We start from the raw sequence: 57671 nt of genomic DNA, 5'->3' as shown, positions 1-57671 counted from the left end.
GTGAAATGATCAGTGTTGCGAATGAAATTGCTGAAGCGGGTTTTGATACACAAGGACGTAGTAGTGCTGAGTTACTCGATTTAGCTGAGACAAAAGTGTTTGCTATTGCTGAGCAAAGAGCCAATAAATCTGAAGGACCTGAAAACCTTAATTCTGTGCTTGAAAAAACGGTAGATCGCATAGAAAAACTTTGTGCGACTCCTTCAAGCGGTGTGACTGGCGTTTCGAGTGGTTTTGCTGATCTTGATAAAATGACAGCAGGGTTTCAAAAGTCTGATTTAATTATCGTTGCCGCTCGTCCTTCTATGGGTAAAACCACGTTTGCGATGAACTTAGCCGAATATGCAGCAATGACAGAAGAATATCCTGCGGTTATTTTTAGTTTGGAGATGCCGTCGGAGCAAATTATGATGAGAATGCTTGCCTCATTAGGACGGATAGATCAAACAAAAATTCGTACCGGCCAATTAGGTGATGAAGATTGGGCAAGGCTTTCATCAACAATGGGTCTTTTGATTGATAAAGGCAAAATGTATATTGATGATGCCGCGGGTTTAACTCCTACCGAAGTCCGTTCTCGATGCCGAAGAATTCATCGTGATCATGGTGGCATTAGTATGATCATGATCGATTATTTACAATTAATGAGAGCTCCCCAGTTTTCAGATAATCGAACTTTAGAGATTGCGGAAATTTCTCGTTCACTTAAAGCGCTTGCCAAAGAATTACAAGTACCTGTTATTGCACTTTCACAGCTAAACCGTGGTCTAGAGCAACGTTCTGACAAACGTCCAATTAACTCAGATTTACGTGAGTCAGGTTCAATAGAGCAAGATGCCGATTTAATCATGTTTATATATCGTGATGAGGTCTATCACGACGATTCTGAGTTTAAAGGTATGGCAGAAATCATCATAGGTAAACAACGTAATGGTCCAATAGGAAGAGTACCGTTGACATTCCAAGGCCAATTTTCTCGTTTTGATAATTATGCTGGAACCCACGTACTAGACGAAGATTAAACGCGAATGACACTACGAACGGCAACGGCAATTATTGATTTACCGGCATTAATCAGTAATTTTTGTTACATCAAAAAACAATCTCCACAAGGTAAAGTTTTAGCTGTTTTAAAAGCGAACGCCTATGGTCATGGTTTGGCTCGTATTGCCAATGCATTGTCAGAGTCAACTAATCAAGCCGACGCATTCGGTGTTGCTCGCTTAGATGAAGCGCTAGCATTAAGAGAAGCAGGCATCACAAAACCAATTGTATTACTTGAAGGTTTTTTTGTTCACAAGGATCTTGATGTTATTGCTGAATACGAACTGCAAACCATTATTCATAACCAAGAACAACTTTCATTATTATGCTCTGCAACGTTAGCGAAACCGATTAAAGTTTGGCTGAAAATAGATACTGGAATGCATCGTTTAGGTATCGCTCCTGAAGAGTTCAGAACTTTTTATGGGCAGTTAAATCAGAGTAAGAACGTGGATCCAGATATAATTTTGATGAGCCACCTTAGTTGTGCAGACAATGCTGAGAGTCAAGCAACACCCAATCAAATCGCCTTATTTAATCAAGTGACTGAGGGGTTGAATAAGAGTAAAAGTTTGGCTAATTCTGCTGGTATTTGTTTATGGCCAGAAAGTCATTTTCAATGGATCCGACCAGGATTAATGCTTTATGGTGTATCGCCGATTTCAGAACAATTATCAGCGAATCAACCTAATTTAAAACCGGTGATGACACTACAATCTAGTCTTATCGCGATAAGAAACATCGCGAAAGGAGAGGCGGTAGGTTATGGGGGAACCTGGCAAGCCCCCCGTGATACTACGATTGGCGTGATTGCTATTGGTTATGGCGATGGTTATCCGAGACATGCTCAAAATGGTACACCCGTTTTAGTTAATGACCGTATTGTCCCTTTAATTGGCCGAGTATCCATGGATATGATCACCGTGGATTTAGGTAAAAATTCGCAAGATTGTATCGGTGATATTGCAACACTGTGGGGTAAAGGCCTACCTGTAGAAAACGTTGCTAAGTGTGCAACGACCATTCCTTATGAATTGTTATGTAATATTAGTCGTCGTGTTCAAGTTACAGTGAAGTAATATTTTGATCACTCTCCATTGATGGTGGCTACTATGGTTCGCCTGCTTGGATGATTTCTATGCTCCCCTAAGTAAATACCTTGCCATATACCTAAATTTAATTTTCCTTGGCTGATAGGAATCGATAACTGGCAGCCTAAGGTACTTGATTTGATATGTGCAGGCATATCATCAGGTCCTTCATAGGTATGCTGGTAATACGATGCATTTTCAGGAACAAAGTGATTAAAATGAGTTTCCATATCACTACGTACGGTAGGGTCGGCATTTTCGTTAATGGTCAGTGATGCGGATGAATGTTTAATAAATAAGTGTAATAACCCAATATTTATAGTTTTTATTTCCGGTATATTAGAAGAAATTTTATCTGTAATTAAATGAAATCCTCGGCAGGGAGCTGTTAAGTTAATTTCTTTTTGTAACCACATTTTAAACCTTTTTCTATTTTATAACTGTATACATATAGACAATAAAAAAGCCTCACTAAGAGGCTTTTTTTGAATATCAGATACCGCTATTTATCAAAACTAAATTCAATATAAGCTTTTCCATGAGGAGAATTTAATGGAATGATTACGATAGGTCCATCAGCTTTATGCTTAATCGTGTGGTTTGATCCTGACACGACCATAGGAGTCGCCATATCAAATTCAATGCCTTTTTCACTCAGCATTCTTTTCGCGCCACCGGTAACCATATTGGTTATTTCGCCAACTAAATCAGTAATTTCATCGTTTACTTCATCAGGGCCTTCGCCGACCATTCCTTTCATGGTTGCAATTGCTAAAGGGCCATCGAAAGTAATGGATAACGAACCTTTCGTTTGTTCGCTAACCATGCCTATAAGGCCTGAAACATCGCCCATAGCCACTTCATCTTTCTTCAATTTGGGCTTTTCAGGTGTTAATTCCATTTGTGCCATAGTTGACATGACATTAAGCATTGAAGATAAAAACGGGTTAATAAACTCTACATTCATGAAGATTCTCAAAGCCTTTTCTTATACTAGTATCCTGATTTTGCACGCTAAATCACAAAATGTAAATCAATGAATACTAATTAATGTTTTTCGATAATAGCAACGTTATTCGATTCTGTAAAAGTGAAACTACCTTTTAATCCAGAGTCTTGATAATTCACAATATTTACTTGTTTGGTGTAAGTATCGACGAGTAAATCATTTTTTACCACTAATCCGGCCAATTTATTTTTAAACTGTGCTTCTTGGTAAATAATAACCTTACCTTTCATCAGTTCTAATCCTACCCAATTCAATTCAATTTTCTTTTGATGGAAATCAAGCTGAAAGTGATTATCGAAATACTCTTTAATGTATAAATCGTACTTTGGATGCTCAGGAGAAAAGTGCTCTTGTTTTTGTTCCGCAATCGCATTCTCAAGATCGTGAGCGGTAAATTGGTGAATAATTTCTATTGTTTGATTTTTTGGATTAACAGAAATTTCTGTTAATCCAAAAAAATATTTATGGGCAGAGGTCATCGCCCCATACCCAATCAGCAATAAAAAAAAGAATGTTTTTAATGTGTTAATGTACATTATTATTTATCTTCTTTTTTAACGTCATCTTCGTTTTCGTCAGCTTTTAACTCAACGTTAAAATCGCGCATCATATCTTTTTGTTTACGCTTGTAGAGTTCAAAACGAGACTTGATAGGACGAGCAGGCCAGTAATTGTTATTGACATTTACATCCGCTGTTTCCCAATTAGGATCAAGTGCTATTGAGGTAATTTCTTTATCGCGGATAAATAGTTTAGATACTTTATCCGTGTTTTTACGCCAAATTTCAGCAGGAATTCGGACATGTTCAACTTCACCATCATCATAAGTAATATCTAAAATAATCGGCATCACTAACCCACCTTTATTTTTGAAATCAACAATGTAGAAGTTACGTTCGTCAACTAGAAGCTCTTTTTCCCAATCCTTAAGTTTTCTCTGGCTACTATTGTAGCTGTTTCGCTTAGCATTAGTTGCAGTAAACTGGTCATGTTCGTTGTAAAAGTCTAACAACTCAGGTCTGTTTGTTACACGCAGTTTGTGACCTTTATTGCGTAAATCAGAAATAAAAGTTGGTTTTTCATTTTCTAAAGCACGTTCCCAAGCTTCTTCAACATCAGGGTTTTGACTGTTTGGACGATATAAGTGAATATCGCCAAGTGCTATATCAACATGATCCGTTGTGTAAAACCAACCTCGCCAGAACCAGTCTAGATCTATCGCTGATGCATCTTCCATTGTACGGAAGAAGTCTGCAGGAGTAGGGCGTTTAAATTTCCAACGCTGTGCATATTCTTTGAATGCAAAGTCGAAAAGTTCACGGCCCATAATAGTTTCACGTAAAATATTAAGTGCAGTTGCTGGCTTACCGTATGCATTATTACCAAACTGTAAAATTGACTCAGAGTTCGTCATGATCGGTACTTGGTTGTCACTTTTCATGTAGCTTGTAATATTTGCAGCATGACCGCGACGAGATGGATAGTTTTCTTCCCAAGCTTGTTCTGCCAAAAACTGTAGGAATGTATTTAGACCTTCATCCATCCATGTCCATTGGCGTTCATCTGAGTTAACGATCATAGGAAAATAGTTATGACCTACCTCATGAATGATAACGCCAATCAATCCGTATTTTGTACGTCGTGAATAGGTTTTTTCACCTGTTTTTTCATCTAATGTTGGACGATAGCCATTAAAGGTGATCATCGGGTATTCCATACCGCCAATTGGACCATGTACAGAAATTGATACTGGGTATGGATAATCAAAAGTGTATTTGCTGTATTGTTCCATCGTGTGAATAACTGATTCTGTAGAGTAACGTCCCCATAATGGGTTACCTTCATTCGGGTAAAAAGACATTGCCATAGTATCAGTGCCTCCGGCTTTATAACCTTGAGCATCCCAAATAAATTTTCGGCTTGAAGCAAAAGCAAAGTCACGCACATTTTTCGCTTTAAAATGCCATGTTTTAGTTTTATTCGAGCGAGATTTCTCGTTTTCCAACGCCTCGTCTGGAGTTACAACCAATACAGGCTTATTTGCTGTTTTAGCTTTCTTTAAACGGTTACGTTGTGTTTTGGTTAAGACCTTATTGGCATTTTGTAAAACACCTGTTGCAGCAACTATGTGATCGGCAGGAACCGTAATTTCCACATCGTAATCACCAAACTCAAGGGCAAATTCACCATTGCCTAAAAATTGTTTATTTTGCCAGCCCATTGCATCGTAATATGCTGCAGCACGAGGAAACCATTGAGCAACTTCATAAAGGTAGTTATCGTCTTTTTCAAAGTATTCATAACCTGAACGGCCACCCAGTACTTTTTGTTCGTGTAATTGATAATCCCAATTGATGTTAACTTCTACCGAATCTCCTTGTTTAAGAGGTTTTGATAAGTCGACACGCATCATTGTATTGTTGATTGTGTGCTTCATCGGCTTACCATTTGAAGCAGTCACTTGAGTAATATTATAGCCTCCGTCAAAAGCGTCTGACTTGACTACGTTTCGCATGCCTTTATAAGTAATTTTTTTATTAGGTGCTGTGCGTGATAAGTTGGTATTTGAGTTTCTTTTAAGACGATTTTGATCTAACTGTATCCAAATATATCGTAATGTATCAGGTGAGTTATTGGTGTACTCAATGCTTTCAGACCCTGTCAATCTTTGCGTTTTATCATCGATGGCAATATCAATTTTATAATTAACTTGCTGTTGCCAATATTGATGGCCAGGCGCACCAGAAGCGGTACGGTAAGTATTTGGTGTTGGTAAGTTTTCTTCTAATTGACGAAATTTATCATCGCTAATAGTGCTTTTAGCAAATACGTTACCGGCACAGGTAACAGCAAAGCATAATAAAGCTGATTTTATTGAGATTTTCATATCTTTCCAATTTTATGGCGGTTTATATTGTATAATATTTCTTTATACCACGATTACTTAATCGAGTTTAGAGCAAATGAATGATCACTGCGACGAGTGGTAGAATAAATAAGATTAATTGTTTTGAATTATTGACAGGACTGACAAGCACCGTGAGCTTCTATGATTTGATGGCTGATAGTAAACCCTTTTTTCGTCGCCATTTCTTTTAAAGCGTTATCAAAATCATTTGATTGAATTTCTTCAACATGACCACAGTCATCACAAATCAACAATTGTACAGGATGGTTACAATCACCAAAATGATGACACATAACAAAAGCATTAATTGATTCAATTTTATGGACAAAACCTTGCTGACTTAAAAAATCTAATGCTCTGTAAATGGTGGCAGGTTTAGCTGCAGGATCGGTAATTTTTAACTCATCGAGTAAATCGTATGCACCGATGGCATTGGTATGATTAGACAGTAATTTAAATACTTGTTCTCTCGTCGTGGTAAATCTCACGCCGCGTTTAAGACAGTAGTTTTTCGCTTTTTCTAGTAGGTTATCTGCGTTCATTTTACTAATTCTTATCGGTTTTCTGTAGTCTATCATAGTCAATATTATCAATATAGTTTCAAGCTACAAAAGCAAAAATCACTCTAAGACTATGGTTTTAGGTTTAAATACTTGGTGAAAATATCGCGTAAATTCCGTTTGTTTAACGTCACTTACTTCGTTTGTTAAAACATTATAGAGTGCGCCGCTGTTAACGAGTGTTTGAACATTTTGATTAAAGTGGTTAAGAAATGTCTGATTAGTGTCGGTTTTAGGGCACATCATATGGCCAACAGAATAAAGTCTTCCACCTTCAAGTGGATAAGAATACAATTTTGTCTGACTTATATTAGGCCAAAGTAAATCAATATATTGAGGATACTCTATTAAGTAGTCGAAACGATCATGGTTGAATATCGCAAGCGTTCTATTTAATTTTGTTGGAGTGCTTATAATTTGCTTTTCAGAAAGCTGGGATAACTGTTGATCGATTTTTTCACCTAAGCTTCTACCTGAAACAAGTCCAATTTTTTTATCTTGATGTGTGTTTAACAGCGCTAAAAGGTTAACTTGATTATATTCATTAGTAGGCAAAGGGGTTTTCGAATAAATCTGTAAACCTAAATATAATGCAAATGGTTGACTAAACAGATAATGTTTTGCCCGCTCTGAGGTTTTTAACATATCAGAATAGCAAAGGTTGTCTTGGCCAATATTTTCAGTAATGTCGGCATAATTGTCTACTAACTTAAATTCAAAGTCGTAACCGTCGAGTTGATCAAATAATAAATTGAGATTGTTCTTTAACGTTTGATTGACTGGGAGCACTTGTTGTTTATTCCCTCTGAGTAAACTGATCTCATCTGTTAAAATCACCATTTTTTCTTTATTTTCTTCAAAGGTATCAAGCTCAGATTTTTCGTATAACCCAGCATATAGTGTTTTTAATTTGCCCGATTTGCGTAACAAAGACATATTTTTGTCAAAAATATTTGCTAATTTTTGCCCGCGTTGGTTTTTTTGAAAAGCTATATATAAGCGTCTCGGGGGGAGTAATTCAAAATATTCAAATTTATCGGTGAGTGCTGTTGGTACATTATCAAGGTAGTCGATAAAAGTGTCTATCCGGTTATTTGCTAATAAAATAAACCCTTCATCAGCAGAATTAACTTTATATGTATCAGAACGATCGTTTATAAATCGCTCAAAATGATAGCCTCTCACCCATGAATTTGAAAAATCAGATAAATTATGAATGTTAGGTTTATTAGGGCTATCTTTGCGGTAAAAAACTAGAATAGGATCGTCAGTATTGATATACCAGTTAGGAATGATGGCATGTTTAACATCCTCTCTGAAAACGCCTAGTAATAAGTCGATTTTTTTATCCTCAAATGACTTTAAACTACGATGGAAGCTTTCAATGTTAACTTCAATATTTTCAGCGCCATAAATTTCGTTTAATAATTTAAAATATATACCGCTACCGTCAGTTTCAGTTACATCAGCCCATGCATCAGCGCCTACTTTAATGTTATCAGCGTAAGCAAAACAGCAAAATAAAGTGAAAAAAACGGCAATTAACTTCAAAATAGTCCTTGTCCTTTGAAAACTTCTTTAGTTAGTAAAATAGCTTAAAAAATATCCTTTTATCAATAATTATATGATTGAAGTTCGAATTATTGCGTTGTAAATAGTAAACGATAACAGCATTACTATTCTAAATTATTATTGTTATACACGTAGTTGTTAGACTTAATGGCTTAAGGCCGTTATTCTCATTGATACACCACTTGATATATTTATTCATATGAAACTTTTATGTTCTGTCATTCTACTGTTCTTTTTGTCTAGTTGTGGCAGCAGTACTTCCACCTCTGAAACCGAGTCAGAACAACCGGAAGCTGCTTATCCGCACGCTAGTTTTTATGTAAAGGTAGCACAGCCAGTGTCATTTTCAGATATTACCTCGCTTGCATATCAACCTTCGACAGAAACCTTATTCTATGGAGAGAAAGCACAACAATATGTTGAATATTGGCCCGCTGAAGCAAGTGACAAGGAAGAAGAGTTACCTGCCTTAATTTTCATTCACGGTGGCTGTTGGTCTAATGCGTATCGCATTGAACAAAGCTACCCTATTGCAACAGCAATGGCGTTAAATGGTTTTCATCTCTGGTCTGTTGAATACCGGGCAACAGGGGATCAGGGCGGCGGTTGGCCTGGCACGTATCAAGATATTGAGTTGGCTCTACATTTTATTTTTTCTACGAGTGAAAACTATCATAGCAACAGAAAATTTGTAGTACTTGGTCATTCAGCAGGCGGACACCTAGCACTACTGGCAAGCTCGAACCTTGAAAGTGAATTTAATACAGTTGGATTAGCCGCGATCACCGATTTGGTATCTTACGCTAATGAAGAGGGGAGCTGTAACTCTGCAGCCACTAGTTTTATGAATGGTTTGCCAGCGGATATTCCCCAACAATATGCACTAGCAAATCCACAATTGAGTCGATTAGCAGATGAAGTTTTTTTGTTTATCGGTGACACCGATCCCATCGTTGATACGACTCAAGCCGTTAATTCTGGTTTACCGTTTGAAATTTCAGCAGGCACAGGACATTTTGACTGGATTCATCCAGGCACGCAAAGCTTTGAAAGCTTATTACATTATTTACTTAATCCTTAAAAAGTTATGACGGGTCTTCAAACAAGGTTGTAGTATTTCATTTTTTAATGACATGCTCTAAAAATATTACGTTTTTATCAGAGCTTTCCAGCTTTGAACGACTAAATCCATTTTTCTTCATTACTTTAATTGACCCAATATTACTAAATTCAACACCTCCAATTAGCGAATGGATGTCCGTATCTGAATACGCCCATTTAACTAATCCGTTAATCAATTCACTTCCATATCCTTTAGTCCAAAATGGTTCACCTAATAGGTAGCCAATATGCAAGTCTACTTGCATTTGTTTTACTTCATCTTCATAAAGAAAAACAAAGCCGATAATCTCATTGTTTGATTTCAGTTTTATAGATAGAAAAGTGCTTTCTGCTAGACATTGTTGCCACCAATGACTTGCTTCTTCATAGTTTGTAATTTTCTGCCATTCACTGGGGAGAGATTTAGTCACCGAAGGTGTTAACAACGTTAATACTTTAAGTGTGAATAGTCGTTTACTGTCTTCATCAAATTTTTGGGATTTAACACTGTTAATTTGTAGTCGTTCAGTATTAAAAGTGCACCTTTGGTATAATGGTAGGTTATCATCCATTGTAAATCTCCTCTGTTAAGAATCTTCCAAATATTTTTTAGTTCAGGTGCACTTCCTACTTAAAGTGAATCGATTGAATCTTCTTTAAAAGATTGTTTAAACTCCATTGTCATTTGATATCCTTTAATTGCCGGTACTGCAATAGCATTTAAGCAAAGTTGGCCGAACATGATTAAAGTTGCTGTAACTAATGCATCTAATATCCACGCGATGGCCGTACCACCAATACCGATATAGCTAGGCATAGATTCTAATGCTGGTATTGTCTGTAATCCAGTTATCCCATGAAGGGCTAAAGCAATCCAAAAACCAAAGCAGTAGGGGCATTGCCATGCTTCGTATAAGTATGCTAGTGGTCTAGGTAATCTTTCAATAATCCAGTTAAACCAGTTTCCCCAATCAGGTAACTTTTCCCAGAACAAGATATATATTGAAAGTCCCATAAGCGCGAGTGTAATGTTCATATTAATCTCCTTCAGTTAGTATTTTGCTTTATATCCTGTGATTATTGATGCAGTGGCATCTGGCTCACGGTGCTCCTCGTTAGAAATATTTGAGAAACCTTTACTCTTAAGTAAATTCACAATGCCATCTCTTGTTTTTAGTTCATGATTGCAAGAAATATGTTCACTACTGCCAGCTTGATCTTGGTTAAATTCAATAGATTCTTCCCAAAGGTCATCAACAGAAACGAATCGACCCGCGGGCTTTAGTATTCTTAGTACTTCATCGAGACCATCGTTAACATTTATCCAATGATGCAGAGTATTTACCGCAAGCACTAAGTCACAGCTTTCACTTTCAACGGGGATTTTTTCGGCTCCAGCATGTAAAAATGTGACCTGTTTATTATGCTTGTCCTTTACCGTGAGATTAGAGGCGATCTCAAGCATTTTAGGAGTTGGATCGATCCCAATAACATGACCCGTTGTCAGATTACTGGCAATCGCTCTAACAGAAGCTCCGCTACCGCAGCCAATATCTAAAACAATTTCAGAAGGTAATAAATTACAGAATTCAGGAGTCTTTTGATGAAGTAAGAGTTCTCCCCATTGTTCAACATAATCTTCGGTAAGTTTGTCACACCATGCACAATCAAGAAGCTCATATTTATTATCACTCATATTTGTTATTACTCATTGTTAGGTTTCCTAACTATTATGAATAATATAGTTAGTTTGTCAAACTATATTTTTGTGTATGGCCTTATACACATGAATTTCATCTAATAATTAATAGATAGTACTTTTACATAAGAAATGTTATTTTGTTAGGTAAGCTAACTAAGTGGTATTTGTTTAACTATGGATTTGGAAAATTCACTCATAAAATTTCAACGATTAATCTCTAGAAGATGGGATGTTCAAGCGTTTGAGAATAAAGAAAGTAGTTTAAGTTACAGTGAGTTTGAATACTTGTTATGTGTTCATATTGCTGAGAATGCAGAAATTGATCCCACAAGTGATAAACATGATGATAGTACACATTTATCAGCACTAGCTGCTGAAATGCAGGTACAAAAATCATCTGCAAGTTTAATGGTCAATAAACTCGAAAAGCGAAAGTTGATATATCGTGCAACATGTCAATATGATGCAAGAGCACAGCATATATTGTTAACTGAAAAAGGTCGAAAGTTGTTTTTGAGCATTCAAAGTTCTGTTTATAAGAGTTTAGAAAAATCTTTTAAAAGTCTACTGGAAGATGAAGAATATGATAATTTTGCTAAATCATTAGCTAAAATCTGTGCGACATATTCTAACGAAAATGATTAGAAATCAAACCTATCTCTAAGAGTAATTAATTTTGTTTTACCTCTTATAATTCCGTATAGTTAGCACAAAATTTCAGTTGTGCTAACTAACGTCTGAACCAGTTTTAAATATATTTATTTTAATTATATGATTTCACATAAACTCTCTGTTGCCCCGATGCTTGATTGGACTGACCGTCATTGTCGCTATTTTTATCGCGTTATGTCTAAACGTACGGTGTTATATACCGAAATGGTTACTACCGGAGCAATACTTTTTGGTAAGTGGGACTATTTAGCGTTTAATGAGCCTGAGCATCCCGTTGTATTACAGCTTGGTGGCAGTGATGTAAATGCGATGACGGAGTGCGCTAAACTCGCCGAGCAGAAAGGGTATGATGAAATTAACATTAATGTTGGTTGCCCGTCTGATCGTGTACAAAATGGGATGTTTGGCGCATGTTTAATGGCTGATCCCAGTTTAGTCGCTGACTGTGTGAGTAGTATGAAAAATGCAGTTAATATTCCTATTACCGTTAAATCTCGTATTGGAGTTGACGATCAAGATAGTTACGAATTTTTACATCAATTTATTGATACCGTAAAACCCGCCGGTTGTGAGCACTTTATCATTCATGCGCGTAAAGCATGGTTAAGTGGTTTAAGTCCAAAACAAAATAGAGAAGTACCTCCTTTAGATTACGGACGTGTTTATCAAATTAAACAGGATTTTCCTGAATTAGAAATTTCAATTAATGGCGGCATAAAAACGTATGAAGAAAGTCGTGAACATTTACAACACATTGATGGTGTCATGATAGGTCGCGAAATTTATCAAAACCCATATATGTTAACCGAAGCTGATCAGCAAATATGGGGAGATAATACCGCCATTAAAACTCGCCAAGAAATTATCGATGAAATGTGTGAATACATTGATGAATATGTTGCCACAGGTGGTCGTTCTTGGCATGTGGTTCGTCATATGTTGGGGATGTGTAATGGTTTACCCGGCGCGAAACAATTTCGTCGTTTTTTAAGTGAAAACTCAGGAAGAGAAGGCGCAAATAGCCAAATATTAAAAGAGGCTTTTGCAAAAGTAGGTGGTGGATCTTTTTAATTATTTTTCATCAATTGTCTTGATTTCGGGATATTCTTTCCCGATTTCGGGAATGTTGTCAGTCCCTTATTTAGCAATATCATAAAAATTTCACTACATAATGGTGTAATACACCAATTTACGCATTAGCATGTGGAAATATTTTAAACGTTTTTATTTTGTAAAAATTAAATTCATATACTTTTCAGGTAGTTACTATTTTTTTTATTCCTTGGCACAACCTTTGTACTACTTAGTGCGTCTTTATTATTAACTATGAAAGGGAAGTGCTAATGATTAACTTAATAACTGTATCTACTTTAATGATGTTACCGGCTATCACAATATTAGCTTGTTCTATGCTTGTCAGCATGTTTGAAGGAAGCTCGTTTAAAAAATAACACGGGTTTCTTTATCAACGTAACGCTTTTAAACCATCCACTAAAGTATTAAAGCTAAATAATCATCTACCTATTTGATGAATACTGTTACGGTTACTTCTTTTATTAGCACTTCTGCTCGAAAGTTTAACTTCTTACCGTTCCATTCCTATTTAATAAATCATCAAGCTTTCAATGTTTCTTTTTGTAATCCTATCGAGATATTGGCTATTTCAAAATGAATTTTTTAGCTTTGATAATCAATTTATCAGTCAACTTATCAGTTAATTTTATCAAGTGGTTAATTTAACCAATCAATAGGTTTATTAAACTAAATATTAGCGTGACATATTATGTCTTACGTTGCTCAGATTGTTAGTTTTTAATATAAGTCACTGTAATTTAAGTGATTGTATCTATTGGCACAAAGGTTGATATAGACATTGTAGTCGTAAAATTTAAATTGTTTTCAACTGAACTGAGCATAAAAGGAGAATTTGATGAAAACCATTAACCGCGTATTTGTCATTGTAACAATCGTTCTAGGAATAGGAACAACTGCCAGTGCATCTGCAAATAATAGCCGTATTGAAGATTCATTAAAGCATGTCATTGTTAAACAAAGTCAGCAAGTAAGTGAGCGTTTAACTGAGCAGTTACAACACACCATTAACGTTGAATTAAATAATATAGTTTTAAACGCTTTACCAATCATTAATCGTGATATTTCAACAGGACAAATTACGAATAAACAATTAGTAAGCAAAAATCAGTTAACTAATACATCAAGTATCGTTAACACCACAACAGAAGAAGAGTAGGGGTTTTATTATGGGTATGTTTTCACGTTTTACAGATATCATAAATGCTAATTTAAATAGTATGTTAGATAAGGCAGAAGATCCTGAAAAAATGATCAAATTGATCATTCAGGAAATGGAAGAAACACTAGTAGAAGTTCGATCTACTGCAGCAAAACATATTGCTGAAAAGAAAACGTTATCACGTCAAATCAAAAGTATTGAAAAAAATATTGCGAATTGGCAAGACAAGGCCCAAACAGCGCTTGCTAAAGAACGTGAAGATCTTGCTAAATCAGCTTTAGTTGAGAAACATAAATGTCAAACGCAGTTAGATGCATTAATGTCAGAGTTGACCGAGTTAGAAGAATTTTTAGCATCAGTACAAAACGATGGCCAAAATTTACAAAATAAACTCGCTGAAGCGAAACGTCGTCAAGACGCTTATCTACTACGTCAACAATCGGCACAAGTTCGCTTAAAAGTAAGAGAAAAAGCCGCGGTTTATAACATAGAAGATGCGATCAATAAGTTTGAACGTTATCAACAAAAAATTGATGAAGTTGAAGCGCAAGTTGAAGCATATGACATGACAAGTAATCAAGATTTAACTAGCCAAATTAATGCACTAGAAGCTGATGAAGCCATTGATAAAGAACTTGCTGAAATGAAGAAACAAGTTGTAAATGGCTAATAACCATGGAGGTTTAACATGGCAACCTTTACTTGGTTTGTTGTTATCGCCATGTGTATAGCTCCAGCAATTATTATGTTTATCACTGCTGGAGTTATCTCAATTTATAAGCATGCAACGGCATGGTTTACCACAAAAGATGAGGAAGTTGATCATGAGTTATGAACGTCATTATTCAGTACATAAAACGTTAACAAAAGATGTAATCCATAAAAAAGTATCAGGTGTGTGTGGTGGTATAGCTAAGCATTATGAATTACCGCGATTAGGAGTAAGAATTGCAGCCATTGTCGCGTTATTTTCGTTTCCGGTTGTGACTGGTGTTGCCTATATCGTTGCAGCTATGCTGTTGCCAACACGTAAGTAACATTAAATAAATTTATCATTACTTTACTATGTTCATTAAGGAGCGAGTATGTCATTTTTTAAATCGTTAATTTTAGCAATATTCGCGACCCTATTTTTAACCTATGTTTTAGGTACTAGTTTTATCGAAATGTTGGATATTGATGTCTATATGGGAGATGAGTTAATTGAACCTTTAAAGGCTATCAGTATCTCAGCAATAGTGGTAATGATATTAGTATTAATTGCCTTAGCTATTGTGTTAAGTGTTTTTGGCTCATTAATCTTTATCGCCATGTTAATTGTCGGTGGTTTTGCAATGTTAATGATAGGCGTATTCTGGCCAATTTTCTTGATTGCTGGGGTAATATGGTTAATTGCTAGAGATAAAAAATCAGTGCAATATCAGTAAAGCATCACCTTAAATAATAATAAATACAGGAAGTAAAATGATTAGAAAAATAATAGCCTTTAGTTTTGCGGTAACATTAAGTTTTGCCAGTTATGCCAATTTATCCGTTGTTAATGACGCTTTAGAAGACGGAGATGTTGTGACGGCCGAACAAGTATTTACACAGCTTTCAAAGGATGAAAAGGTAAGTTTACAAGGGCAAGTGTTGGCTGGTCGTATCTTGTTAGATAAAGGTGACAGCGAAGAGGCATTTGAGCATTTTGAAGCGTTACGTGATGACCAAACTGAAAATGTAGAAGTGAATTATTACTTAGGGTTAAGTGCTGTGATTATGGCGCAAAAAGCGAGTATTTTTTCAAAACTTGGTTATGCAGAAGATTTCCTTGAGGCAATGGAAAAAACAATTGCTTTGCAACCTGAGCATACTGGTGCACTTGATACGCTAATCGGCTTTCATTTGGCGGCGCCGAGTATTGCTGGTGGAGATAAAGGTAAAGCACTAATGTATGCGAAACAGTTAAAAAACATTGATGCTGAGCGTGGTATAGAAAAATTGGCTAATGTTTATTGGCAAACGGAAAAAGCAACTCTAGCTATGCAAACGTTACAACAAGGGCTAGAGGAGTTTCCTGAAAGCGCATCATTATATTTTACTCGAGCCACTTCATTTATGAAGGATAAAGCCTGGGATAAGGCACGTGAAGATTTAAAGTTGGCGATAAAGTATGCGCCAAATAATAAAGTTAAGAGTCGAGCACTTTATCAACAAGGTAAAACTTCTGCGGAGTCTGGTGAGGAAATTGAGTTAGGTATTAGCGCACTATCGCAAGCATTGCCTTTGTCAGATAAAGAATATAAACCTTGGATAGAATACCGATTAACGCAGCTTTATCTTCATAACAAAAACTTTTCGAAAGCAAAAGATTCATTGTCTAGGATCAACACAAGTGAAGATGATGAGTTGAAAAGCAAGGTTAAAAAATTGAAAAAACAACTGAAAAAATTAACGAGCTAGAAAATTAAAAATAGAAGCTTCAATAGATTGCTTCTATTTTTAAACGTTAATGAATGAAGGCTTATTTGTAGAAAACAGTTAATTGAAAAATGACGCAAGAATTTTTTTACAAGTATCTGTTTTCACTAACCTAGCAAATTCAGCGCCTTCTTTTTCAATAGCAGATAAAACTTGGCTTTGTGTTGCCTGTTTCATTAATGCCCTGCTTGTTTGTGTTGCATCTGCGGGTAAGCTAGCAATGTACTTAGCGGATTTCTTAGCTGTTAATAAAAGTTCATCAGCTAGGCAAATAGCATTAACAATGCCGTAATTATATGCTTGCTGACCAGTAAACAAATCACCTAAAACTAATAATTCAAAGGCTTTATTGTGGCCAATGCGAAGTGGTAATAAAACACTCGATGCGGCTTCTGGGCATAAACCCAATTGTGAAAACGGTAATTTAAATTTTGCGTCTGCTGTTGAAAATACCATATCGCAATGTAATAACATGGTTGTACCAATACCAACAGCTGGACCGGCAACCGCAGCCACAATTGGCTTGGTAAAACTAGCCAGCGTTTTAACAAAAGCAAAGGCTGCTAACTCTTCTTGGCTGTCGGCATGTTGAAGAAAGTCGGCAAGGTCATTACCAGCACAAAAGCAGTGTTCGTTGCCTTGAATTAACACACAATGTATCGAGGCATTTGTTTGCGCGTGATTAAAGGTTTCACATAATGTTTGATACATCACTGTATTTAAAGCATTTTTTTTATCAAAACGATTTAGAGTGATTGTTAAAACATTATTTTCTATTTCTGAGAGAATTAAGTTATCCATTTGTTATTAGCTTAGTTACAATACCAAGGTAACAATAATATGGATAAATAGGGATGTATAGCACCTAATGAAAAAATTAACTGATCAAATTAAACAAAGTGTGCCCTTGCTTGCTTTATTAGCAGGATTAATCGTAAATATTCAAGCATTTGCTGAAACAGTTGTTGTTGAGCATGGTTATATTCGAGCAACTATCCCTGGCACTACTGTCTCCTCTGCCTATATGGAAATAAAAAATACATCTAAGCAAGATATAGTATTAATTGGTGCAACCAGTAAAGTAAGTGATCGCATTGAAATTCATGAACATGTTATGAATGATGAAATGATGCGAATGCAACAGCGTGAATCGTTAACCATAGCTGCGAATGACAGTGTTGTGTTGCAGCCTTCTGGTTACCATTTAATGATTTTTAATTTAGCAGAGCCATTAAAAGTGGATGCAAATGTTGAATTAACGTTGCAATTTTCTGATAAAAAAACAGTAAACATTTTATTGCCGGTACAAAGTATTAAACGTAAAAAGCAAAAAGAATCCGCTCATCATCACCATCATTAGGAGCATATTATGAAGTCAATTTTTACCATGAAGTCTGTTAGTTCTGTAGTTCTCGGTATTTTCTTAGCGCTGTATTTGTTAGGTGTTTATTGGGGATTTGAGCCTGATGAATTTGATATTCACAGTGAAGTCACTAAAGCTGCGACAGCGGAAAATGTCACACCTGTTGTCGGTTATACAACCACAACCGCACTAATTTTAGTTAGTGAGACCTTATTAAACAAACCTGGTGGTTATTTAGCAAATGATGCGTTACCACCTTCAGTGTTTCTCGATAATATTCCATCTTGGGAGTTTGGTGTTCTAGAAATGGTACGCGATATGGCGCTGGTAATGCGTCAAGAGTTTAGCCGTTCACAATCACAATCACTTGAAAATACACATTTAAAAATTGCTCAACCGCAATTCAATATCGATCATACTAGTTGGGCAATGCCAAGTGCTGAGAGTGAGTATCAAAAAGCGATTAATGCGTTATACGATTATCGTAATGCATTAACTGATGTGAACAGTCAATCTGCACAATTTTATGCGCGGGCGGATAACTTAAGAGATTGGTTACAAGAAGTTACTAAGCGTTTAGGCAGTTATTCGCAAAGGTTAAGTGCAAGTGTTGGTCGAGAGCAGTTAAATGTTGATTTAGCCGGTGATAATGTAGCCCAACAATCAACGTATTCGTCTAACAACTTACAACTTAAAACAAGTTGGTGGAAAATAGATAATGAGTTTTATGAAGCTCGTGGAGCCTGTTGGGCGTTGTTACACTTTTTACGCGCTATCGAAATAGATTTCAATGACGTATTAGCCAAGAAAAATGCCAAAGTTAGTGTACAGCAAATTATTAGAGAGCTTGAAGCTAGCCAAGAAGCTATTTGGAGCCCTATGGTCTTGAATGGAAGTGGTTTTGGCGTACTTGCGAATCATTCTTTAGTGATGGCTAATTATATTTCACGCGCAAATGCCGCATTAATCGATTTAAATGACTTATTGAGTCAAGGGTAAAAATAATGAAAAAAGCTTTATTAACCGCCAGTGTATTAACTTTATTGAGCAGTACAACACAAGCCGATACTCTCGCTGGTTTGTATATAGGTGGTCAAGTTTGGGATAACCAAGCTACAGGCATATTTGGTGAAAGTAATAACCAAGTGAATTTTAATTTATCAGATGAACAGCAAGGCAGTTATTTTATCGCTGTTGAACACCCAATTCCTTTCATTCCCAACGCCAAAATAGCGAAAACATCTTTAGAAACTCAAGGGGTCACCACATTAGATAGAGAAATAACCTTTGATAATAATACTTTTGCTGAAGGCACGGTTGCTGATGCCGGTTTTAATGTCAGCTATGTAGATTACACTTTGTATTATGAACTTTTTGATAATGGACTTTTTTCATTTGATATAGGATTAACGGGTCGCGACTTTAATGGAGACGTTACCGTTTCAGCAACTGCAAATACTGCAGCAGAAGGTGAAACTCCTGATTATTCAACAGTCACTGGTCGATTATCAACAGATGAAATTGTTCCGATGCTTTACGCTTCAACGATAGTAGGTTTACCTTTTACAGGATTAAATGTATTTGCCGAAGGAAATTTCTTATCGATTGATGATCATACGCTTTATGATTATCAAGCTGGCTTAAGTTATGAATTAGTCGACAACCTAGCGGTAGATGTAAATATTACTTTAGGCTACCGCTCCGTTAAGTTAGCCCTCGAAGATTTAAGTAATTTATATTCAGATCTTGAATTTAAAGGCGCTTTTGTAGGTGCTGTAGTGCATTTTTAAAGGTTTTAGTGCACCTGATTTTTTGATTATTTTTTATCTGAAGGCATGGCTAAATAACATGCCTTTTTTATTACTATTTATTTGTTAAATTAAGTCAATCATACTTAAATAATATACACCGTTAACAAATCGTGACAGTTGTTAATGCTGTGTAAAATTATTATCCGATTACCCTTGTCTTTTCTTTATTGAAATGTGTATATTTAAGTAATGCTCAAAATATATTGAGCAATATTTCGTCTAATAATAAATTTAATTCAAATCTAAAAATGATAATAGGGACTTATATGAATTTTAATAAATCGGTAGTTGCTACTTTTGTTAGTGCAGCTATTAGTTCTGTAGCACTGAATGCAATTGCTGCTGATACTCTCAATGCACCAACTTATAAATCTTTTGATAATGTATTGACTCAAAAACAAGCTAAGCATTCAAATGTTGCTACGATCAGTGGCATGCAAAACCAATATGACGCGCAATTAGGTAAAACAACTTTTCAATGGGCAAATGTAAACCAAACTAAACCTGATTTAGGCGCCATTGCTGCAGAACAACAATTAGCAGTGGCAGCAGACTTTTATCTTAATAAATTAGCAGGCCAATCATCAGTAAAAAATGCAGTAGTGCAAACGGTTCTTGCTAATCAACATGACATTGGTCGTGGGGCTAAAATTGCGAAGTACAAGCAAGAAGTAGCAGGTATTGAAGTCTTTAATCGTGAATTCAATATCATGATGGATCCGCAATTTAATTTAGTTGCTTCTTCAGGGTACTTAGCAAATAGTTCAAGTCAGCGTATTTCTTCAATTATTAAAGACTTACCAAGTGCATTTGGTGATTCATCTAATGCAGTCAGTGCCGCTTTTGCTGAAATGGGTGGCGATACAAAATCTGTCGAGCTAGTGAAGCAAGGTTCTGAAGGGCGTTATGATAAATTTTCTGCTGCTAATTTATCAAACGGAAAGCAACTAATTGGTTCACCTAGAGCAAAAAAAGTATTTTTTGAACACAAAGGTAGTTTAATTCCTGCACATTATGTAGAACTGAAAACTGGCAATATAGATACTGTTGACGCCGACTATTTTAGTTATATTGTTTCTGCAAAAACTGGCGAAATATTATTTAAGAAAAACTTAACCAGTCATGCAGAGAAATTTAATTATCGTGTTTATGCAGATGATTCAGGTAGACCTTGGGATAGCCCTCACGGCAATAACATTCCACAAGCTGAAGGCGCTGAATACAATGCTTATTTAAGTGCAGAGTACTTAATGGCACCAATGGTAAGTTTAAGCACTGGTCCTATTAGTACAGGTGATGCTTGGTTAGCCGATGATGCAACAACAACACAAGGTAATAACGTTTCAGCTTATGTTGATGCAATAGCACCTGATGGTTTAACCAATGGTGACTATACCGCTGAAACCACAAGTGATTTTACTTTCGATTACAGCTACGATGAAGAGCAAGCTGAATATTCGTTAGATAATAGAAAAGCAGCGATTGTAAATTTATTCTATTTAAACAACTACTTGCATAATGATTATTATGATCATGGTTTCGATGAAGCTTCTGGTAATGCGCAAAATGATAACTATGGTCGTGGCGGTGAAGAAGGTGATGCGTTAAGAGCTGAAGTTCAAGATAACTCAGGTTTTGATAATGCCAATATGAGTACGCCTGCTGATGGTAGCTCACCACGCATGCAAATGTATTTATGGGAAACTACGCAAGCAGTTAATGGCGTTGATTTTGGCATTACTGTTTCTTCACATCCTGAGTTAATGTTAGATGTACTGCAATTTTCAAGCTTTGGCCCTGATGTCTTTGAAGTTTCTGGCGACCTTGTTCGTATTGAAGATGGAACAGATCCAATAAGAGATGGTTGTGAAGAAACCGTAAATGGTGCTGATGTTGCGGGTAAAATTGCAATTATCGACCGCGGTGCATGTAATTTCACGGTTAAAGTTAAACATGCGCAAGACGCAGGTGCTATTGCCGTATTAATTGCTAACAACAATGATGATGGCACGCCGGCACCTATGGGTGGCGCTGACGATACAGTGACCATTCCAAGTATGGGCATTAACTTTAGTGAAGGTGCTGCTTTTTATGAGTTACTTGATGCTAATGAAACTGTTTCTCTGACAATGTTTAAAAATGACCTAACACGTACATTTAAAGCAAGTACTTGGGATAACGGTATTGTTGCACACGAATGGGGCCACTATATTAGTAACCGTTTAGTAGGTAACAGTTCAGGTTTAAGTAATTTCCAAGGCCGTGCGATGGGTGAAGGGTGGGGTGATTTCCACGCGTTACTATTATTATCTGAAGAAAAAGATACAGCGGTATTAGGCAATGAGAATTACGATGGCGCATATTCATCGACTTCTTATGTTGCACCATTTACTTCAGGTATTCGCCGTGCTCCTTATTCGACAAACATGGAAATCAATCCATTGTCATTTAGACACATTGAATCTGGCATGGGTGCTGATGTTGGTTTACCAGGCACAAATGTAGCGTCTCCACATGCTGCAGGTGAAGTATGGGCTGCGACTCTTTGGGATGCTTTTGTTGCTTTAGCTAATGCGGAAAGTCATACTTTTGTTGAAGCTAAAAATATCATGAAGGATTACTTGGTCGCAGGGTACAAGATGACGCCAATGGCGCCGACTTATACTGAAGCGCGTGATGCAATCTTGGCTGCAGCCTATGCAAATGACGTAGAAGATTACAAATTAATTCTAGCAGCATTTGCCAAACGTGGTATGGGTGTTGGAGCTATTTCTCCAGATCGTTCATCAACTGATAATAGCGGTGTCGTTGAGTCATTTGAAACCGATTTAGCTGTATTCAACGTTACTTCTCATACACTAGACCTTGACTATGAAGGTATGATGACAGGTTACTGTTCATTAGATGGTATTTTAGATAAAGGTGAAACTGGCACTGCTTCATTTACCGTGCGTAATACAGGTAGTAAAGCCCTAACAGGTGTTACAGGTGTTATCGAAGTTGTGAGCGGTCATGATGTGACGTTTGCTAATGACGGCGTAGTTACCTTTGGCGATGTTGCAATGTTTGAATCATCAACAAGTGCACCAATTGAGTTTACTTTAAATGATGCTGGTACTGGCGATGATTTAGAATTGAAAGTGACTTTCCCTGATCTTGAAGATGGAGCTCAAGCCAATGATTACGGTTTGGGAATGATTGTAAACATCGATTTTGAAGAAAATGAATTCACTAATTCAACTCAAGTTAACTCATTAAATACATTAGCCACATTACATGACTTCACGGAAGTAGTAATGGTTGGTGGTGACTTAGCGAAAGGAACCTTTGGTGTAGACTGGTGGGATGCAGGAAAAACTGATGGCATGATTGCCTCATCTGCACATACATTTGAATCTGATGTTGCTTATCAAACACGTACTATTAATGTTGGCTTTGACGGTGAATTTACCATTCAATGGTGGCATCTATACAACCTAGAAGCTGATTGGGACGGTGCTGCTGTTGAAGTTAGTGTAAACGGTGGTGACTGGGTAGATGTTACTGAGATGGGCGGTGAATTTTTAGGTGATGGTTATACCAATACCTTATTAGATTACACAACTTCAGCATTAGCTGATCGTGATGTTTTCTCAGGTATTAACTATGGTTGGGAAACACTTAGCTTTGGTGAAACATTAAATGGTAACCAAGTGCAGTTTAGATTCCGTCAATCAACAGATGGTGCTTTTGTTCCTGAAAGCTTTTCTGGTTTTGCTGCGGGTTGGTATATCGATGATATGACCTTCACAAATACACAAAATAGTATTTTCTCTTCTGTGGTTGCAGGTGATACTTATGCTTGTGATAACCGTGCTCCTAATTTAGTCAGTATCAGCGATACTATTGCGGTAAATGAAGGCGGTGCAGTTAACTTATCTGTTGAAGGTAGCGATCCTAATGGTGATGCATTAACTTATAGCTGGACACAAACCGGTGGTATCGAAGTAACTATGACAGGTGCTGATATGGCGGATATGTCATTTACGGCTCCTGAAGTTACAGGTGACCAATCATTAGAGTTTACTGCGACTATTAATGATGGAACTGACAGTGTTAGTGAAACGGTAACTGTAAATGTTAAAGACACTACAGTTGTTGATCCTGGTCCTGTAACGGGTAACACAGGTGGTGGTTCAACTGGTTGGTTAAGCTTATTGTTACTTCCATTAGCAATGTTACGTCGTCGTAAATAAATAATTGCTAATCTTTATCAAGGCTGGTTAATTTAACCAGCCTTTTTATTTTTTGGAGAAAAGTATGAATATAAAATTAACGGCTTTATTAGCTGCTTCACTTTACCTGCTAGTTGCGTGTAATAATCAAGCTGAGGATAGTAAGGAAACTAGTAAAGAATCAATAAAAGAAGCACAGACGCTTAGTACACCAGAAGAAAAATCGAGTGGTGAAAACGTAGCCAGAGATAAAGTGAGTTTGAAGAGTAAAAACCTTAGCATTGATAAAAAGCTAGTCGATAAAAACCAAAAAAAATCTTTATTGATCAATGGTGAAAAATTAATAGTGCATAGCGCCGTGCTCGCAAAAGGCACAAAAGTTTATAGTCCATCAATTCAGCAGGTAGGAATAGTCAAAGGAAACATAGTAGTTGTCACATCAACATTTGATATCAACCAATTAACGGCAGCATACAAAATAAGTTCAATCACTGAAATCGCAGAAAATACCTTTCAGTTAACACCGGATGATTCTGAAGATTTGTATCGTTTTTATCAATCATTGCAAAACGCCCCTGAAATAGAGCAAGTAGAACTTTCAATAGATTACAGTAGGTACCCTCCTAGAGCGGAAAGTTAAACAAGGCTTATCCGCAATATAACGATGAAAAAATTTGATAAAAGTGTTTCCTGCGATGTGCGAGTGTAAATAATTATGTTGTTAAGTTACTTGTATAGTTAATGAAAAATTTAGTTATAAATACAATTAATTAACGGAAATTATTACCTGTCGTGACGTAAAGGTGCCGTCAAATATTGACATTTTTTATTACATTCATCGCGTTCTTAAATACAACTTTCCCAAGAATTACCGCCACTATTAATAATAGAAACAGAAGATATTAATAGCGTTTTCAGGTTTAATTTTAGGAGAGTAATTATGAATATTAAAAAAATGGTTTTAGCTACGATGATAACCGCAGGTTTATCGATGACAACTCATGCGACTGATTTATCTGCAGGCGATAATTCGATTGCGACAGAACTTTGTATGGTCGCCGCATCTGGTAATAGGGCGGCAATGGTTAATCAGATAAAAGCGTCAGGTAAGTCTATGCAATTTATCGCTCAGCATATCAATTGTAATGGTGAAAATATTTTAGCGTTTGTTGAACAACATGGTAAAAATGCACAAAATATGCTGAAAGTTTTAGACAGAGCCTCTCATGATGTTTCGATTACGGATTTAGCTAAAAACACCATAAAAGAATAGTGAGTTATGCTCACTGTGAAAGATTAGCGAGTGAGAGACATGCTTTACTTGGTAAATACTTAAGTTTGACAATAGCCCGTTAACCGTAAATATTGTTTTTACCGTTAACGGGAAGTCTATCTATCTTTGAGCAGTCAAATTAAGCAGCAGCATTGGTGCTTTCAAAGATTTTATCAGCAGAAGCCGCAACAAACCCTGTATATAGCTCGCCATTTTGTGCAGGATATCGCTTGGCAAATTCATAAAAGCATGAAGGTATAGCAACTGTTTCATCTGAAAACTCAACGACGGCTTTATCAGCAATTGTTGAAGATTGCTCTAGCTTAACTTCACTATTCCCCTTTATTTCACCGCCAGTACTGTTTAAGGTGAAACCTGCTGCTTTTAACGTAATGTTGATATCTTCAAGGTGTTCATAATTGGCTAAATGATTAATGCTAACCGTAAAGTGGTTGGCACGATAACCCCAAGCAGCAAGCCATGCAGCATATTCACTTTCGGCAAGCAAAGTTTGATAGTCAACAAAACTTAATGGCCATTGCTTACCTGAATATAAGAAACTCGGATCTGCTATCACCGACTCATCAAGAGAATCGACTAAGTTATGGATAATTTTTTGAACGCTTGGAGAAAATTCTTCTACTAATAATTCGCTGATAAATACTTTAGGTAATGTTTTATCGCTATGTTCAAAATGCTTTGCGTAAAGTTTTTTCGCTTCGAAATGGTATTCACCACATTCTTTATAACCTAATGCGATTAAATGCTGAGATAGCTTTGCAATGCCAACTTTTTCAATATTAAAGGTACGATAAGCAACATGATCATTGATCAAGTCGCTACCAGTGCCAAGTATTTGATGGATTTTTTCAGCGGATGGCGTCACTTCAAGATAGTTTTGCCAAATATTATTAAAAAGTTCGATTACTTGAGTTTTCATTGATTGTTCCTACGACGAAATAATAAAAAATTTTGAATATAATTTTTACCAAGCAATGATGAGTGTGAGCTATTTACTGAATGAGAAACAACGAGGACTAACCATTGCAGGCAATGGTTATATTTGATCTATATTTTTAAAGAAGCTGGGTTTAACGCCAGCTACTTCTAGTGTTTGCACGCTATACATATTATTTGATGGTTAAACCGGGTGATAACGTGGCAGGCATAACCATTTTGTCAGCTTCAACGGAAGCTACAGGGTATGCACAATAATCTGCAGCGTAATAAGCGCTAGCTCTATGGTTACCGCTATCGCCAATACCACCAAACGGTGCTGCACTGCTAGCACCTGTAATTGGTTTGTTCCAGTTAACAATACCAGCTCTGATGCGTTTAAAGAAATGCTGATAATCAGCTTCATTATCGGCTAATAAGCCAGCCGATAAACCAAATGAAGTATTGTTACCTTCATCGATGGCTCGGTCAAAATCACTGTAACGATACACTTTTAATAAGGGGCCAAAGTGCTCTTCATCAGGCATATCAGTAATATTGGTGACATCGATAATACCTGGAGAAACAAAACCTGTGCCTGCTTCTTTATGTTCAAGTGACAATAGTGCTTTACCACCAAGTTCTACTAACTGATTTTGAGCATGAACTAAACCTAATGCTGCTTTTTCTGAAATCATCGAACCAATAAATGGTTGTTCTTCATCGTCATAGTAACCAATTTTAATGGCCTGAGTTGAAGCAACAAGTTTCGCTAAGATCGCGTCGCCTTGAGCACCTTTTTCGATGAATAAACGACGTGCGCAAGTGCAACGTTGACCGGTGGTAATAAACGCCGATTGAATAATGTCGTGCACAACCGTATCAATATCAGCAACACCTTTTACTATTAATGGATTGTTGCCGCCCATTTCTAGCGCAAGAATTTTACCTGGCTGGCCACCAAATTGTTCGTGCAAAAATTTACCTGTGGTTGAACTACCAGTAAAAAATAGGCCGTCAATTTGTTGATGATTGGCAAGTGCTTTACCTGTAGTTACTTCACCTTGCACCATATTAATAACACCAGCGGGTAAACCTGCTTTTTGCCACAGCTTTAACGTTTCTTCTGCAACTAAAGGCGTTAATTCGCTTGGCTTAAATACAATCGTATTACCTGCAATTAACGCAGGCACGATATGGCCATTAGGTAAGTGACCCGGAAAATTGTAAGGACCAAAAACAGCCACTACACCATGCGGTTTATGACGAATAAAAGCTTTTGCGCCTGGCATAGGGTTTTCAACTGTCCCAGTTCTTTCATTATATGCTTTAATTGAAATGGCAATCTTACCTACCATCGCACCCACTTCAGTGCGGGTTTCCCATAAAGGTTTACCGGTTTCTAACGCAATGGTTTTAGCTAAACTTTCCTTGTTTTCAGCTAATAACTCAGCAAATTTTTCAGTTAATGCAATTCTGTTTTCAACGGTAGTTTGTGACCAGGTTTCGAATGCGCTACGAGCGCTTTTTATGGCGGCATCAACTTGTTCCGCCGTCGCGCTTTTTCCTTGCCAAATAACCTCATTTTTTGCTGGGTTTACTGATGAAACATCATCGCCTTGGCCATTGAGCCATTCGTTATTAATAAATTGTATTGGGTGCGTCATATTCTTTTCCTCATCACTCTCAAATATTTGTATAAATCTATGTTTATATTGATAAATAAAAGAGTTAATTATTTAATTTTGTATTAAGCGTATCCAATCACCTTCGGTGACATTAAGCGCATTTGCTGTTGCTAAGCTTATTACTGCTTGGTTTGCTGTTTCTCTCAATAATAAAGGTGCTTGAACTGCCCTAAAATTAGCAACATTCGTGTTACAAATAATGTAATTATCATCAGAGGTAACTTCGCCAATAAGTACCTGACATTTATGACTTTCATTTACTGACTTGATAGAATTTACTTGTGCTTCAACCGTTGGGCCACCGTCAAATATATCTACGTAGCCACGACGACAAAAACCTTCCGCCTCTAATAACCGTAATGCAGGCACTGTTTTTTCATGCACTTTATTGATCACTTGTTGCGCGTCTTTACTAAGTAAGTTGACGTAAATAGGGTGTTTAGGCATGAGCTCTGCGATAAACACTTTTTTTCCTATGCCGGTTAAGTAATCTGCCGTTGGAAAATCCATGGAGAAAAAATGTTCTTCAAGCCAATTCCAAAAAGGTGAACGACCGTTATCGTCCGATACACCACGCATTTCTGCAATCACCGTTTGTGAAAAACGCTCTAAATGTTCAGCAATAAATAAAAATCGCATTCGAGATAAGAATCGACCATTATTATTCTTACGATGGCTCTGAGATAAATATAAAGTGCAAATTTCAGAGGCACCGGTATAGTCATTACATAACGATAGCGTTTCGACGGTGTTGTAGATATTTAACTCGCGCGAGCTATGCACAACTTTACCTAAGTGATAATGGTAAAATGCATCATCTAACCCTACCGCAGCTTCAATACCACTAGTGCCGACAACTTCTCCGGTTTCAGTATCTTCCATGACGAACAAATACCCTTCGTTTCCGGGGGCTTTTACGTCTTTATTGAAAGATTCTTCAGCACGATTTATGCGTTGTGTTAATAATTCTTCATTGACCGGTAGTGATGTAAAACCGTGTCCTGATTCTATTGCAATACGGTGTAAAGCATCGTAATCGCTAAGCTGAATAGGGCGTATAATAACCATAAATAAATCTCAATGATGATAAATGACGCTCAAGCATTATGTGTCTTGAGCGTTACAGGAATACTACTTATTGAAAACTAAGCGTTAACAATGTTTGCAACGGCTTTCTCAAATCGAGCTAAACCTTCAGTGATGTCTTCATTTGGGATCACTAGAGATGGAGCAAAGCGAACAATGCTTGCACCAGCAACTAATGTCATTAATCCTTCAGACATAGCGGCATTTAAAAAGTCTTTCGCTCGACCTTGATATTTTTCATTTAATACCGCGCCAACTAATAAACCTTTACCACGAATTTCGCTAAAAATATTGTGCTTCTCGTTAATTGCATTTAAGCCATCCACGTAAAGTTTTGCTTTTGCTTTTACGCCATTTAAGACTTGTGGATCGTTAACGGTATTAAATGCCGCTTCTGAAACCGCACATGCTAATGGGTTACCACCGTATGTGCTGCCATGAGTACCAATTTTTAAGTGTTTAGCTATTTCAGTCGTTGTGATCATTGCACCGATAGGGAAACCGCCGCCTAACGCTTTAGCAGTGGTTAAAATATCCGGAGTTACACCTAATCCCATATAGGCATATAAATCGCCGGTACGGCCAACACCTGTTTGTACTTCATCAAATACCAATAAGGCATTGTGTTCATTACATAGTTCACGTACACCTTTTACAAACTCATCAGTAGGAGAAACAATACCACCTTCGCCTTGTAGTGGTTCCATGACTACAGCACAAGTTTTATCTGAAATAAGCGCTTTAACACTTTCTAAATTATTGTATTCTGCATGATATACATCACCAGGTTTAGGACCAAAACCATCTGAATAAGCCGCTTGACCACCAACAGTAACGGTAAAGAATGTACGACCGTGAAAACCTTGTTTAAAAGCGATGATTTGGGTTTTATCTGCTCCATGAACATCAAGTGCCCAGCGACGAGCAAGCTTTAAAGCGGCTTCGTTCGATTCAGCGCCTGAGTTAGCAAAATACACTTTATCGGCAAAAGTGTTATCTGTAATGTTTTTTGCTAAACGTAGTGCTGGTTCGTTGGTCATTACGTTTGATAAATGCCAAATTTTGTCCGCTTGTTCTTTTAAGGCACCAACTAAAGCCGGATGACAATGGCCTAAACAGTTAACTGCAATACCACCAGCAAAATCAATATATTCACGACCTTCCTGATCCCAAACACGTGAACCTAATCCGCGTACAGGAATCACTGCCGACGGTGAATAGTTTGGTACCATTACTTCATCAAATAGTTCACGGTTTACAGTATTTTGGTTGCTCATTGTTTACTCCTAATATTGAGAATGTTATCTCGGGTAATTTCAAACGGGATTTTCTATAGTTGTTGGCCGTTTATCTGTATTTTTAATGGTAATGTTGACTTCATGGTGAACCATGAAGAAAGCAATATCATTATAGTTGATTAATTGCAGCGCATTATGACAGATAAAATTAGACTTGTCTTGCTTGGATTCGCTTAAAGCCCTTGTAAAATAAGGGGTTGGAGGGTTTTATTCAATTATAGTGCATAACTATAATTTATCAGGAATTGCGATTAATTTAATCAATCACGTAGGAAAACAGCTTGCTTGAACAATAAAAGCAATATTTATTAAATTCATAAATACTCAAAAAAAAATTGTAAATATCGGCTTAATATTTACTTAAAGCTGAGTTTAATGTGATCAATATCCGCTTTCTTTAGCAAAGTAACTTCTTTGGATGTGACATTAGCAGCATTAAGTAGGATCTTAGACTCTTCGTTTTCTATTAACCCTTCTTTCGCTAAACTTCTAAACGCAACATAGGCTTTAGCTTTAACGACGACTTGTGCAACGGGCGACATTTTGTCAAAGTCTGCGGTATAAGCTATATCAAATAAAGGTTCGGTAATAGCTAAACGATCGAAACGCATGAGTTCGACTAAATCTGCGGCGATTTTGCTGTTCCGACTAATTAATTGTTCCAGTAGTAACTCAGGTGATACTTCAAAATCAACTAACACATCATGTAAACGTTTATCACGAGCATCATAGGCTGCTTTAAGTTCTTGTTTATATAACTCGTTATAGGTTTGTAAAAAGCAACGGGTAACCGCTAATAAACCTATGTTACTTAACATACCAGCAGAAAATGCCGTAAAGGGGTCAATATCATATTCCTCAGCCAATTTTTGCGAAGCTAATGCGACAGATAAAGCATCATTCCATAACTTTCTTTTCATTAAAGCAAAAGGCGCGGTACTGGTTGGAAGCCAATGTTTTAACATAAAAGTTGGCATCACCAGTTTTAAATTCTCAAGGCCCACATAAGTTAAAGCCAAATTCGGGTCGCTTACTTGTACATCGGCACGTTTGCGATATTGTGGCTTGTTGACTAAAGCTATTAACTCATCGGCTAACCAAGGAAGTGACTTTACTAAAGGAGAAATACGTTTTATCGAAGCCGCTCTAACCGATAATATCTCCATAATGTCAGGAGCTGCATCTTCGATATGAAGAATATTGGCGTAGAGATTTTCTTTATTATCAAATTCATTATTTACTTTAGCGGTTACTTGCCCATAAAATTTCGCCATCATTTGCGTTTTAAAATGAGACTTTCCATGTTCTTCAATAATACGAGCTTCGTTTGCCTGTTCTTCAACATCCAATAATTTGCGACGACGATTCTCCTGTTCACTGTTTTGTTTTGCGATAAGGGAAGTCGGGTTACCTTTATGCTCAGCAAACTCTTTGCCTAATGTTAAGCTAATTGCTCGGTGGTAAATTGGTGAAACATTATCGTTATCGTCAAATATATGCATTGGTTCTTAAAGGTGGTTAATTAAATTTATAGTCATAGAAAGTATCGGCAAAATTAAATTTTTCATTAATTATCTTGATATTACATCAGAACAACGTTGAATAAAATTTTTCAATAGCTGACTACCTTGCTCGGTTAATACGGACTCGGGATGAAACTGAACACTCGCAATGGCAAGTGTTTGGTGCTCTATCGCCATAATTTCGTCCATTTCTTTATTTTTAGTTTCAGTCCAAGCAGTAATGGTTAACTCATTTGGAAAATCTTGATGATCGACTATTAAAGAATGATAACGTGTTACGGTTAAAGGGTTATCTAACCCTGTAAATAAACCTCGCCCATTATGAACGATTTGGCTGATTTTACCATGCATAACTTTTCGAGCTTTTTTTATCTTAGCGCCAAAATGTTGAGCAATACACTGATGACCTAAACACACCCCTAAAATAGGAATGACACCGGCAAATTTTTGAATGATTTGCAATGAAATGCCAGCCTGATCTGGGTCCCCAGGACCTGGAGATATGACGATTAATTTAGGCGATAATTTTTCAATTTCTTCAAGGGTAATTTTATCATTACGGTGAACTTCAACCTGTTGTCCGAGCGCTCGAAAATAATGCACTAAATTAAATGTGAACGAATCATAATTGTCGATCATTAATAACACAAATGAACCTATCGAAGAATGCTGTGGAAAACGCGGCTATTCTAATCGTTGATTATCAACAATTCACGTTTTATTTTATTTTACGATGAATACTGTAATTTATTCATATGAGTGAATTTTAAATTCACGTTATTTTGGCACTTGAAATTTTAAGCTAAAAGCAAGTAATTGAGCTTGTGCTTGCGCTAAAGTGGCAGGAATAAATTTGATTTGTTCACCCGGTCGTTTTTGACTTAATCGAAATAAATCGGTTTGTATCACTGTGCCTAAGGTTGGATAGCCACCAATGGTTTGTCGTTCTTTCATTAAGACTATTGGTTGGCCATCAGGTGGTAATTGTATTGTGCCAAAATTGGTAGGTTTAGACAGCGTGTTTTTAGCCTTATCTAACGTAAGCGCATCACCAGTTAAACGATAACCCATACGATTACTTTGGGGGGTAATGAAATAATCTTGTGCAAGAAATTGTTGTTTAACACTCATCTTTAAATGTTGCCAAAGTTGACTTGGTAAAAAACGCAAAATAAGTTGTTCTGAACGATGAAAATTATGATTAAGGTGATTTTTTTGTGTGAATTTTTCTGCCAAGGGAGTTTCATCAGCCCGAAATGATAGTTCGCTACCGGCTGTTAATTTTGCTTCAGTAAAGCCCAAGGCATTCTCATTTACAGTTTGCGAAGCACTATTAAGCCAATTTTTGGCTAAAAAGCCTCCTTTAACGGCGAGGTAGCTATAAACTTGTGTTTTCGGAGAGCCTAAATGTAATTCATCACCTTGCGATAAAGTAAACACCTGATTATTGTTAATAGCGAGCTGCTCGCCATGTTTTAGTCTTACCTGCGCTTGACAATCTGCTCCGGTAATCACTAATTGACAACTTGCATTGGCCACTAGTGACAACTGGCCTAATGTCACTTCAATAGCGGCAGGAGTGTTATTTTTATTTGTCGATGTTTGCTCAATGCCTGCATTACCAATAAGCTGATTCGCTAATAAATAACTATATTCATCTGCTGCACCACTGCCACTAAAGCCAAGGTGTTGGGCTGTATTTCTCCCTAAATCTTGAAAGGTGGCGTAGCCTGTTAATCGACTGATAGTTAAAGATGGCATCAATGCTTCTTCTCTATAAAAGGAGGTTGTCCTGCTAACTCAAGGTAGGTTGTTTTATCAATTTCAATAAACTTAATTTGCTGGCCAACGTTAATTAAAGGAGTAAAAGTCTCTTGGTTTTGTTGATAAAGTTCGACAGGTGTTTGACCAATAATATGCCAGCCTCCGGGACTTGAATTAGGATAAACGGCTGTTTGTTGTTCGGCAATTGCTACGGCACCTTTCGGGACTGTTAATCTAGGTGTTGCTTTTCTGGGTAAAACGAGTTGTTTATTTAATGTGCCTAAATAGCAAAAACCTGGCGTGAACCCCAGCGCGTATGAACGGTATATTTGCTGACTGTGCAATTTAATTACTTCATTTGTGGAAAGCTGGCACTGTTTCGCGACGTTGGATAAATCCCAACCAGCTTCTTCACCATAATAAACCGGTATTTCGATAGTCACTGACGCTTCTTGCCGCGCTATGTCGGTATTTAATACGAGCTCGATACAATCATAAATGCGCTTTTTTAGTTGATGAAAACTGATTTTATTAAAGCAGTAATAAAGCATGATTGAGTTGTAGCTAACAATCGATTCCGTAATGAAAGGGGTGCTAGCGCTGTTTAATTCGCCATTTATTTGCGCTAACGTTTTTAAGATCTGCTTATGTTGAATTGGACAAATTTTTTCCGGCCAAGTGATCAACACACTATTTTCACTACTCGGATCAATATTAACCTTGTTCATTGAGCAACTTTCTTAGGGCACGAATCAATGCAAGTGCCGCATCATTGTCACCATGAACGCATAAACTATCGACATGTAAAGTAAGTTTATTGCCGTCAATACTGGTTAATTGTTGATGTTTGATCAATTGTGATATTTGAGCAATTACTTTGTCTGATTGATGCAATACTGCGCCAGTTTGTGAGCGAGGCACTAATAAGCCATTGCTTTGGTATGCTCTATCGGCAAACGCTTCGAATAACATTGTTATGCCATATTGATTGGCAATTGTTTGATATTGTCCCGTATCGGGTAAAGCTTGGATCATTAAGGGGAGTTTTACTTCTAATTGTGAGAGGGTTTTGCAGACGGTTTCAAAAATAGATAACTCTTTCATCATATCATTATATAAAGCACCATGTGGTTTTACATAACTTAATTGACTTTGCTGCAGGTTACATATCTCACTTAGGGTATTGATTTGCTCTAATAAACTTGTTTGTAATTCGGATGCTTCAATGACCATAGACAAACGACCAAAGTTAGCTTTATCAGGGTAGCTCGGGTGAGCGCCAATCATTACATGATTTTTTTTGGCCAGTTTTACCGTATTGATCATACTTTGTTGATCTCCAGCATGGCCACCGCAGGCTATATTAGCTTGGTCAATCATGGGCATGATTAACGCGTCATTATTTTCGGTCTCGGTTAATTCACCTAAATCACAATTTAACTTTAACATGAAGAGGTCACTTTTATTTTCTGCTTACGTTGTTGAATTAGCTTGAGCTAACAACTAGATCAGATTGCGGAATACTGCTACAAGCTAGCACATAACCTTGCGCTTTTTCGTCATCGGTTAAGCCATCATCAGCGAGTTGTTTTACATTGCCTGAGTCTAATTTTATTTTGCAACGACCACACATGCCACCTCGACAGGAATACGGTAGTATTAAGCCTGCGGCTTCACCTTGATCTAAAATAGGCTCAAGGGTATTGCCTTTATGCTTTTTATTCCATGAATCAAAATTTATATTTACTTTTTTAGGGATAATACTTTCTGAAATAGCCGCTTCATTCACTGTTGTATTCTCTTCTTTTATGACTTTTTTACTTCCTTTCTGCTCAGAAACAAAATGAAGCGGTGATTGGTAACTTACTATTGTAACGGTATCGCCTTGCTTTATATGGCCTTTATTCAAAGGAATGATATTTTGCCCAAACATCACATCACCTTTTTCAACTTGACGATAGGATTTTAGGGTTGATAATGGCTCTTGATTTGGATGCTTTTCAGCCTTGTCTGGGTCTATCGTCGTAAAAACACATCGACTACATGGTTTAACTATCTCAAATTCAACGTCACCAATACGAATGCGTTGCCAGCCATCTTCGGCAAAAGCTTGCGTGTCGTTAACAACAATATTAGGTCTAAATTGTGCCATGGTGACACTAGCATGTTCATCATATCGCGCGGTTAACCGGCTATTTAAATCAAGTAAGGAGGCTTGTGAAATCAAAAGTAGTGGGTAACCGTCCGCAAAGCCTACTTGATTGTCACTATTTTTAACTTTACGTGATGATTTATCGGCGAAAAAATGCAATTGGCAGGGTAAGTTCAAATATTGGCTAAACCATTTGTCATAGCTTTGATGACAATATAAAGCATTGATATCATCTTTCCATACCGTAATAGAGTGATATTGCTCACTAAAGTTTTTAAAAATAATTTCCAGCTGCGGCATATTAGGGGCCGTTAATATCAAGCCCTCAGGAGTTAAATAACATTGGATTAAACATAGGGTAGGTTGAGTACGTGCCGTAATAAATTGTCCGTTAAGATCAGTGATCACAAAACGTCGATCAAAACTAAGGCCAAAGTCATCAACCCAACTTTTTGATAACGCAATTCCTGCAGCAGATTTTATCGGATAAATATGAAGTGATTGTACAATAGGAGAAGTCACAAATTTCCTTACCGTAAAGCGTTGAATGAACAAACTAGCAAAATGAATCGTTAAAAAATAGCCATCAATCGATACAAATTATTATTTTAGCACTTTTAAATGATTAACTTATGGTAACAATTGTGTTTTTTCAACGTGATTTGGGTATATTAGCGAGATAAAGGTACATCCTTAGATATTGTACCAATAAATTGAGTGATAAAAGCGTTTTAGGAAAGTTATGCATCTTCATATTTTAGGTATTTGTGGCACATTTATGGGCGGAATAGCCGCCATTGCAAAACAATTAGGGCATCGTGTTTCTGGTTGTGACGCGAATGTTTATCCACCGATGAGTACACAGCTAGAACAATTAGGCATTGAATTAAAACAAGGTTATTTAGTTGAACATTTAGATGATGAGCCTGACTTAGTCATAATTGGTAATGCCATGGCGCGCGGCAATGTGATGGTTGAACATGTGTTAGATCGAAATATTCCTTATATTTCTGGTCCACAATGGTTGCTTGAAAACGTTTTAAAAGATCGCTGGGTGTTAGCGGTTTCGGGTACTCATGGTAAAACAACCACCAGTTCAATGCTTACTTGGATATTAGAGTATGCGCACATGAAGCCGGGCTTTTTAATAGGCGGCGTTCCACAAAACTTTGATTGTTCAGCACGTTTAGGGGATGCGCCGTTCTTTGTCATTGAAGCGGATGAATACGACACGGCATTTTTCGATAAACGTTCTAAATTCGTTCATTATCGACCACGTACTTTAGTGATCAATAATATGGAGTTTGATCACGCTGATATTTTTAATGACTTGAGTGATATTCAACGCCAATTCCATCATTTAATAAGAATGGTGCCAAGTAATGGATTAGTTATTCACCCACAAAATGAGCATGCAATTGCTGAGACCTTAACGCAAGGTTGCTGGACACCAGTAGAAGTGAGTACCGATCAAGAGCATTTAGCCCAAGGTTGGCATGCTGAAAAGTTAATTGCCGATGGCAGTGAATTTAATGTTCGCTTTAAAGGTGAATTACAAGGCACAGTAAAATGGTCGTTAATTGGCGACTTTAATGTTGATAACGGCTTAATGGCTATCGCCGCTGCACGACATGCTGGAGTTCCTGCTCATGTTGCCATTGATGCACTTGCTGAATTTGTTAATACCAAACGTCGCTTAGAACTTAGGGGCGAAGTGAATGGTATTCGAATATTCGATGATTTTGCGCATCACCCAACGGCTATTAGCAAAACATTAGCGGGTTTGCGAGCAAACGTTGCTGTAAAAAATGGCGAGCAAAGTAGCGTAAGTGCAAAACAGACGCATCGAATAGTTGCTGTGTTAGAGCCTAGGTCAAACACTATGAAGTCTGGTGTTCATAAAGATACTTTAGCAGCGTCATTAAATGAAGCCGATGCTGTTTATGTTTTTCAAGGTGATAAAGTACAATGGTCAGTTGAGGCATTAATTGCCGATTGTCAGCAACCTTGTTATGTCAACGACAATTTGAATGAGTTTATCGAGCAAATCATAAGTGATTCTCAAGAAGGTGATACTATTGTAGTAATGAGTAATGGTGGCTTTGGTGGCATTCACGACAAATTGTTAGCTGGTTTAACGAAGAGAAAGTAGGAAATAAGCATGAGTGATTTTAACGAAAAAATAACTATTGCGATCACTGGCGCTTCAGGCTCTTTATATGCGTTACGACTTATCGAATGTTTAGTCGCTGCTGATCATCAACTATATATTCTTTGCTCCAGTGCAGCCCGAGTGGTATTTGATACCGAAGTTGGTTTAAAACTACCCAGTTCACCTGATTCGGCAGGAAAAATATTAACCGAAAAATTTAATGCCAAAGAAGGTCAAATTACGTTTTTTGGTAAGGAGCAATGGTTTTCTCCGGTTGCTTCGGGTTCGGCAGCTCCGAAAAAAATGGTGGTATGTCCTTGTTCAACTGGAACACTTGCCGCGATAAGTCAAGGAATGAGCGATAATTTAATTGAACGAGCAGCCGATGTAGTGATTAAAGAAAGAGGACAGTTAATTTTAGTTCCGCGAGAAACGCCTTTTTCGACCATCCATTTACAAAATATGCTGAGTTTATCGCAAATGGGCGTCACTATTATGCCTGCCGCGCCGGGATTTTATCATAACCCTGAATCCATCAATGATTTAATTGATTTTATGGTTGGCAGATTATTAGATCACCTGAACATAGAGCAAAAAATTATGCCGCGTTGGGGTTATCAGAAATAGGTCCAATATTTTTACGTTTATTCTAACTTTTCGTATTTAATATAATAAAAAAGCCCCAATAAGGGGCTTTGTTATTTTATTAATTACTAACTATTATAAAATTAAATCGCCACCCGATAATACTGCACCATTCAAATCAATTGATAAGTCAGCTAAACCGTCACCGTCTACATCGCCTGAAAGTACACCATCTGCAAAACGAAGCTCACCAGCTAGATTAGAGAACTCTGTATCATTTACAAATGTAAAGCTTACACCTGTTGCGATTAGATCTATAACATCTTCACCAGTAGTGAAATCAGCAATAACGTCACCAGATTCAATGTTTGAAAATACAAATGTATCTGCACCTTCACCACCGTTATAGGTATCTGCGCCAGCAAAGCCATTTAAGACATCATCACCACCGTTACCTGTTAAAACGTTTGCAACCTGGTTACCTTTTAAATAATCTCTCTCACTTGAACCAATGGCATTTTCAATGATAGTGCCGTAGGCAATTGAAATATTGTCATGAGATGTAACACCTAGTCCGCTTACACCTGTTTCAATAGCAAGAAAGCCTTCGTGTGCAGATGTCGTCAAATCTTGCCAAAATGCACTGGTACCAGGGGTAACAGGGCCAACTGATGCACCTGCATCAGCTATTGCTTGTCGTCTAGCGTTAATAACATCATCACTTGGCACTGAAGCAGCACCTGAGCTGAAAGATCCTGATTCTAAATCAATAAATACACTAGCATTTGCACCTGACATATCAAGAGTGTCATTTCCGCCAGCATCATAAATTGTTAGATATGGAAAGTAATTTTTTGTAAAATCAAATACATCTCTACCAGCCGTTGAATTCCAACCATAAGTTGTATCATCTGCGCGAGTTGTAGGATCTGCACCATACGCTTGATGAGCGGCAAGGACGTCATGTACTAGCGGTGTTTGTGCGTTGTTGTAAAAGCCAGTAGACCAATCAACTATACCAAAAGCGAATGGTTGATTTGATGTTTCTTGGTCGCCCCAATAAGACATAATCGCATACTGAGTACTGTCTTGAGCATATTCCGCTTGATCAGCATAAGTTGTTGCGCCAGAACCGTTGTAGGCACCAGGATGACTTAACCCTAGCGTATGGCCAATTTCATGAATGACAGTAGTTGCACCGTAACCACCAAAACCTAACCAATTGTTTGTCCAGTTAATTGCAGGGGTTGCAACAAATACATCACCAAAGAATTTCCAACCTTTAGCCTTAGTAAAGCCGTATTCCGGGTAGTAGGCATAAGCTTGCCCTGGATCATCACTATTAGCGAATTGGATATCAGCACCTTTAGAACCACGCTCTATAAAACTCGGGGCAATTATATCATCCCAAAGTTGAATGCTTTCACGGGTACTTTCTTTCTGAGATTCTGAAAAACCACTTAGGCCTTCACCTGCTGTAAAGCCATATTTTGGATTGTTATATAAACCCGTTAGGCCATTTCCTTTAGGAAAATTATAAGTAATTTTTCCACCATTGGCCGAATTTAAATAACCTGTCCAAATTTGATTAATGACTTGAGGTAAATCAGCTATAACCTTACCGTTATAATAATAACCTGCATACTTATCGATACTCATATGCTCAGGTTGTACAGTTGTTAAGTTTGCTTCTAACTGTGATTGTTCTTTATTTATTACATCAGCTGTACTTGACGCCGTAGCTAAAGTTGTGCCCATTGCGATACAAACAGCAAGTCGTTTTTTCATTATTTTTTTTATCATGCTCTTCTTCTCTGTCGAATGAATTGAATATTGTAATTTACACTTTAACACTACTAGATTGTGAATTAGTTGTAAATAAAACGTGAAGTCGAGAAATTTTATAAGGAATTATAAACTGACTTGCCATCCATATTTTTAAAAATTAATTTATATTCTTTAATATAAATAATTTTAGCTTTAAAACTAAGAGGCAACTTTAGAAATGATTTCTGTATTATTTGATGTTTTTTTGCAGAATGCTCTTCTGTACCTAATAACACTCTTATTAGATTAGCTTTTATAAACAAAGGGGACTTAACTTGTTTAAAATGTATTTTATCGAAACACACTTTATTCTGTAGTTAAAGTGTGCTTTATTATCTTATCTAAAAATTGTATACAATTATTCATTTTTACTCAGTTATTTAACAATAAGCACTTAAAACAATAGGTACAACAAGCATGCCTCATACTTTTAATACAAAAAAAAGAAGACAAATTAAAACGTTAGCACTTTCTGTCGCTTTAGTATTTTCAGCGTCTAGCTCTGCTTTCTATGATGAAGAAAGTAAACCTGAAAAATGGTCTGTTAATGATCCGCAAGGCATTTTTAAAACAGCCAATATTGATGTGACTCAGGGCACATGGATGAACGTCGATGTGAGTCCTGATGGGAAAAATATCGTGTTTGATTTATTAGGCGATATTTATACGATGCCGATCAGCGGCGGAGAAGCTAAAGCGTTAATGACCGATATTGCCTGGCAGATGCAACCTCGTTTTAGTCCTGATGGCAAGCATATCGCTTTTACGTCTGACGAAGATGGCGGCGATAATTTATGGATCATGAAAGCCGATGGTAGTGAAGGAAAAGCGGTGAGCTCAGAAACCTTTCGCTTATTAAATAGTCCTGCATGGTCACCTGATGGTAATTACCTAGTCGGCCGCAAACACTATACCGGTTCACGCTCATTAGGTGCGGGCGAAGTATGGCTGTATCATAAAACGGGCGGTAGTGGCGTGATGTTAACTAAACGTCCAAATGAACAAAAAGATTTAGGTGAGCCTGCGTTTTCTCATGATGGAAAATATGTGTATTTTTCACAAGACGCAACGCCAGGAAAAACTTTTCATTACAGTAAAGATTCTGAAAAAGGCATTTATAAAATTAAACGTCTTGAGTTAGCTACGGGTGAAATTGACGTTATTGTTTCAGGTAAAGGTGGTGCGATTCGACCTGTACCATCACCTGACGGTAAATATCTTGCTTATGTTAGTCGTGATGATTTTCAGTCAAATTTATATTTATATGATTTAAAAAGTGGTGAAGAGCGTAAAATTTTCACCGGATTAGACCGTGATATGCAAGAAACTTGGGCAATACATGGTGTCTATCCAAACATGGCGTGGTTACCTGAAAGCGAAGGGATGGTGTTTTGGGCTGGCGGCAATATCAATAAATTGGATATAGAAACGGGTAAAAGCTCAGTGATCCCATTTCATGTTAAAACGACAAAGAAAATCCAAACCAACTTACGTTTCCAGCAAGATATTGACCAAGACAATGTTGATATAAAAATGTTGCGCGATGTTGAGGTGTCTCCCGACGGTAGAAAAGTGGTTTTTGAATCCTTAGGTCATATTTATATACAGAGCATTGCTAAAGGTAAAACAACAGGAAAAGCAAAACGGTTAACGAGACAGAAAGATCATTTTGAATTAAATCCAAGCTTCTCACGAGATGGTAGAAAAGTAGTGTTTGCTACTTGGGATGATAATAAATTAGGTGCAATCCGCGTGGTATCAACACGTGGTGGTAAAGGGAAAGTGATCACGGATGAACCAGGCAAATACATTGAACCTAGTTTCTCGCCAGATGGTAAAACCGTGGTGTATCGTAAAGTTTCGGGCGGCGCTATTTTAGATCCTAAATGGGGTTTAAATGCGGGTATTTATACCGTTGCCACGAAAGGCGGCAAAGCTCGTTTAATTACTGAATCTGGAGTTAAACCACACTTTGATGCGAATAACGATCATATTTACTTGATCCAACAAGGTAAAAAAACACAGTTAGTTAAAGTCAATTTAGCGGATAAGAAAACACAGGCGTTATATCAAGGTAAATTCGCGACCGAATATCAAGTATCTCCAGATGGCAAACATTTAGCGTTTGCAGAGCGATTTAAGGTCTTTGTTACACCTTTTGTAGAACGTGGAGATGTTATAGATACAGGGCCGGGTGCAAATAACTTACCTGTAGAACAATTATCCGTTAGAGCCGGCGAAGGTATTAATTGGAATGGTGATTCTGATCAATTGTATTGGAGTTTAGGGGCCGATTTATATCAAGCTTCTGTCAATGGCTTATTTGAATTTAACGGACAAGCTGATTCTGAAAATAAACAGTCCGAGCCAGTGGTTACTCACTTAGGGTTTAAGAAAAAAGCAGATAAGCCTGCAGGTGTTGTCGCCTTTGTTGGTGGTAAAGTGATCACTATGGAAGGTGAACATGTAATTGATAATGGCGTTGTCGTCGTGAACGGAAATAAAATCTCTGCAATTGGTGCGAAGGGTAGCGTGGAAATACCTAGTGATGCCAAGGTGGTAGATATTACCGGAAAATCTATTATGCCAGGTATTATCGATGCCCATGCACATGGTCCACAAGGCAGCAGTGAAATTATCCCAGAGCAAAACTGGGAAAACTATGCAGGTTTAGCCTTAGGTGTAACAACAATTCATGATCCATCCAATGACACCACTGAATTTTTTGCGGCAAGTGAAATGCAAAAAACCGGTCAAATTGTTGCGCCACGGTTATTTTCAACCGGTACTATTTTATATGGTGCAACGGTTGCAGGTTATACTGCGCATGTTGATAAACTTGATGACGCGAAATTTCATGTTGAGCGTTTAAAGAAAGTAGGTGCCTTCTCCGTTAAAAGTTATAACCAACCGCGTAGAAACCAACGTCAGCAGTTTATTCAAGCGGCACGTGAAGCAAAAATGATGGTAGTGCCAGAAGGTGGTTCGTTATTGCAACATGACTTAACTATGCTGATTGATGGCCATACAACGTTAGAACATTCTATTCCGACGGCCGTAATATATGATGATGTTAAGCAACTATGGTCGCAATCTGACATGGCTTATACGCCAACTATGGGCGTTGCTTTTGGTGGTATTGCCGGTGAAAACTATTGGTATGACACCACTGACGTGTGGAAACATCCCCGATTAAGTCAATATGTGCCGAGTGAAATTTTAGATCCGCGTTCTATGCGTCGTCCTAAAGCACCACATCATCACTATAATCATATTAACGTTGCGACGGTTGCTACTGAGCTGCAAAATTTAGGAGCCATCGTAAACTCAGGTGGCCACGGACAACGTGAAGGCTTAGCCATGCACTGGGAAATGTGGATGATGGCACAAGGTGGCATGACGCCTCTTCAAGCACTAGGCACTGCCACAATTAACCCCGCAAGAACTTTAGGGTTAGATAGCCAAATTGGTTCACTTAAAGTGGGTAAATTAGCGGATATGATTGTTGTTGATGGTGACATTACCCAAGATATTCGTTTATCGGATCGCATAATATATACCATGGTAAATGGTCGTTTATATAACAGCGAAACCATGAACGAAGTAGGTAACTATGATAATAAGCGTAATAAATTTTACTTTGAACAGTAATATTTACCCTTAGTTATTTAATGCTATACATAAAAAACTCGTAGTCTGAGCCAAAATTTTTGGAAAAGAGTACGAGTTTTTTTATGGGAGATATTTTCTTAAATTTTAGGCAAAAAAAAGCATTTGCTTGAATTCAAACAAATGCATTATAAAAACATGAAATACTATGGGAGATAACACTTCTGTATAGTAAGAGCAGGGTTTTCTGAATTAGTTCAAATTAATTTAAAATAAAAATAAATAATTTATTTTTAATTATTGGTAGCTATTACTATTAAGAAGCAATGATAAAAAATTGTCAATTTTTGATGGTTCAGGCAATAAAAAAGCCTTACAAAAGAAATACTCAAATATATACTAAGTCTTTGTTATATAAATACTTAAAGTTAATTTTATTTTCTGGGGATGCACTGGGGCTGCTTGGTTTGTGTATGCATACATAGTTTTACTTTCTAATAAGCTGTTATCAGAAGTTAAAACGAGTAACAGCGTATTATACATCAATGCAAAATATAATTTTAGTAGTGTTCTATTTCCATAGCTTAAACAAAATCAACAGGTCGGGCATCAAACATAAAAGCTGTAACTACTAGAGAATATTTTGTCACAATCAATTTAGCACTTTTATATCAGTAATACTAAAACGACTAAGTTCATTTTCAGTATAAAACTCTGAGGTTGTACCAGATACTTTGTAATCAGTACTATTAAGATAAGGGTTAGTAAACTCAATTCCATTGAACACAACATCACGCACCCAGTTGTATTTATTTTGCAATAACTCACTATGCTGCATTCTGTCTCTAAAATATTCAGGCAGTAAAATGTAAGATGTTATAGATTCTGCAACATCTTCCCAAGATCTATAACTATTATTTGCATTACCTAAACCAGATGCATATCTGCTAACAAAGTCCTTAACATCTTGATTTCCATAATCTTCAGAAGCAAAAACAAAAGGATTTATTGAGCTATTCATATAATCAATTAGTTTATCTGAGCAAACTTCTTTTCGATCATAGATAGGATGCATATATTCGCTATCTCCAGATCTAGCATCTAGATCATGCACCATTTCATGTATTAATACACTCACATAGGAAAAAGTGCTAGAAACAGTTTCATCATATGGATGTTCATCCGCTCTAATAGCAGAGCGCTTTTGAGAGTCAAAGCTAAACAACTCTGGTGTTTGTATTATTATTTCATCTAGAAAGACTGGATTGTTCTTGCAAGACCCTGAAGACACTCCCATGTCAATTAAAGCGCCACACATTTGAGGTACTAAGTTGGCAATTAAGCACTCATTAGTATGCTTTTGATATTGAGTGATTCCAGAGTTAATTAAGTCAAAAATCGATGAAAATAAGTGGGCAGCAAAAGTTTGAGAAAGGTTGTCAGCAAAGTTAGGTCCTGATATATCCATATAATTTGGTAGTTTATCTGATTTGGTTGCTATAACAGGTTCAATAGCAGCTAATTTTTCATCAATTTCACGTAATTTTGTTGAATCAACCGTCTCTCCAGTATTAATGCCGTGCTTTTCATAACCAAGTAATCGTAATGCTTGAATGATACGCCAACGAAGTCCAAATTCTGCTGGAAGTGGATAGATATCTAATGGTAGTTGTACAGTTGCGTTACCTTGAAGAACTTGTTCTGCTTCTTCATCCCCGCAAAACCACGCACTGTTAATATAGCCATCATTACAACCTTTAAGTACTGTTATTTCTACAATATCGGGAAGACTATCTTTATTTCCATCATTCACTATAAGTTGAAACAACAATTTTTCATCAGCTAAGACTATTGGTATTGTAATTTGTGGCTGCTCGGAACTTGGGTTTTGTATTGAAACATTAGTCCCTGAAGAGACAAGAGACCAAGCATAGGTTATCGTTTCGCCTTCTGGATCTAGAGAATTAGTGCCATTCAATGAAATAATTGTCCCTTTTTGAACAGATTTATTATCTCCAGCATTTGCTACAGGTAGCTGATTTAAGTGAATTACTGTGATATCCACTGCGTCACTTGCTATAACGCCATCATTATCAGTAACAATAAGCTGGAAAGTTAATATTTCATCAGATGTGATATCAGGAGCAACAAAGGTAGCTATTGATGTATCAGAATTTGTTAATTCTACAACTGTTCCTGCAGTTTGTGACCAACTATAAGTTGTTATGCTTCCATCCGCATCCGTCCCTGAACCAATTAATGACACTTCAACTAATTCATCAATGGTTTGATCTACTCCTGCATCTGCTACGGGTAACTGGTTGACTCTAGTAATGCTGATATCTACAGTATCATTTGCTGTCCCCCCATCATTATCAGTAACAGTAAGCTGGAAAGTTAATATTTCATCGGATGTGATATCAGGAGCAACGAAGGTAGCTGTTGATCTATCAGAATTTGTTAATTCTACAACTGTTCCTGCTGTTTGTGACCAGCTGTAACTTACTATGTTTCCATCCACATCAGTCCCCGAACCAATTAATGATACTTCAACTAATTCATCAATAGTTTGAGCTATTCCTGCATCTGCTACAGGAGATATGTTTTGAATTGGTTTCGTGGTGTTTGCAGAGCCTGAACCTCCACCACCGCAAGCCGAAAGTAATGCACTTAAAAATACAGTGATTAAGTATAGGTGAAACTTAGACATAGTTTAAAATCCATTTATATTTATTTTTAATTGAGTAAGAGCTTCCCCTCTCTTTATTCTTCTTATCATAACCCATTGTTAATTAAGTGTGAATAAAACATAAGTACATTTACTTGGTACAGTTATTTACAGAACTCCAAGTAAAACCATTTTTTCACAATCAGTGATTGTTTAACTAAAGCATTATTTTATTGAAATTGTATTTAGGAAGGTAAGCCTTAAGGCTAATATGAGGCTAAAGCCTCGTTCTGCTGTTTGAAAAATATATAAACCTAGTTAAATAGGGCTGTAGGTATATTTAGGGCTTTAGCCTTAAGCTTAAGCAGCAGCTCTTTCTATTTGCCACGTGAAAAGTCGGGTTATAAACGCTTTGCCGTTGCATACAAGTCCCTTAACTTTCATGATGAATACACCCTCGTTTTAATTAAATTTTTTATGTTTATCCCATCGACATTAAACTAATTCCTATCAAAACGTGTCGACTTTTTTAACTTTTATAAACATGTTGCCTTTACATGTTGATGGTATAGACATATGCTTAATTCGTGTCGATAAAAACGGAAAACATAAATATGACTTGGCGAGCGGATCTTCCATTTAATGAAATGCCCACACTACCACTAAGTGTAGATGTGACAGAAAACATAGCTATTTTGAAAGCGTGTATTCCTGCTCGTGCTGCGTTAGCTGAACTTAAACAGGCGGGTGATTTACTTCCTAATCAAGGTTTATTGATTAATTTATTACCCTTGCTTGAAGCGAAAGACAGTTCTGAAATTGAAAACATTGTCACTACATCAGATAAATTATTTCAGTATGCACAAGAAGACAGCCATGCTGATCAAGCAACTAAAGAAGCGTTACGTTATAGAACTGCTTTATATCAAGGTTATAAGCAATTAAAGCAACGCCCACTTTGCACTAATACAGCAGTTGAAATATGTAGCACAATAAAATCAGCACAAATGGATATTAGAAAAGTGCCTGGTACAACGTTAAGTAATCAAGCAACGGGTGAAATAATTTATACACCGCCAGTAGGCGAACAAGTGATAAGGGAATTACTGGCTAATTGGGAGGTATTTCTTCATACAGAGGACGATATTGATCCACTGGTAAAAATGGCTATCAGTCATTATCAATTTGAAGCTATTCATCCTTTTATTGATGGTAACGGTAGAACAGGACGTGTACTTAATATTTTATACTTAATAGATCAAAATTTATTAACGTTACCTATCCTGTATTTAAGTCATTATATTGTGCAAAACAAAGCTGATTATTATCAATTATTACGTGGTGTTACTCAAAATGGTGATTGGCAACCGTGGATACTTTATATACTTAAAGCTGTTGAAGAAACAGCAAAATGGACAACAGATAAGATTTCCGCTGTGCGTGAACTGATTGAGCATACAACTAAGTATATCCGTGAACAGTTACCTAAAATTTATACTTATGAATTGGTTAAAGTTATTTTTGAGCAACCTTATTGTCGCATTAGTAATTTAGTTGATAGTGACATAGCGAAAAGACAAACCGCGTCGGTTTATCTTAAACAACTTTGTGATATTGGCGTTTTAACTGAAATTAAAGAGGGTAAAGAAAAGTTATTTGTTCATCCTAAACTTGTTCAGCTAATGACCTGTGAAACTAATGACTTTGAAAACTATTTGTAAATTTAAAGCATATTTAGGCTAAGTTCAAAGCACTCAAAGATTAAATATTCAATGCATCCACATTATTTTAGGCAATAAAAAAGCCTTACAAAAGTAAGGCTTGAAATGCTCGCTGTATGGTCTAGTTTTACTAGCTTCTTCTTAGTTTTATCTTTTTATTATTATTCTTTTCCGTTAGCGCGGGACAATTTATAGCAAACAGATTTTACCCTTGCAACAACTTTATTAGAGCATTTATACCACGAGTTTATTCGTATTTCTGATTAAAAAACAAACGTTATATTTTTGTTAAAACTAAGTTCATGATTGGTAAAGAAGTTATTTAGTAAAATTCTATTTGTTAACGCGTTATTTTGGATGTTTTGATTTAGAACATAGATCAAAAAAATTCACAATGGTAGAATGCGCGCACTTGATTTAATGGAAACCATTCATGACTGAATTAAAAAACGATACTTATTTACGCGCGTTAATGCGTCAGCCTGTAGATTACACTCCTGTATGGATGATGCGACAAGCAGGTCGTTATTTACCTGAATATAAAGAAGTACGTAAAGATGCTGGCGATTTTATGGCGCTATGCCGTAATACTGAACTTGCCACCGAAGTCACCATTCAACCTCTTCGCCGTTTTGAGTTAGATGCAGCAATTTTATTCAGTGATATTTTAACGATTCCAGACGCCATGGGATTAGGTTTATATTTTGAAACGGGAGAAGGGCCAAAGTTTGAGCGTCCTATAACGTGTAAAGCTGACGTAGAAAAAATTGGTCATCCAGATCCAGAAGGCGAGTTGCAATATGTAATGAATGCTGTTCGTTCTATTCGTAAAGAACTAAAAGGGCGAGTGCCATTAATTGGTTTCTCAGGTAGTCCGTGGACATTAGCAACTTATATGGTTGAAGGTGGTAGTTCTAAAGCATTTACCAAGATTAAAAAAATGATGTTTGCAGAGCCTCAAACGCTCCATTTGCTTTTAGATAAATTAGCGGACTCGGTTATTTCTTACTTGAACGCTCAAATTGCTGCAGGTGCTCAGTCCGTCATGGTATTCGATACTTGGGGTGGAGTTTTATCACCACGTGACTATAAAGACTTCTCATTGCAATATATGGCTAAGATTGTTGATGGCTTAACGCGTGAAAACGATGGCAGAAAAGTTCCAGTAACTTTGTTTACCAAAAATGGTGGCATGTGGTTAGAAAGCATCGCGGCAACAGGTTGTGATGGGGTTGGCCTTGATTGGACAATTGATATTGCTAACGCGAAAGCGCGCATTGGTGATAAAGTTGCTTTACAAGGCAATATGGACCCTTCCATGTTGTATGCACCTAAAGCGCGTATTGAAGAAGAAGTTGCAACTATCCTTAAGGGCTTCGGAGAAGGCGGTACAGGCCATGTTTTTAACTTAGGTCACGGTATCCACCCTGATGTAAACCCAGAGCATGCCGGACATTTTATCAAAGCAGTGCGCGAACAAAGTAAGCAGTACCATAAGTAAAAAATCTAACGTAGATATCTTAAAGGAGCTATAGGCTCCTTTTTTTATGTGAGCCAGTTAAATGACGTGTACACTTATGTCAGCAATCAGCATTTAATTGCGATAAATATATGCAGTAATAAGCCGTAGTAGAAAGGAAGATAGTATGATGAAAATAACCGCAAGTTTAGCTTTATTAGCATTCACTTTAATGGGATGTAATCAAGCAGCAGAAAAGCAATCAACAGAAAAGTCTCTTGAAAATACCACCACAGTTGTCACAGACAAGAATGCAGTAACACATGATAAGAAAGTTTCTGGTGTGAAGGATGATGCAATGAAATGGCAGCAGGCAAAAATTAAGTATTTGAATTTTGAGGGAGGTTTTTACGGATTGATCACCCATAGTGGCGATAAACTTTTACCGCTAAATTTAGACAATGCTTTTAAACAAGATGGGGCAGTTGTGAGCATTCAGGGGGAGAAGGTAGAAAATATGATGACAATACAACAATGGGGTAAGCCATATAAAATTACTAACATTAAATTAATAAAAGCAGGGCGTGTCAAAGTACCCGTTAACCAGTAAACGTATTGGTTTGATAAAATAACACGTTATGGATGGGAATTATTCATTTACATTCAGTTTATTGACAACTGAGTGGTTGTTTTAAAAGAGTTAATTGAGCATTATCCCCCGTAAATTGTACTTGATATAACATTTGATATTCTTGTTCAGTTATCTCTTTCACTAAAGTATTGGCAATCAGCGCAGTTAATTGAGGCGTAGTATTGCTATGCCCTACGATCACAGTATTGTTTTTTGCTTGTTTGATCTTACTTGCAAAAGCTTTTAAATCGCGTGGAGAATAACTTTGTACTTGAATATTCAGCTTTTTCGCTAGTGGAGCTGCAGTTTGTTCTGTTCTGACGAATTTTGTGCTGTAGATCGTTTTTATCTTTGCTTGTTCAAGCATAACTGACAGTTGTTCTGCTCGCTTAACTCCACATGGCGTTAAAGGAGGATTTTTCTGCGTCAATACTTTTTCCGCATGTCTGACTAAATACACAGTAAATTGTTGTTCACTATTAGTGTCATTAGCGACGACAGGAGTAGTAAATATTAGAAAACTCATCAAGGTTACTAGTGTAAAAGTAAAAAATTTCATGAGTTTTCCCTAATATTTACCAATTCTAATCACTTATCGTTTTGTTAAAATAAACGATTAAGTCCATTTAATGCGGCTACCCTAAAGGCTTCAGCCATGGTTGGATAATTGAAGGTGGTATTCACAAAGTATTCAATAGTATTACCGCCACCTTTTTGTTGCATGATTGCTTGGCCAATGTGAATAATTTCTGCTGCATTTTCACCAAAACAATGAATCCCTAAAATTTCTTTTGTTTCACGATGAAATAGAATTTTTAATGAACCAACTAAACTATTGGCAATTTGCGCTCGTGCAAGGTGTTTAAACTGAGCACGACCAACTTCATAAGGTATTTTGGCTTCTGTTAATTCTTGTTCTGTTTTACCGACAGAACTAATTTCTGGAATGGTGTAAATACCCGTTGGAATATCAGCAATTAATTTAGCTGTACTTTGTTGATCTATCATTGCATCAGCCGCTAAACGACCTTGATCGTAGGCCGCACTTGCTAAGCTTGGGTAACCAATAACATCGCCCACAGCATAAATATTTTCAACGTCTGTTTGGTAGTGGTCGTTCACTCTAAGCTGACCTCTACCATCAGCTTTTAATCCCGCATTTTCGACTTTTAAGTCAGCAGTATTACCTGTGCGACCATTGGCAAATAACATACAATCTGCCCGCATTTTTTTACCTGACTCTAAATGAACAACAACAGCTTCTTCTGTTTCTTCAACACGCTTAATTTGTTCACCGTGGCGAATTACCACACCATTGTTCCATAAGTGATAACTTAATGAGTCAGACATTTCATCATCAAGGAAGGAAAGTAGACGATCACGCGTATTAATTAAATCTACTTTAACGCCTAAGCCTCTAAATATTGATGCATATTCACTACCTATAACACCTGCACCATAAATGATGATAGAACGTGGGTCATGGGTTAATGATAAAATTGTATCTGAGTCATATACGCGGGAATGCTTAAAGTTAATGTCATCAGGTCGATAAGGACGAGAACCAGTGGCGATAACAATTTGTGCCGCTGTTATTTGTTCAACAGAACCATCACTTTTTAAAATTTGTAAGGTGTTTTTATCTACAAATGACGCTTCACCGACAATGTGTTCCACTCTATTTCTATCATAGAAACCACTGCGCAATTGCACTTGTTTTCTGATCACTGCTGCAGCATGTTGCAAAATATCAGGAAAAGTTAAGTGTTTGGCTTTTTCATGTTGGCGAAATAATGGATTTGAGTTGTATTCTATTAATCGTCTTACACTTTGACGTAATGCCTTTGAAGGGATGGTGCCCCAATGTGTACAACCCCCGCCAACATCCTTATATCGTTCAACAATAGCGACTTTCTTATTTCTTTTTGAAAGTTCCATTGAAGTACCTTCGCCACCAGGGCCGGTACCTATGATGATTGCATCAAAATCGAATGATTGTTTTTTACTTTTTTTGCTTGTTGAAGATGTTTGCTTAGTCAAGACTGTAACCCCAGTTCCTACGGATATAAAAATTTTAGCAGGAAATGGGGATTAGGTAACTAATAAATTGTTTTTTAAGCGAGTTTTTCGATAAAAAATTGCCAACTTTGTTGCTGATCAATTAATCGCTGTTTTAATTCTTTATATTGCGCAACAAGTTCTGAGCGTTCTACGTCTGCGATGAGTTTATCTCGCTTGTTTGCAATTAAGGTTTTTTTGATATCGTAGTAAGCATTTAGTTTATTAATTAAGGCATCGTACTCATGCTGTAAACGTTCAAGTAGTTGTTCCGCGTCAGGGTGCTCACTCAGCTTTTGTTGGCTACGTTTAAGTATCATAGATAATCGTGCTTTCTCTATTTTATCTTCAGGACTTTTCCGTAATTTATAGGTTAAACCAAGATATTCACAGCTTTTAATCAGCCATTTTGTCGGGTCAAATTGCCACCAGCGAATGCCGTTACGATAATCATTTTCAAAGATATGATGAAAATTATGATACCCCTCGCCAAAAGTAAGAAATGCTAAAAACCCGTTATCACGCGCGGTGTTTTTTTCTGTGTAGGTTTGCTTACCCCAAATATGAGCAAGGGAATTGATGAAAAAAGTCGTGTGATGGCTTAATACCAATCGTAAAAATCCAACCAATAGTAGACTGCTGATCACATCGCCATGCCATAAGCCAAACAACAGTGGAATACCAAAGTTAAGGGAAATCGTTAATAACAAATAATGTTTATGTTGCCACATAACAATGGGATCTTTTTGTAAATCCCGCACATTCTCATAATTGGTATATCGATGTGCTTGGTATTCTCTTAGCATCCAACCAATGTGAGAGTACCAAAATCCTCTCTTAGCGGAATAAGGATCGACATCATTATTATCGACATGTTTGTGGTGTACTCGATGATCAGATGACCAATGTAATATACTGTTTTGTAATGCAAAAGCTCCACCTAAAGCGTAGATGATGCGTAATGACCAATGTGCTTGATAAGTTTTATGAGACCATAAACGATGATACCCGGCAGTAATTGACATGCCACAATAAATAAAACACAACAATGCCATGATGATTTCTGCACTATCAAAACCGTGGGTAATTGCTCTATAAGGCACAGCTATTGCTGCAAATAAAAAGGTGATGACGAAAACAGCGACATTCAACCAAATAAGTTTAGGTTTTTTCATGAATCTTCCGGGTAATCTCTAAATAAAACTTTCAGTGTACACGTGTACGCTATTTTAGTTGTCATACCAGATGAGTCAAGTATTAATTCGACTCTTTAACTAAGTTTGAATAATTCATCAGTTTGAAGTTGCTTTTAAGTGCTAGTAATACACTTTAATTTCAGTATCATATTAAAGGTAGTAATAAGCTAAGGTAGAAAAATGAGCGGAATTCGAGCGCAACAAAAAGAAAAAACACGTCGACAATTAATTGATGCTGCATTAGGCCAGTTAAGTGCTGATCGGAGTTTTTCAAGTTTGAGTTTACGAGAAGTCGCGAAAGAAGCGGGGTTAGCGCCAACATCATTTTATCGTCATTTTTCAGATATGGATGAGTTAGGTCTTACTTTAGTTGATGAAGCAGGGTTAACGCTTCGTCAGTTAATGCGTCAAGCACGCCAACGCATTGAAAAAGGTGGTTCTGTCATTCAAATTTCTGTCCGAATTTTTATGGAGTTTATTGAAAGTAACGGCAATATTTTTCGTTTACTTTTACGCGAACGCTCAGGGACATCGCCGGCTTTTCGTGCTGCGGTAAACAGAGAAATTAGCTATTTTACGCTAGAGCTTTGTGATTATTTACAACAGGCTAATAAATTAGATGCTGAAGTTGCGGCATTACAAGCAAATGCGGCTGTTACTATTGTTTTTAGTGCTGGCTCAGATGCGTTAGATGCTGATAAAAAAGACAGAGAACAACTCGCTTATCGCACTATTCAACAGTTACGTTTTATTGCGCGAGGTGCGATGGAGCTTGCGCAGCGCATAGAAACTCCAAAACCTTAAGTCAGTGGTTGTCCTCAAGTCATTATTAACTATGCTGGTTTAGCGTTTTGTTAAAATCACCCCTGTTTCTATATGATGGGTGTACGGAAACTGATCAAACAAGGCCATTTTTTCTATTTTATGGGTTTTAACTAATTCCGTTAAATTATCCTTTAAAGTTTCAGGATTACATGAAATATAAACCACGTGCTTGAATCGACTGACTAACTCAATACTATCAGGGTCTAAGCCAGCCCTTGGCGGATCTACCAAGACACTGTCGTAGTTATAGCTCGTTAAATCAAAGCCTTCTAGGCGACGAAACTTTCTTTCGCCATTCATCGCTTGGCTAAACTCTTCACTCGACATTCTAACAATATCAATATTTGAAATGTTATTTTGAGCGATATTAATTTGTGCTGACTTGACTGACGTTTTGGAGATTTCTGTACCAATGACTCGATCAAAATTTGCTGCAAGGGCAATACTAAAATTACCGTTACCACAATATAACTCAACTAAATCACCACCTTTATCTCTCGTTGCATCTTGCGCCCACGTTAACATCTTTTCATTTACTTTAGCGTTAGGTTGGGTAAAGCTATTTTCAACTTGCTGGTAGATCAATTCTTGACCAGCAACAGTCAATTTTTCGGTAACAAAATCTTGCTCGAGAATGATTTTTTGTTTTTTCGCTCTACCGATAATATTTATCGGACAAATTTTTGCTAATTGTGCTTTCAGCCAGAGTGCTTGTTGCTGCCATTCATCACTTAATTGTTTATGATAAAGTAAACTAATAACTGCTTCACCGCTTAATGTCGCAAGAAAGTCTACTTGAAAAAGGCGTTCTCTTAACATTGGTTTATCGCGAACCATCGTTAATAAGGCTGACATTAGTTCATTAATTAAGGTACAAGCAACAGGGAAATATTCTACTTTAAATTTTTTCTTCGTTGCTTGATCAAACATGATGTAATACAAATCATCACCATCATGCCATACTCTAAATTCCGCTCTTTGGCGATAATTCATCGGCTCTGAAGTAAATATATCAAAGCCAGAAAAGTTAAAATCACGAAATAAAGCTGTCATATTTTCTTGCTTTTCAAGCAATTGCTTATCGTAATTGATTGGATCTATATGACTAAACATGAAATTACCTTAGGTTTGTTATTAATGGCGCACTGAATAAAGAGCGCAGAGTTTAGCGTTCATCAAAATTTTGTCTAGTATAAATATAGCAAGTGAGCAACTTTCATTAAGTTTTTTGCAATTTTGCCGATAACGTTACACACCTATTTTTTGAGATTATGATGATGAATAAAGTAGATAATATAGCTGATGCACAAATACCTCAAAGAAATCATACAACTAAAGCTCATGAACATCATAGGGCTCATCCATTAGAATCGTATCGACAAGAGATATTAGATAATGTGGCGTTGACAGGTAATGGTCCATTAGGGATGAAGGTTGTTCAACACTCGATATCTATGCAGTTTTCATCTAGCAGCCGAGAGATAATCACATCGGAAGAAATTGATGTAATAGAAGAAAATAACACTTCCTTGTTTGATTTTGAAAAAGTCGCGGAAAACGTTTTGAACTTTATTGGTGGAAGAATTCGTTTAGCAAAAGAAGAAGGAAGTTCAAATGATGAGTTAGAAGCTATGTTTAACCAAGCAAGAACTGGGGTGACACGAGGTTTTGAACAAGCGCTTGGTGAATTAGATGAATTAGGTGTGCTTGATGATGAGCTTACAAATGGTATTGAAAAAAGCCGAGGATTAATTTTTCAGGGAATTGATGAGTTAGAACAATCCTATTTTCCAACTAATAACCAAGCTGAAAAATCTGAAGATTCTGAGGTTTCAAAGTTAGACTCTGAAAATATAGTAACGTCCTTGAATACAGAGCTTTACGCATCATCAAAAAGAACAAGTGATCTAGTTATCACCACACTAGATGGCGACAAAGTCAGCATTGCATTTAGTGATATTCAACAAGCAGAAAAAAATGACAGGTATACGAATGACAAAGATCAAGTGGAAAGATTTGAATCTTCAAGTTCTAGCTATCGAACTACGCATTTTAGCTACACGATTGAAGGCGATATTAGTGACGATGAACAACAAGCAATTGCTTCATTAATTAAAGATGTCAATATGTTGCAGAAAGATTTTTTTAAAGGTGATATCGAAAAAGCGTTCGATCACGCTATGAATTTAGGCTTTGATACTGGTCAAATCGCTGAATTTTCCATGGAGTTATATCAGAGTAAAACGACAAAAGTGAGTCAAGCTTATAGCGAAGTGGCAAATGCCGATCAAAAAGTACTGCCAAGTCAAGAGAAGACATTGAGACCATTGATTGACTTCGTGAAGCAACTGCAAGTATTGCAAGATCAAACAGATAGGCTTCTAGAAAATCAAAATGGACAATTTTTCACACTGTTTGAAAAAGTATTCGAAGCTGAGTTTTCTCATTTAGAAAGTTATCAAGAAAATCTACAACAGTTAGAAAAAGTAACAACTCCTTTTATAAAAGAGCCTTCATAAATATAAGCGGCAAGAATTAACTTTAAGTATTGGACCGTCAGCTAACAAAAAGCCGCAAATTATGCGGCTTTTATAATTGAAAATTAATATTTCATCTTATTCATTGTTATCAGATTTCTCTGGACGTTCTTTTGCTTCACGCACTTTTAACGTACGTTGTTGAAATTCAGAGTCGTTTAACTGGCTCACAGCATTATCTGCATCACAGGCTGACATCTCAACAAAACCAAAACCACGTCTTTTACCTGTGTGTTTATCTTTCATTAAGCGTACCGAATGGACATTACCATATTCTGAAAACAATGCTCTTACTGCACCTTCGTTTGCTCGATAAGGTAAATTACCTACATAAAGTGTACTGACTTCACCATCATCTTCTTCAGCTAAACTGCTTTGAGAGCCAAATAAAGAAGTGATAATTGCTGTTATAAAGACGAAAATTGCGATGGATAGAGAAGTGTTTAATAAATTATCAGCGATAAAATAAGCAACAATAGCAAAAATCAACGCGATAATAACGTTTAAAAGTTTCGGAGAGTTCATAAAAGTTTACCTAATTATTATTTTTAAAATATAAATTGCCGTTACATGTTACCCAGCTTTGAATAATGTGCAAGAATAAGTGTAATTTTTATTCAATAGTATCAACCTACTACTTTTAAAAAGTATTATTACTCTCTTCATTCAATTAAATTCTCTATTAACAAACGTCTGATTTTGTTTTATTTTTGGAAAATATTATTTTATGCATCACTTGGCTTTTAATCATATCTACAAAGTATAAGTACAAGTAGCTAATATATAACCATTCATTGCTGAATATTTATGCCCACCACTTAGAATTGTTTTATTTTTAATCGAACAAACAAAAGATCGAAAAAAAGACTTGCAGGTTTGAGATAATTCCCTAAAATGCGCTCCACTTCTTCAGGGAGACCTA

52 protein-coding genes (1 of these 52 running past the window's edge) are annotated in these 57671 nt (G+C 36.8%); 25 read left to right on the top strand and 27 right to left on the bottom strand.

Annotated features, from left to right (window positions below):
- Both dnaB and alr read left to right on the top strand, forming a co-directional pair.
- Positions 1–1022, top strand: the 3' portion of a protein-coding gene (dnaB, locus tag RM573_RS15275; protein WP_311583961.1) for a replicative DNA helicase. The gene continues 400 nt to the left of window position 1, outside the view; the window shows 1022 of its 1422 coding nt (coding positions 401–1422); its start codon lies off the left edge, out of view; the stop codon is at positions 1020–1022.
- Positions 1023–1028: 6 nt separating this feature from the next.
- Positions 1029–2123 (top strand): alanine racemase, encoded by a 1095-nt coding sequence (alr, locus tag RM573_RS15270; protein WP_311583959.1) that lies wholly within the window; start codon positions 1029–1031, stop codon positions 2121–2123.
- A gap of 8 nt (positions 2124–2131) precedes the next feature.
- On the opposite strand, the gene RM573_RS15265 is transcribed toward alr, so the two are convergent.
- The 6 genes from RM573_RS15265 to RM573_RS15240 form a co-directional block, all read right to left on the bottom strand.
- Positions 2132–2551 carry a secondary thiamine-phosphate synthase enzyme YjbQ gene (locus RM573_RS15265; protein WP_311583957.1) on the bottom strand — a complete coding sequence of 140 codons (420 nt, stop codon included), beginning with the start codon at positions 2549–2551 and terminating at the stop codon, positions 2132–2134.
- An 86-nt stretch (positions 2552–2637) separates the two neighbouring features.
- The gene (locus tag RM573_RS15260) at positions 2638–3102 is read right to left on the bottom strand and encodes a chemotaxis protein CheX (RefSeq protein ID WP_311583955.1); all 465 of its coding nucleotides are present in this window, start codon (positions 3100–3102) and stop codon (positions 2638–2640) included.
- Between the two features lie 80 nt (positions 3103–3182).
- Positions 3183–3623, bottom strand: coding sequence for a DUF6702 family protein (locus tag RM573_RS15255; RefSeq protein WP_311583953.1), 441 nt, complete (start codon positions 3621–3623; stop codon positions 3183–3185).
- A gap of 59 nt (positions 3624–3682) precedes the next feature.
- A complete protein-coding gene (locus RM573_RS15250) occupies positions 3683–6031 on the bottom strand; it encodes a M1 family metallopeptidase (RefSeq protein ID WP_311583950.1) in 2349 nt (782 codons plus the stop codon).
- A gap of 128 nt (positions 6032–6159) precedes the next feature.
- On the bottom strand, positions 6160–6594 hold the full coding sequence (gene zur / locus RM573_RS15245) for a zinc uptake transcriptional repressor Zur (RefSeq protein ID WP_311583948.1): 435 nt from the start codon (positions 6592–6594) through the stop codon (positions 6160–6162).
- 78 nt (positions 6595–6672) lie between these two features.
- The gene (locus RM573_RS15240) at positions 6673–8163 is read right to left on the bottom strand and encodes a hypothetical protein (RefSeq protein WP_311583946.1); all 1491 of its coding nucleotides are present in this window, start codon (positions 8161–8163) and stop codon (positions 6673–6675) included.
- A gap of 220 nt (positions 8164–8383) precedes the next feature.
- On the opposite strand from RM573_RS15240, the gene RM573_RS15235 reads away from it, so the two are divergent.
- Positions 8384–9265 carry an alpha/beta fold hydrolase gene (locus tag RM573_RS15235; protein ID WP_311583944.1) on the top strand — a complete coding sequence of 294 codons (882 nt, stop codon included), beginning with the start codon at positions 8384–8386 and terminating at the stop codon, positions 9263–9265.
- Positions 9266–9302: 37 nt separating this feature from the next.
- On the opposite strand, the gene RM573_RS15230 is transcribed toward RM573_RS15235, so the two are convergent.
- Genes RM573_RS15230 through RM573_RS15220 form a run of 3 tightly spaced genes read right to left on the bottom strand, consistent with a single transcriptional unit; the run spans position 9303 to position 10981 of the window.
- Positions 9303–9857 carry a GNAT family N-acetyltransferase gene (locus RM573_RS15230; protein ID WP_311583942.1) on the bottom strand — a complete coding sequence of 185 codons (555 nt, stop codon included), beginning with the start codon at positions 9855–9857 and terminating at the stop codon, positions 9303–9305.
- Positions 9858–9916: 59 nt separating this feature from the next.
- The gene (locus tag RM573_RS15225; protein WP_311583940.1) at positions 9917–10321 is read right to left on the bottom strand and encodes a hypothetical protein; all 405 of its coding nucleotides are present in this window, start codon (positions 10319–10321) and stop codon (positions 9917–9919) included.
- Positions 10322–10336: 15 nt separating this feature from the next.
- Positions 10337–10981, bottom strand: a complete 645-nt coding sequence (locus RM573_RS15220) for a class I SAM-dependent methyltransferase (RefSeq protein ID WP_311583938.1) — start codon at positions 10979–10981, stop codon at positions 10337–10339.
- 180 nt (positions 10982–11161) lie between these two features.
- Here RM573_RS15220 and RM573_RS15215 point away from each other — a divergent pair, with 180 nt between their 5' ends.
- From RM573_RS15215 to RM573_RS15180, 8 genes are all read left to right on the top strand, one after another.
- The gene (locus tag RM573_RS15215; protein WP_311583936.1) at positions 11162–11632 is read left to right on the top strand and encodes a MarR family winged helix-turn-helix transcriptional regulator; all 471 of its coding nucleotides are present in this window, start codon (positions 11162–11164) and stop codon (positions 11630–11632) included.
- A 126-nt stretch (positions 11633–11758) separates the two neighbouring features.
- Positions 11759–12730, top strand: a complete 972-nt coding sequence (gene dusA, locus RM573_RS15210) for a tRNA dihydrouridine(20/20a) synthase DusA (protein ID WP_311583934.1) — start codon at positions 11759–11761, stop codon at positions 12728–12730.
- A gap of 859 nt (positions 12731–13589) precedes the next feature.
- Positions 13590–13910, top strand: coding sequence for a hypothetical protein (locus RM573_RS15205; protein WP_311583932.1), 321 nt, complete (start codon positions 13590–13592; stop codon positions 13908–13910).
- Positions 13911–13920: 10 nt separating this feature from the next.
- Positions 13921–14583, top strand: coding sequence for a phage shock protein PspA (pspA, locus tag RM573_RS15200; RefSeq protein ID WP_311583930.1), 663 nt, complete (start codon positions 13921–13923; stop codon positions 14581–14583).
- Between the two features lie 18 nt (positions 14584–14601).
- Positions 14602–14748: a hypothetical protein gene (locus RM573_RS15195; protein WP_311583929.1), complete on the top strand. Its 147-nt coding sequence runs from the start codon at positions 14602–14604 to the stop codon at positions 14746–14748.
- The gene (locus RM573_RS15190; protein WP_311583927.1) at positions 14738–14950 is read left to right on the top strand and encodes a PspC domain-containing protein; all 213 of its coding nucleotides are present in this window, start codon (positions 14738–14740) and stop codon (positions 14948–14950) included. Before RM573_RS15195 ends, RM573_RS15190 begins: the two co-directional genes overlap by 11 nt.
- A 48-nt stretch (positions 14951–14998) precedes the next feature.
- The gene (locus RM573_RS15185) at positions 14999–15340 is read left to right on the top strand and encodes a hypothetical protein (RefSeq protein ID WP_311583925.1); all 342 of its coding nucleotides are present in this window, start codon (positions 14999–15001) and stop codon (positions 15338–15340) included.
- Positions 15341–15377: 37 nt separating this feature from the next.
- Positions 15378–16355 (top strand): tetratricopeptide repeat protein, encoded by a 978-nt coding sequence (locus RM573_RS15180; protein WP_311583923.1) that lies wholly within the window; start codon positions 15378–15380, stop codon positions 16353–16355.
- Positions 16356–16433: 78 nt separating this feature from the next.
- Here the strand turns inward: RM573_RS15180 and RM573_RS15175 are convergent, their stop codons facing one another.
- Positions 16434–17174: an enoyl-CoA hydratase-related protein gene (locus RM573_RS15175; RefSeq protein ID WP_311583919.1), complete on the bottom strand. Its 741-nt coding sequence runs from the start codon at positions 17172–17174 to the stop codon at positions 16434–16436.
- 67 nt (positions 17175–17241) lie between these two features.
- Between RM573_RS15175 and RM573_RS15170 the strand changes: the two genes are divergently transcribed.
- From RM573_RS15170 to RM573_RS15145, 6 genes are all read left to right on the top strand, one after another.
- Positions 17242–17733, top strand: coding sequence for a copper chaperone PCu(A)C (locus RM573_RS15170; RefSeq protein ID WP_311583917.1), 492 nt, complete (start codon positions 17242–17244; stop codon positions 17731–17733).
- 9 nt (positions 17734–17742) lie between these two features.
- The gene (locus RM573_RS15165) at positions 17743–18735 is read left to right on the top strand and encodes a DUF2333 family protein (RefSeq protein ID WP_311583915.1); all 993 of its coding nucleotides are present in this window, start codon (positions 17743–17745) and stop codon (positions 18733–18735) included.
- A 5-nt stretch (positions 18736–18740) separates the two neighbouring features.
- Entirely contained in the window at positions 18741–19526 is a 786-nt protein-coding gene (locus tag RM573_RS15160) for a TIGR04219 family outer membrane beta-barrel protein (protein WP_311583914.1), read from the top strand.
- 287 nt (positions 19527–19813) lie between these two features.
- On the top strand, positions 19814–23782 hold the full coding sequence (locus tag RM573_RS15155; protein WP_311583913.1) for a rhombosortase-dependent M36 family metallopeptidase: 3969 nt from the start codon (positions 19814–19816) through the stop codon (positions 23780–23782).
- 64 nt (positions 23783–23846) lie between these two features.
- Positions 23847–24401: a hypothetical protein gene (locus RM573_RS15150; RefSeq protein ID WP_311583912.1), complete on the top strand. Its 555-nt coding sequence runs from the start codon at positions 23847–23849 to the stop codon at positions 24399–24401.
- Between the two features lie 300 nt (positions 24402–24701).
- Positions 24702–25034 (top strand): DUF3718 domain-containing protein, encoded by a 333-nt coding sequence (locus RM573_RS15145; RefSeq protein ID WP_311583911.1) that lies wholly within the window; start codon positions 24702–24704, stop codon positions 25032–25034.
- Positions 25035–25173: 139 nt separating this feature from the next.
- Here RM573_RS15145 and RM573_RS15140 read toward each other — a convergent pair whose 3' ends face one another.
- The 10 genes from RM573_RS15140 to RM573_RS15095 all read right to left on the bottom strand — a co-directional run bounded on the left by RM573_RS15140 (position 25174) and on the right by RM573_RS15095 (position 36003).
- A complete protein-coding gene (locus tag RM573_RS15140; protein ID WP_311583906.1) occupies positions 25174–25974 on the bottom strand; it encodes a DUF1338 domain-containing protein in 801 nt (266 codons plus the stop codon).
- 190 nt (positions 25975–26164) lie between these two features.
- On the bottom strand, positions 26165–27637 hold the full coding sequence (gene astD / locus RM573_RS15135; RefSeq protein WP_311583905.1) for a succinylglutamate-semialdehyde dehydrogenase: 1473 nt from the start codon (positions 27635–27637) through the stop codon (positions 26165–26167).
- 72 nt (positions 27638–27709) lie between these two features.
- On the bottom strand, positions 27710–28726 hold the full coding sequence (astA, locus tag RM573_RS15130) for an arginine N-succinyltransferase (RefSeq protein WP_311583900.1): 1017 nt from the start codon (positions 28724–28726) through the stop codon (positions 27710–27712).
- A 77-nt stretch (positions 28727–28803) separates the two neighbouring features.
- Positions 28804–30021, bottom strand: a complete 1218-nt coding sequence (locus RM573_RS15125; protein WP_311583899.1) for an aspartate aminotransferase family protein — start codon at positions 30019–30021, stop codon at positions 28804–28806.
- 377 nt (positions 30022–30398) lie between these two features.
- Entirely contained in the window at positions 30399–31544 is a 1146-nt protein-coding gene (locus RM573_RS15120) for an HDOD domain-containing protein (RefSeq protein ID WP_311583898.1), read from the bottom strand.
- A gap of 69 nt (positions 31545–31613) precedes the next feature.
- Positions 31614–32213, bottom strand: coding sequence for an anthranilate synthase component II (locus tag RM573_RS15115; RefSeq protein WP_311583896.1), 600 nt, complete (start codon positions 32211–32213; stop codon positions 31614–31616).
- Between the two features lie 129 nt (positions 32214–32342).
- Positions 32343–33326 (bottom strand): 5-oxoprolinase subunit C family protein, encoded by a 984-nt coding sequence (locus RM573_RS15110; RefSeq protein ID WP_311583894.1) that lies wholly within the window; start codon positions 33324–33326, stop codon positions 32343–32345.
- Positions 33326–34057: a 5-oxoprolinase subunit PxpB gene (gene pxpB, locus RM573_RS15105; RefSeq protein WP_311583893.1), complete on the bottom strand. Its 732-nt coding sequence runs from the start codon at positions 34055–34057 to the stop codon at positions 33326–33328. Before pxpB ends, RM573_RS15110 begins: the two co-directional genes overlap by 1 nt.
- Positions 34044–34778, bottom strand: a complete 735-nt coding sequence (locus RM573_RS15100) for a 5-oxoprolinase subunit PxpA (protein WP_311583890.1) — start codon at positions 34776–34778, stop codon at positions 34044–34046. Before RM573_RS15100 ends, pxpB begins: the two co-directional genes overlap by 14 nt.
- Before the next feature lie 37 nt (positions 34779–34815).
- Entirely contained in the window at positions 34816–36003 is a 1188-nt protein-coding gene (locus tag RM573_RS15095; RefSeq protein ID WP_311583888.1) for a YcbX family protein, read from the bottom strand.
- Positions 36004–36223: 220 nt separating this feature from the next.
- On the opposite strand from RM573_RS15095, the gene mpl reads away from it, so the two are divergent.
- Entirely contained in the window at positions 36224–37633 is a 1410-nt protein-coding gene (gene mpl / locus RM573_RS15090) for a UDP-N-acetylmuramate:L-alanyl-gamma-D-glutamyl-meso-diaminopimelate ligase (protein WP_311583885.1), read from the top strand.
- Positions 37634–37642: 9 nt separating this feature from the next.
- Entirely contained in the window at positions 37643–38260 is a 618-nt protein-coding gene (locus RM573_RS15085) for a flavin prenyltransferase UbiX (RefSeq protein WP_311583882.1), read from the top strand.
- Positions 38261–38353: 93 nt separating this feature from the next.
- On the opposite strand, the gene RM573_RS15080 is transcribed toward RM573_RS15085, so the two are convergent.
- Entirely contained in the window at positions 38354–40021 is a 1668-nt protein-coding gene (locus tag RM573_RS15080; RefSeq protein WP_311583880.1) for a M10 family metallopeptidase C-terminal domain-containing protein, read from the bottom strand.
- A gap of 441 nt (positions 40022–40462) precedes the next feature.
- On the opposite strand from RM573_RS15080, the gene RM573_RS15075 reads away from it, so the two are divergent.
- On the top strand, positions 40463–43696 hold the full coding sequence (locus tag RM573_RS15075) for an amidohydrolase family protein (protein ID WP_311583877.1): 3234 nt from the start codon (positions 40463–40465) through the stop codon (positions 43694–43696).
- A gap of 610 nt (positions 43697–44306) precedes the next feature.
- On the opposite strand, the gene RM573_RS15070 is transcribed toward RM573_RS15075, so the two are convergent.
- Positions 44307–46364 carry a PKD domain-containing protein gene (locus RM573_RS15070; RefSeq protein WP_311583875.1) on the bottom strand — a complete coding sequence of 686 codons (2058 nt, stop codon included), beginning with the start codon at positions 46362–46364 and terminating at the stop codon, positions 44307–44309.
- 572 nt (positions 46365–46936) lie between these two features.
- Between RM573_RS15070 and fic the strand changes: the two genes are divergently transcribed.
- The 3 genes from fic (at position 46937) to RM573_RS15055 (ending at position 50112) form a co-directional block, all read left to right on the top strand.
- Positions 46937–48043: a protein adenylyltransferase Fic gene (gene fic, locus RM573_RS15065; protein WP_311583873.1), complete on the top strand. Its 1107-nt coding sequence runs from the start codon at positions 46937–46939 to the stop codon at positions 48041–48043.
- A 433-nt stretch (positions 48044–48476) separates the two neighbouring features.
- Positions 48477–49544, top strand: a complete 1068-nt coding sequence (gene hemE / locus RM573_RS15060; RefSeq protein WP_311583871.1) for a uroporphyrinogen decarboxylase — start codon at positions 48477–48479, stop codon at positions 49542–49544.
- Positions 49545–49689: 145 nt separating this feature from the next.
- A complete protein-coding gene (locus RM573_RS15055) occupies positions 49690–50112 on the top strand; it encodes a hypothetical protein (RefSeq protein WP_311583869.1) in 423 nt (140 codons plus the stop codon).
- A 58-nt stretch (positions 50113–50170) separates the two neighbouring features.
- Here the strand turns inward: RM573_RS15055 and RM573_RS15050 are convergent, their stop codons facing one another.
- The 3 genes from RM573_RS15050 to RM573_RS15040 form a co-directional block, all read right to left on the bottom strand.
- Positions 50171–50692 carry a SixA phosphatase family protein gene (locus RM573_RS15050; RefSeq protein ID WP_311583867.1) on the bottom strand — a complete coding sequence of 174 codons (522 nt, stop codon included), beginning with the start codon at positions 50690–50692 and terminating at the stop codon, positions 50171–50173.
- 44 nt (positions 50693–50736) lie between these two features.
- Positions 50737–52173 carry a Si-specific NAD(P)(+) transhydrogenase gene (gene sthA, locus RM573_RS15045; RefSeq protein ID WP_311583865.1) on the bottom strand — a complete coding sequence of 479 codons (1437 nt, stop codon included), beginning with the start codon at positions 52171–52173 and terminating at the stop codon, positions 50737–50739.
- A 74-nt stretch (positions 52174–52247) separates the two neighbouring features.
- Positions 52248–53366 (bottom strand): fatty acid desaturase, encoded by a 1119-nt coding sequence (locus RM573_RS15040; protein ID WP_311583863.1) that lies wholly within the window; start codon positions 53364–53366, stop codon positions 52248–52250.
- A 201-nt stretch (positions 53367–53567) separates the two neighbouring features.
- Here RM573_RS15040 and fabR point away from each other — a divergent pair, with 201 nt between their 5' ends.
- On the top strand, positions 53568–54191 hold the full coding sequence (fabR, locus tag RM573_RS15035; RefSeq protein ID WP_303449966.1) for an HTH-type transcriptional repressor FabR: 624 nt from the start codon (positions 53568–53570) through the stop codon (positions 54189–54191).
- A 39-nt stretch (positions 54192–54230) separates the two neighbouring features.
- On the opposite strand, the gene trmA is transcribed toward fabR, so the two are convergent.
- Positions 54231–55325: a tRNA (uridine(54)-C5)-methyltransferase TrmA gene (gene trmA / locus RM573_RS15030; RefSeq protein WP_311583859.1), complete on the bottom strand. Its 1095-nt coding sequence runs from the start codon at positions 55323–55325 to the stop codon at positions 54231–54233.
- A gap of 161 nt (positions 55326–55486) precedes the next feature.
- Between trmA and RM573_RS15025 the strand changes: the two genes are divergently transcribed.
- Positions 55487–56731, top strand: a complete 1245-nt coding sequence (locus RM573_RS15025; RefSeq protein ID WP_311583857.1) for a DUF5610 domain-containing protein — start codon at positions 55487–55489, stop codon at positions 56729–56731.
- Positions 56732–56827: 96 nt separating this feature from the next.
- Here RM573_RS15025 and RM573_RS15020 read toward each other — a convergent pair whose 3' ends face one another.
- Positions 56828–57274, bottom strand: coding sequence for an RNA recognition motif domain-containing protein (locus RM573_RS15020; RefSeq protein ID WP_311583855.1), 447 nt, complete (start codon positions 57272–57274; stop codon positions 56828–56830).
- Positions 57275–57671 lie beyond the last annotated feature (397 nt).

Origin of the sequence: Thalassotalea castellviae, assembly GCF_031846185.1 — a bacterium.
GTDB classification, from domain to species: domain Bacteria; phylum Pseudomonadota; class Gammaproteobacteria; order Enterobacterales; family Alteromonadaceae; genus Thalassotalea_H; species Thalassotalea_H castellviae.
Note: the sequence above shows the minus strand (reverse complement) of the source record. Positions and strands in the feature narration are given on the sequence as shown.

What these genes read in the sequence shown, in the direction of transcription:
- RM573_RS15155 (WP_311583913.1), top strand. Translation starts at nt 19,814, where the DNA reads ATGAATTTTAATAAATCGGTAGTTGCTACTTTTGTTAGTGCAGCTATT.
- alr (WP_311583959.1), top strand. Translation starts at nt 1,029, where the DNA reads ATGACACTACGAACGGCAACGGCAATTATTGATTTACCGGCATTAATC.
- RM573_RS15180 (WP_311583923.1), top strand. Translation starts at nt 15,378, where the DNA reads ATGATTAGAAAAATAATAGCCTTTAGTTTTGCGGTAACATTAAGTTTT.
- RM573_RS15220 (WP_311583938.1), bottom strand. Translation starts at nt 10,981, where the DNA reads ATGAGTGATAATAAATATGAGCTTCTTGATTGTGCATGGTGTGACAAA.
- RM573_RS15235 (WP_311583944.1), top strand. Translation starts at nt 8,384, where the DNA reads ATGAAACTTTTATGTTCTGTCATTCTACTGTTCTTTTTGTCTAGTTGT.
- RM573_RS15055 (WP_311583869.1), top strand. Translation starts at nt 49,690, where the DNA reads ATGATGAAAATAACCGCAAGTTTAGCTTTATTAGCATTCACTTTAATG.
- RM573_RS15025 (WP_311583857.1), top strand. Translation starts at nt 55,487, where the DNA reads ATGATGAATAAAGTAGATAATATAGCTGATGCACAAATACCTCAAAGA.
- hemE (WP_311583871.1), top strand. Translation starts at nt 48,477, where the DNA reads ATGACTGAATTAAAAAACGATACTTATTTACGCGCGTTAATGCGTCAG.
- fic (WP_311583873.1), top strand. Translation starts at nt 46,937, where the DNA reads ATGACTTGGCGAGCGGATCTTCCATTTAATGAAATGCCCACACTACCA.
- RM573_RS15020 (WP_311583855.1), bottom strand. Translation starts at nt 57,274, where the DNA reads ATGAACTCTCCGAAACTTTTAAACGTTATTATCGCGTTGATTTTTGCT.
- RM573_RS15145 (WP_311583911.1), top strand. Translation starts at nt 24,702, where the DNA reads ATGAATATTAAAAAAATGGTTTTAGCTACGATGATAACCGCAGGTTTA.
- RM573_RS15195 (WP_311583929.1), top strand. Translation starts at nt 14,602, where the DNA reads ATGGCAACCTTTACTTGGTTTGTTGTTATCGCCATGTGTATAGCTCCA.
- RM573_RS15185 (WP_311583925.1), top strand. Translation starts at nt 14,999, where the DNA reads ATGTCATTTTTTAAATCGTTAATTTTAGCAATATTCGCGACCCTATTT.
- mpl (WP_311583885.1), top strand. Translation starts at nt 36,224, where the DNA reads ATGCATCTTCATATTTTAGGTATTTGTGGCACATTTATGGGCGGAATA.
- pspA (WP_311583930.1), top strand. Translation starts at nt 13,921, where the DNA reads ATGGGTATGTTTTCACGTTTTACAGATATCATAAATGCTAATTTAAAT.
- RM573_RS15075 (WP_311583877.1), top strand. Translation starts at nt 40,463, where the DNA reads ATGCCTCATACTTTTAATACAAAAAAAAGAAGACAAATTAAAACGTTA.
- RM573_RS15250 (WP_311583950.1), bottom strand. Translation starts at nt 6,031, where the DNA reads ATGAAAATCTCAATAAAATCAGCTTTATTATGCTTTGCTGTTACCTGT.
- dusA (WP_311583934.1), top strand. Translation starts at nt 11,759, where the DNA reads ATGATTTCACATAAACTCTCTGTTGCCCCGATGCTTGATTGGACTGAC.
- astA (WP_311583900.1), bottom strand. Translation starts at nt 28,726, where the DNA reads ATGGTTATTATACGCCCTATTCAGCTTAGCGATTACGATGCTTTACAC.
- fabR (WP_303449966.1), top strand. Translation starts at nt 53,568, where the DNA reads ATGAGCGGAATTCGAGCGCAACAAAAAGAAAAAACACGTCGACAATTA.
- RM573_RS15120 (WP_311583898.1), bottom strand. Translation starts at nt 31,544, where the DNA reads ATGCATATATTTGACGATAACGATAATGTTTCACCAATTTACCACCGA.
- RM573_RS15080 (WP_311583880.1), bottom strand. Translation starts at nt 40,021, where the DNA reads ATGATAAAAAAAATAATGAAAAAACGACTTGCTGTTTGTATCGCAATG.
- RM573_RS15050 (WP_311583867.1), bottom strand. Translation starts at nt 50,692, where the DNA reads ATGAAATTTTTTACTTTTACACTAGTAACCTTGATGAGTTTTCTAATA.
- RM573_RS15255 (WP_311583953.1), bottom strand. Translation starts at nt 3,623, where the DNA reads ATGACCTCTGCCCATAAATATTTTTTTGGATTAACAGAAATTTCTGTT.
- RM573_RS15205 (WP_311583932.1), top strand. Translation starts at nt 13,590, where the DNA reads ATGAAAACCATTAACCGCGTATTTGTCATTGTAACAATCGTTCTAGGA.
- RM573_RS15100 (WP_311583890.1), bottom strand. Translation starts at nt 34,778, where the DNA reads ATGTTAAAGTTAAATTGTGATTTAGGTGAATTAACCGAGACCGAAAAT.
- RM573_RS15110 (WP_311583894.1), bottom strand. Translation starts at nt 33,326, where the DNA reads ATGCCATCTTTAACTATCAGTCGATTAACAGGCTACGCCACCTTTCAA.
- RM573_RS15170 (WP_311583917.1), top strand. Translation starts at nt 17,242, where the DNA reads ATGAAAAAATTAACTGATCAAATTAAACAAAGTGTGCCCTTGCTTGCT.
- RM573_RS15070 (WP_311583875.1), bottom strand. Translation starts at nt 46,364, where the DNA reads ATGTCTAAGTTTCACCTATACTTAATCACTGTATTTTTAAGTGCATTA.
- RM573_RS15175 (WP_311583919.1), bottom strand. Translation starts at nt 17,174, where the DNA reads ATGGATAACTTAATTCTCTCAGAAATAGAAAATAATGTTTTAACAATC.
- RM573_RS15215 (WP_311583936.1), top strand. Translation starts at nt 11,162, where the DNA reads ATGGATTTGGAAAATTCACTCATAAAATTTCAACGATTAATCTCTAGA.
- pxpB (WP_311583893.1), bottom strand. Translation starts at nt 34,057, where the DNA reads ATGAACAAGGTTAATATTGATCCGAGTAGTGAAAATAGTGTGTTGATC.
- RM573_RS15260 (WP_311583955.1), bottom strand. Translation starts at nt 3,102, where the DNA reads ATGAATGTAGAGTTTATTAACCCGTTTTTATCTTCAATGCTTAATGTC.
- RM573_RS15225 (WP_311583940.1), bottom strand. Translation starts at nt 10,321, where the DNA reads ATGAACATTACACTCGCGCTTATGGGACTTTCAATATATATCTTGTTC.
- RM573_RS15085 (WP_311583882.1), top strand. Translation starts at nt 37,643, where the DNA reads ATGAGTGATTTTAACGAAAAAATAACTATTGCGATCACTGGCGCTTCA.
- RM573_RS15140 (WP_311583906.1), bottom strand. Translation starts at nt 25,974, where the DNA reads ATGAAAACTCAAGTAATCGAACTTTTTAATAATATTTGGCAAAACTAT.
- trmA (WP_311583859.1), bottom strand. Translation starts at nt 55,325, where the DNA reads ATGTTTAGTCATATAGATCCAATCAATTACGATAAGCAATTGCTTGAA.
- RM573_RS15165 (WP_311583915.1), top strand. Translation starts at nt 17,743, where the DNA reads ATGAAGTCAATTTTTACCATGAAGTCTGTTAGTTCTGTAGTTCTCGGT.
- RM573_RS15040 (WP_311583863.1), bottom strand. Translation starts at nt 53,366, where the DNA reads ATGAAAAAACCTAAACTTATTTGGTTGAATGTCGCTGTTTTCGTCATC.
- RM573_RS15265 (WP_311583957.1), bottom strand. Translation starts at nt 2,551, where the DNA reads ATGTGGTTACAAAAAGAAATTAACTTAACAGCTCCCTGCCGAGGATTT.
- RM573_RS15125 (WP_311583899.1), bottom strand. Translation starts at nt 30,021, where the DNA reads ATGAGCAACCAAAATACTGTAAACCGTGAACTATTTGATGAAGTAATG.
- RM573_RS15190 (WP_311583927.1), top strand. Translation starts at nt 14,738, where the DNA reads ATGAGTTATGAACGTCATTATTCAGTACATAAAACGTTAACAAAAGAT.
- astD (WP_311583905.1), bottom strand. Translation starts at nt 27,637, where the DNA reads ATGACGCACCCAATACAATTTATTAATAACGAATGGCTCAATGGCCAA.
- RM573_RS15150 (WP_311583912.1), top strand. Translation starts at nt 23,847, where the DNA reads ATGAATATAAAATTAACGGCTTTATTAGCTGCTTCACTTTACCTGCTA.
- RM573_RS15160 (WP_311583914.1), top strand. Translation starts at nt 18,741, where the DNA reads ATGAAAAAAGCTTTATTAACCGCCAGTGTATTAACTTTATTGAGCAGT.
- RM573_RS15230 (WP_311583942.1), bottom strand. Translation starts at nt 9,857, where the DNA reads ATGGATGATAACCTACCATTATACCAAAGGTGCACTTTTAATACTGAA.
- zur (WP_311583948.1), bottom strand. Translation starts at nt 6,594, where the DNA reads ATGAACGCAGATAACCTACTAGAAAAAGCGAAAAACTACTGTCTTAAA.